The organism is Janthinobacterium sp. UMAB-56 (genome assembly GCF_900095265.1).
Classification (GTDB): domain Bacteria; phylum Pseudomonadota; class Gammaproteobacteria; order Burkholderiales; family Burkholderiaceae_D; genus Janthinobacterium.
The window spans coordinates 233,777-284,911 of record NZ_LT607652.1 but is presented as its reverse complement, the minus strand read 5'-3'; the positions used below and the strand labels follow the sequence as shown (position 1 = coordinate 284,911).

Below are 51,135 nucleotides of genomic sequence, written 5' to 3'. Positions count from 1 at the left end.
CCTGTCGCCCCAGCCAAGCCGGCCGGCACCGACCGTGGCGACCGCAACAGCCGTGGCCCGCGTGGCCGTGGCCGCAACGGCAAGCCTGGCCGCGAAGAACGCGAACCGGGCCAAGGCCGCCCAGCCCAGGACGATGCAACGAAAGAAGCGGAAGCACTGGAAAAAGCGGCCCGTCCGCCACGCCCACCGCGTCCGCCACGCGAACCGCGTGAAGCGCGCGAAGCCGTCGATGCAACGGCGGCGCCACGCGAGCGCGGCGAACGTCCGGAACGCGCGGAACGTCCCGAGCGCGCAGAGCGTCCGGAACGCGCCGAGCGTCCGCCACGCCAGCCACGCGAAGGACGCGAACCACGCGCCGACAAGGCTGTTGTGGCTGAAGTGAAAGCTGACGAACTGGCCCTGCTTGGCGCCAGTGCCAGCGCCGTCAACGTGGTCGTGGCGTCAAACGGCCCTGAATCCGACGCCGCACCGGCGAACCTGCTGAAAGCACCGGCAAATGCCGGTCCTGAAGGCGACGAGACGGAAAACGACGCGGAAGGCGAAGAACCGCGCCGCCGCCGTCGTCGTGGTGGCCGCAACCGCAACCGCCGCGACCGTGAAACGGGCGAGCTGATCGAATCGGCAAACGGTGAAAACGATGGCCAGGACGCGCCGGTGATCAGCTTTACGGTCGCTCCGGCACCGCAAGCTGCTGCTGATGCGGCCCCAGTGGCCGCCGCCGCTGTCGTCGCCGTCGCTGCGCCAGTGGAAGCTGCCGTCGCAACGCCAGCCGCCGTGGCGGAAGTGGTCGACGTGGTCGACGTTGTGGAAGCTGCCAAGGTCGAAGAAGCTGCTCCTGCCGCAGAAGCTGCGCCAGTCGCCGCAGTGATCGTACCGGAAGCGCCTGTTGAAGCCGTCGTTGCTGTAGCGCAAGTTACGTCAGCCGCTGTCGAACCAGCGCCCGTTGCCGAGTACAGCTTTGCCGAGAAAGCGGAAGCGGCACCGGCACCAGCGGAAATCATCATGGAAGCCGTGCCCGAGGTAGAAGCTGCGCCACTGGTGGAAGCCATCGCCGTGAGCGAAGAAGCGCCAGTAGCCGAAGCAGCACCTGTCGTGGTGGAAGCCGCACCGGTGGTGGCTCCTCCTGCACCAGCGCCAGCACCTGTAGTGGCTCCTGCTCCTGTAGCTCCGGCTCCAGCGCCAGTGGCCGCGCCGCTGGACTTGAATGCGGTGCTCGGTTCGGCCGGCCTGACCCTGGCTGCCACTGATCCGGAAAAACTGCGCCTGGCGCAGGAAGCCGCTGCCAAGGCAGTTGCCCCGGTCCGCAAGCCGCGCGAGCGCAAGCCATTGCCGCCGCAATCGGATGAGCCGTTGATCCAGGTCAACACGCAACGCCCATAAGCGTGCCGGGTTCGCCCTGCCGCCAATGATGAAAGGGGAAGCTCAGGCTTCCCCTTTTTTACGTCCCCACCTTTGCCAGCCAGCCGCCATGCACGAGAACCTTCCGCCTCCCGCCCCCGTCAGCCTGCGCAGCGCCTTCTGGTACTGGCTCAAGCTGGGCTGCGTCAGCTTTGGCGGCCCGGCAGGGCAAATCGCCATGATGCATGCGGAACTGGTGGAAAAGCGGCGCTGGATTTCCGAGCGGCGCTTCTTGCATGCCCTGAATTACTGCATGCTGCTGCCGGGACCGGAAGCGACCCAGCTGGCCATTTACATCGGCTGGCTGATGCACCGCACGCGCGGCGCCCTGCTGGCCGGCCTGCTATTCCTGCTGCCCTCGCTGCTGTTGCTGATCACCCTGTCCTGGCTCTACATGGCGTATGGCCATGTGGGCGCCATCGCCGCCATCCTGTATGGCATCAAGCCGGCCGTCGTCGCCATCGTGCTGGCGGCCGCATGGCGTCTGGGCCGGCGCACCCTGTGCAGCCCCGGCCTGATCGCCATCGCGGTGGGCGCATTGGTCGCCATCGCCGTGCTACGGCTGCCTTTTCCACTGATCGTGCTCGTCGCCGCTCTGCTGGGCATGGCGGGCGGGCGCTGGCTGCCGACCCACTTTCATGGTGGCAGCACGCAACACGGCGGCGCGGCCCGCTACGGCGCCGCCCTGATCGATGACGACACGCCCGCGCCGGAGCACGCGCAGCTCAAATGGCCGCGCCTGCTGGGCACGGCCGCCGTGGGCCTGGTGCTGGCTTTCATTACCTGGCTGGGCCTGGCGCTGGCGGGCGGGACAGGCCAGCCTCTGGCGCAGATGGGCATGTTTTTCAGCAAGGCGGCCCTGCTCACCTTCGGCGGCGCGTATGCCGTGCTGCCCTACCTGGTGCAGGGCGCTGCCGAGCACTACCACTGGATCAGCAGCGCGCAGATGATGGATGGACTGGCGCTGGGCGAAACGACGCCCGGCCCGCTGATCATGATCGTCGCCTTCATCGGCTTCGTGGGCGGCTGGAGCCATGCGGCAGGCATCACTGGTGAGCACCTGTGGCTGGCGGGCGTGTGCGGCGCGCTGGTCGCCAGCTGGTTCACTTTCCTGCCTTCGTTCATCTTCATCCTGGCCGGCGCCCCCCTGGTGGAAGCGTCGCGCGGCAACCTGCGCCTGAGTGCGCCCCTGACGGCCATCTCGGCGGCCGTGGTGGGCGTCATTGCCAGCCTGGCCCTGTTCTTTGGCCGCCATGTCTTCTGGCAAGAAAACCCGCAGCCGCACTGGGACTGGCTGGCCATCGCCATCGCCCTGGCGGCCGGCGTGGCGCTGCTCAGGTTTCAAGTGGGCACCATCAAATTGCTGCTCGCCTGTGCCATCTTCGGCCTCGTGCTATCGTATCTGCCTTGAACGACTTTACGTAAACGGCATCACCTTTCATGGCTGACAAGATTATCTACCTCGCCGAGGCCCGCAACGGGCCTTTGGCGATCCCCGCGCGGCTGGAAAGCCCCAGCGGCAACGTGGCCGACAGCCTGGGCCGGCCCCTGCACGACCTGCGCATCTCGATTACCGACCGCTGCAATTTCCGTTGCGTGTATTGCATGCCGAAGGAAGTGTTCGACAAGAACCATGTGTATCTGCCGCACACGGATTTGCTGTCGTTCGAAGAAATCACGCGCATCGCCCGCCTGTTCGTGGCGCACGGCGTGGAAAAGATCCGCCTGACGGGCGGCGAGCCACTGCTGCGCAAGAATATCGAAAAGCTCATCGCCATGCTGGCCGAACTGCGCACACCCTCGGGCCAGCCGCTGGACCTGACCCTGACGAGCAACGGTTCCCTGCTGGCCAGAAAGGCGCAGGCCTTGAAGGATGCGGGCCTGAACCGAGTCACCGTCTCACTCGATTCGCTCGACGACGCCACCTTCAAGCGCATGAACGATGTCGACTTCGCCGTGGCCGACGTGCTGGGCGGCATAGCTGCGGCGCATGCGGCGGGCCTGGGACCCATCAAGATCAATATGGTCGTCAAGGCCGGCATGAACGAGCAGGAAATCGTCCCCATGGCACGCCACTTCCAGGGCACGCCCTATATCTTGCGCTTCATTGAATACATGGATGTGGGCGCCTCGAACGGCTGGAACTTGCAGGAAGTCATCCCTTCGGCCGAAGTCGTGCGGCGCATCGCCTTGCACATGCCCTTGCTGCCCATCGATCCCAATTACGCGGGCGAGACGGCGGCGCGCTGGCGCTACGCCGATGGCAGCGGCGAAATCGGCCTCATTTCCAGCGTTACGCAAGCTTTCTGCGGCGATTGCAGCCGCGCTCGCCTCTCGACCGAAGGCAAGCTGTACACGTGTTTGTTCGCCAGCAGCGGCCACGACTTGCGCAGCCTGCTGCGCGGTGGCCGCAGCGACGCGGAAATTTCCTCGGCCGTGGCGCAGTTGTGGCGCGGCCGCGGCGACCGCTATTCGCAATTGCGCACCAGCCAGACGGATTTGACGGGCGGCGCACTTGAGCAGGGTAAAAAGAAAGTGGAAATGTCGTATATCGGCGGCTGAATCGGGCGCAACGCACGCGCGCCGCTGCTACCATGGCGCGTGCATCCATTTTCCTACCTGACATGATCAACAAACACGACATTACCGGCCTGCTCCTGGCTGGCGGCCTCGGCACGCGCATGGGCCAGCGCGACAAGGGCATGCTGCCGCTGCATGGCCAGCCCCTGGCGCGCCACGTGCTGCAGCGCCTGGCGCCGCAAGTGGGACAGCTGGCCATCAGTGTCCACGCCGATGCCGGTGACTATGCGCGCTTCGGCCTGCCCGTGTGGCCAGATGCGCTGCCGGGCCAACTGGGCCCGCTGGCCGGCTTGCATAGCGCCATGCAGCACGCCACCACGCCCTACCTGCTCAGCGTGCCGTGCGACTCGCCCCTGCTGCCGCCCGACCTGGCGGCGCGCCTGGCCGCCGGTCTCATCGAACACGATGCCGACCTGGCCATCGCCGTCACCGAGGAAATCGATCCGGCGACGGGATCGGCCGTGCGCCGCCCCCACCCCGTCTTTTGCCTGGTGAAAACCTCGGCCCTGCCCCAGCTCGATGCCTACCTGGCTGCCGGCGAACGCCGCATGCGTACCTGGCACGGCGCCTTGAAACTGGCCGAGGTGCTCTTCGACAACCATGGCGCGTTCGGCAATATCAATACCCCGGACGAACTGGCCGCCCTGCAGGCGCAGGACCTGTCCGTGCCGATGGCGCAAGCCATCCTGGCCGATACGGTCGCGCCCGTGGCCGAGATTGAAACCTTGCCGCTGCCGCAAGCGTTCGAGCGCATTTTGGCGGCCGACATCATCTCGCCCATCAGCGTGCCCGCGCACGACAATTCCGCCATGGATGGCTATGCCTTGCATGGGGCCGACCTCGGTGGCGATGTTGCGCTGACCCTGACAGTGGTCGATACCATCCTGGCCGGCCGCCCCGGCACAGTCAAAGTTGGACGCGGGCAATGCGCGCGCATCATGACGGGCGCCGTCATGCCGGACGGCTGCGACAGCGTGGTGCCGCAGGAACTGGTGCAGCAGGCCAGCGCAAGCAGCATTAGGCTGGCACCGGACTGCATCCGCCCCGGCGACAACCGCCGTTTCAAGGGTGAAGACTTGATGCAAGGCCAGCCTGCGCTGCTGCAAGGCAAGCTACTCGGACCGGCCGAACTGGGTCTGCTCGCTTCGCTGGGCATCGCCTCGGTGGCCGTGCGCCGGCGCCTGCGCGTGGCCTGTTTTTCCACCGGCGACGAATTGCGCTCGATCGGCGAGCCGCTCGCCGCTGGCTGCATCTATGACAGCAACCGCTACACCCTGCTGGGCATGCTGAGCCGCCTGGGTTGCGAAGTGCTCGACATGGGCATCGTCAAGGATGCGCCGCAAGCGCTGGAAGCAGCCTTGCGCGGCGCCTGCGCCAAGGCCGACGTCATCATCACCTCGGGCGGCGTCTCGAGCGGCGCGGCCGATTTCACGCGCGAGATCCTGGCGCGTCTCGGTGAAGTGGCCTTCTGGCAAATCAACATGCGCCCGGGGCGCCCCATGGCCTTTGGCCAGATTGCCAGCGAAAACGACACGGCTTTGCTGCTGGGCCTGCCCGGCAACCCCGTGGCTGTGATGGCGGCGTTTTATTTCCTCGCCCGCCCGGCCTTGCTGCGCCTGATGGGGGCCGATGCGGAGACGTCCACCTTGCCGCTGATGCAAGTGGTGGCGCAAGCGCCCATCCGCAAGAAACGCGGCCGCACCGAATACCAGCGCGGCATCGTCGAGCGCGGCGCGGACGGACGCCAGCACGTGCGCGTGACGGGGGCGCAAGGCTCCGGCATCCTGCGCTCGATGACGCAAGCCAATTGCATGATCGTGCTGCATGAAGCGCAAGGTCAGGTGGCGGCTGGAGACCTCGTCGATATCGTGCTATTCCATGGATTGACCTGATCCGCCAGCGCCGGCCAGGCTGACGCGCTGGCCGGGCCGCATTCCACACTCCGCCGCCTGCTTCCCCTCCTCTTCACCAACGGCCCGCCCTGTGCGGGCCGCTTGCATTAGCCTTTCGCAATCCCCTCCTGCGCGGCAACTGCTTGCATACACAGATAATAATATTAATTATTTCCACAAATATCGAATCAATAAACACAACACTAATTGCAATAATTTTATTTATTAGTTGATATTGAAGTTTCTTTGGTGATAACATTCGAACTTATAGAAAAGTTCAATTTTGATATTGTTTTCACGAGGAAACTAACAATGAGACACAGCTCATGGATCGCGGGTGCCAGCATGCTGGGAGCGGCTTGCCTGCTTGGCATGTTGTCCCTGGCGCCACTGCCCGCCTATGCAAAAGGGGGGCCACGGGCCGACGTGCTGGAAAATTGCAGCTGGAACCGTCCCGGCGTTGACCCATTCATGGGTGACGTGGTGGCGGCCGTAGACCGCTATACGGATATCGCGCCGCCAGTGCGCGAACAATTGAAGGCGCGCATGCGCGCGCGCCAGTACGATGAGATCGTGGTGATCAGCCGCGACGCCATCCGCGGCAAGGGCAATTACAACGCACGCATCAGCGACATGCATTTCGGACCGGGCCGCGTTTGCCGCAATGTCACGCGTGCGGGGTGGAACGAACAAATGCAGGAACGGGGACTCGTGTATTGCGTGCAGGGCCAGTGCATCCTCGTACCGACGATCTGCCGCAACGTCAGCCGTATCACGCAGGCGCCCGCGTCGGCGCCGCCGGCTGCTGGCGGTGCCGCTCCCGGCGGTGCAGCACCCGTTGCCGCCGCGCCCGCCGCCCCGGAAGCGGCAGGCGTGCCCGTGATCGACAATCCCGACGCCTTGCGCGGCGGTTCTTTCACGGGCGGCGCCATGCCGCCCGAGGTGGCAAGCATGCCCTTCCTGCCCTTCGATTATGTGCGTACCGCCGGCGGCATCACGCCGCCAGTCGGTGCAGGCGGTGGCGGTGGCTTGCCGCCTGGCTCGACGGGCAGCAGCATCATCGTGCCACCCACCGTGATCCTGCCGACACTGCCGCCCACCGGCCCGACAGCCCTGCCGGCCGTGCCGGAACCGCAAACCTGGGCCATGCTGCTGGCGGGCCTGGCGCTGATGGCCAGTGCTACGCTGCGCCGCCGGCCAGCGGCAGCATAAACGCCGACGGCGCTATTCGCCGTCCGCCTTACCCAGCAGCAAGGCAGCCGCTTCGCCCGGCAAGGCTTCCACGGATTTCAGCTTGCGCGCCATCTGCCGGCTGCGTACTTCCGCGCTTTCGATATTCTTCGCCGCCTTTTCCAGGGTCAGCCGGGTTTGCGACAGCACGTCGCCGAACTTGCCGAACTCCGTCTTGACGGCGCCCAGCACCTGCCACACTTCCGACGAGCGCTTTTCCAGCGCCAGGGTGCGGAAACCCATTTGCAGACTGTTGAGCAAGGCCGTCAGGGTGGATGGCCCGGCGATGCTGACCCGGTGCACGCGCTGCAATTCGTCGGCCAGTCCCGGGCGGCGCAACACTTCCGCGTACAAGCCTTCCGTAGGCAGGAACAGGATGGCAAAGTCGGTGGTCTGCGGCGGCGCCAGGTATTTCTCGGCGATGGTTTTCGCTTCGCCGCGCACGGCGCGTTCCAGCTCGCGTCCCGCCAGGGCCACGCCGTCGGCATCGGCCCGCTCGGCCGCATCGACCAGGCGCTCGTATTGCTCCTTGGGGAATTTCGCATCGATAGGCATCCAGACGGGCGGACCGCCATCGCTCAAGCCCGGCAGCTTCAGGGCGAATTCCACGCGCGCGCCACTGCCAGGCAGCGTTTCCACGTTCTTGGCGTACTGGTCGACAGTGAGTACCTGCTCCAGCAGCATTTCCAGCTGCACTTCGCCCCAGGTGCCGCGCGTTTTGACGTTGGTGAGCACCCGCTTCAGGTCGCCCACGCCCAGCGCCAGCTGCTGCATTTCACCGAGACCCTGGTGGACTTTTTCCAGCCGCTCAGACACTTGCTGGAACGAAGCGGAAAGACGCGTCTCCAGCGTCGCATGGAGTTTCTCGTCGACCGTCTTGCGCATCTCTTCCAGGCGCGCACCATTGTCGGCCTGCAAGTCGCGGATCTTGCTTTCCAGCGTGGCGCGCACTTCCAGCATGCGCTGCGCATTCGATTCTGTCAGCTGGGCCAGGGTTTGATTCGTGCTCTCGGCAAAGCGCGCCAGGCTTTGCGCCTGTTCCTCGCGCCCGACTTTCCCCTGCGCCTGCATCTGCGTGCGCAGGCTGTCGAGCTGTTGCAAGGTCGCCGCCTGGAATTGTGCCAGGCCGGCGGCCAGATCCTGGCGCGTCGCCTGCGCAGACGCCTGCAGTTGCAGCCGCACTTCGCGCTCGACCCGGTCGATGCGTTCCAGACTCTGCTGCTGGTGCTGCTGCACCAGCGCCAGCGTGGTGGCGCCATCGCCGGCGGTGCCGCGCGGGCGCAGCAAGAGCAATAGCAATAAGACGATGGCGACGATGGCGGCGCCCAGCAGGCTGTAAAACTCGATTGGGCTCATGGGATCAGTCAGGTTTGTTGCGCATCCAGTCGGCCGTCTGATAGAACGATTCCATCAGGCGCACGCGCAGGGACTCTTCGATGCCCGTGTCTTCCATGGCCCAGGCCATGGCGCGCAGCCACTGGTCGCGCTCGCTGGTGCCGATGGCGTAAGGCAAGTGGCGCGCGCGAAGGCGCGGGTGGCCGAATTGCTCGATATACAAATCCGGTCCGCCCATCCAGCCCGTCAGGAAGAAATACAGCTTGTCGCGCGAACCGTCCGTCGAGGGCGGATGCATGACGCGGATGCCGGCAAACTCGGCTTCCAGTTCCATCAAGTCGTAAAAACGGTCGACCATTTCACGCAGCACGGGGGCGCCGCCTATGGTCTCGTACAGGGTGGGGGCAGTGGTATCAGTCATGGCCGTCATGATAGCGCAAGCGCCGGCGGCCCACGCGGCGCCCGCTGTCACTGCCACAACAAATGGCAATATACTTGACTGATCAAGCTTTAATCAACTACCATGCAAGCTCTCAACCACCAACACGACGAACATGGCGACCACAACAGACTCCTCTTTGCTACGCAATGGCAACTTCCGCTGGCTACTCGGTGGCGGCCTGATTTCCATGCTGGGCGACCAATTCAGCATGCTGGCCCTGCCCTGGCTGGTGCTGAGCCTGACGGGCGATAGCCTCAGCCTTGGCATCGCCGTGGCCCTGATGGGCGCCCCACGCGCCGTGCTCATCGTGTTGGGCGGCACCGTCGCCGACCGCTATTCAGCCCGACGCGTGATGCTGCTGAGCAAATATGCGAGCGCCGCCATCCTGCTATTGCTGGCAGCACTGCTGTTGCTTGGCCACGCCAGCCTGACGCTGGCGTATGTGGCCGCGTTGGCACTGGGCATCGCGTCGGCCTTCGGCATTCCCGCCGGCACGGCCATCCTGCCGCAAGCCGTGCCGCCGCCATCGCTGCAGACGGCAAACAGCTTGCAGATGGCGGTGCGCCAGTTGTCCTTGCTGGCCGGCCCCCTGCTGGCCGCCCTCGTGCTCGGCGCCCGCGATGGCGCACAGCAAACCGGCATGGAGTCCCTGGCCGCCGCCTTTGCCATCGATGCGCTGACGTTCCTGTTTTCCGCCTGGACCTTGCGGCAAGTCAAGCTGCGGCCACTGGCCGTGGCGGCGGCGCAGGGCATGTGGCGCGACATGGCGGCGGGCCTGGCCATGGTGTGGCGCGACCAGCCCTTGCGCAGCTGCTATGTGTACTGGGCGGTGGTGGCGTTCTTCGTCATGGGGCCGCTGCAAGTGGCCCTGCCCGTGCTGGCCAGCGAGCGCCTGCACGGCGCCTCGGCGCTGGGCTTACTGATGGGCGCGCACGGCGCCGGCACCCTGGCCGGCATGCTGGCATCAAGCCTGGGCGGCGCCTGGCTGCGCCGGCGTTTCGGCGCCACCCTGCTGCTCGTCGACGCCTTCGTCGGCCTGCTGCTGATGGGGCTGGGACAAATCAGCACGGCGTGGCAAGGCGCGGCCCTGCTGGCGCTGACCGGCATGCTGGGCGGCTACTTGCAGGTGGTCATCTTTACCTGGATACAACGGCGCGTGGCGCCCGCCATGCTGGGCCGGGCAATGGCCCTGTTCATGGCCCTCTTCCTGGGACTGGCGCCGCTGTCGGCGGCGGCCACGGGCGCGCTGCTGCGCCGTCTCACAGTAGGCGAGCTGTTCTGCGGCGGCGGCGCCCTGCTGCTGGCCGCCGCCGTGGCGGCGGCACTCTTCACCGCCATCCCGCGCATCGCCGGAGCAGAAACGCTTTGAACAACGAACATGAGAGAAAATACAATATGGACAAGTCACGACAGGCAATATTGAAAGCACACTACCGGCAACAGCCGCCACCGCTGGGCATCATCGCCCTGCGGCACCTGCCCAGCGGACGGACCTTGCTCGAATGCAGCCGTAACGCGCCCGGCATGCTGAACCGGCATCGCTTCGAGCTCAACCTGGGCAAGCACCGCAACGCCCTGCTCCAGGCGGACTGGCGGCGCGACGGCGCGGCAGCTTTTTCCTGCGAGATCATCGACACCATCAAGCTGCTTGACGACCCCGCCTTCGATGCGGAAGCCGAGCTGGGCGCCCTGCTGGCGCTGCACCGCGCACAGTGGCTGGAACAGGGTCAGCCACTGTATTGATGAACATTGCTTTACACTTGCGTACTCAAGCACTGCGCAGACGACACAAAGACAACCATGACCGATCACACTTCCCTGCCGCCGGACAGCGATGGCGCGCTGGACTTTTTCCTGCGCATGGCGCGCGCCCAGGCGCTCATCGTGCGCCGCTTCGACAGCGCCCTGGGCAATTTGCATGGCCTGAGCTTCAGCGACTATCAATTGTTGTATCAGCTGCAGCGTGCACCCGGTGCGCGCCTGCGCCGCATCGACCTGGCAGAGCGCCTGGCACTGACGGCTTCCGGCGTGACGCGCTCCCTGATGCCGCTGGAAAAAATCGGCCTGGTGGAGCGCCAGGCCGATGTGCGCGACGCGCGCGTCGGCTATGCCGTGCTGACAGCGGCCGGCCAGGAATTACTGGAACATGCCAGCGCCACCGCGCATGCGGTGGGCCGCGAATTGCTGCAGGATGCGCCGGCAGAACAGCTGGGAGCGCTATCGGCCATCCTGGGCAAATTGGCAGGCTGACGCTGGCAGCCGCCGCCGCTTACACCAGCGCCAGCTTGCGCAAACGCCGCGTCGACTGCCAGTGTTCCACGCCCACTTCGGCGCGGATGGCGGCGCAGGCGGCCAACAACTTGGCGATGCCCGTCTCGTCGAGTCCCGCATTGAGGGTCAGGCGTACGAGGGCGCGGTTCTTCGCCGTTGCCGGGGCGCAAAACATGGCGCCGTAAATGCCCTGCCGCTCCAGCGCCTGGCGCAGGGCCAGGGTGGCCGGCTCGCCGCCCGCTTCCAGCGCCACGATTTGCTCCGTGCCATCGCTGACGTTGTAGCCCAGCTCGCGCAAGCCTTCGCGCACCTGCAGCGTGTGGCGCTGCAAAGTGGCGCGACGCCCATCGGCAGCCCGGATGAAATCGAGCGCCGCGCCCAGCCACGCCAGCTCATGTGCCAGCAGGCAGGAACTGAAGATGGCGGGGCGTGATTCTGACAAGAAATACCCCTTGAAGCGACTCGAACAGCTGATGAAACCGGCCCGGCCCGCGAAGGCCTTGGCCAGCGACGCCGTGCGGAAATGCACGCGGTGGCCCAGTCCCCAGGCTTCCACCAGGCCCGCGCCCTGCGGGCCATGCGTGCCCAGCGAGTGCGACTCGTCGACCACCACCACGCAGTCGCTGCGCTCGGCGATCTCGAGCAGTTCCAGCAGCGGCGCCAGGCTGCCGTTGGTGCTATACAGGGCGTCGACGACAATCACGCCGCAGCCATGCTTCTCCACTTGCCGCCGCAGGTGCGTCATGTCGTTGTGCAAGAAGGCGACAGCCTGGGTCTGCGCCGACAGCACGCCTTCCCACAGCGAGGCATGGGCTTGCATATCCAGGTAGACGGGAATGCCGGGGCTGGCGATACACTGCAGCAAGCCGACGTTGGCCGCCATGCCGGACTGCGCCAGGATGCCATCCTCGCAGCCCATGAAGCGGGCCAGACGACTTTCCAGCCGGTGCTGTTCGCTGCCTTCCTGCAAGTACACGGCCGACATCAGCATGCCGCCCGCGTTCGCCTGCAGGGATGCCACCTGGGCCGCCACCAGCGCCGGCTCGGCGGCGATGGACAAATAGTCATTGCCCGCCAGGAAAATGGCATGCGCGGGTGTCGCTTGCCAGGCATGGGGATGCTGGCCGCCCAGCAATTTTTCGATGCGCGTGATGTGATGTGCATCCATGCGCCGCACGATGTAGTCTGGCAGGCAGTGTTCGGCACGGGCAATGGATGGGGTGTGCAAGTTGGTAACGATGGTCATGGGTTTTCTCCTAGGGAAAGGTTTGCTGCGGATTAAAGCCTTGACCGTGTTGCCAACTCATCCATTGACGTATATCAATGTCCGACGCGATAACCGTTCAACCAGGAAAATTTACGCGATGATAATGTTCTAAAGAGAATCAAGGCAGAGTCATGACGCAGCAATGGCAAGAACGATGGATACACTGGCGCAGGCGCCTGCTCCATTCGCTGCTGCATGAACGCGTGCCGCATGAAAACCTGGCAGGCAGAGTCGCCATGCTGGCCGCCGTGGGCACGGTGGCGATGCCGCTGTACTACCTGCTATGGCATTTCTTTTTTCCGCAAGCCTATGAAAACCTGGCCCTGCGCCTGACGGGCGTGGGCATCTGCGCCGCTGGCCTGTTTGCGCGCCGCTTCTCGTCACGCTGGTTGTCGCGCTACCTGCTGTTCGCGCTCAGCTACATCCTGCCCTTCTTCTTTACTTTCATGTTTCTGATGAATCAAGCGTCGTCCATCTGGAGCGAATCGCTGCTGATCGGCCTGGTCGTGCTGTTTCATTTCGAAACGAAACTGGCTTGCCGCGCCTACCTGATTGGCACCAGCAGCGCCTGCCTCGCCGTTATCCTCCAGGGAGAGGGCCGCTTCCTGCTACAACGTGACGTGCTGCAGCAACTGCCCGTGCACTGGTTCACCATTGCCGCGCTGTCCGTCGTGAAAGTAGGCAGCAAGGTGCTGGAATTGGAACGGCTGGCAGGCCTGGCGGCCGGGCTCGGTTCCGTGGCGCACGAGCTGCGCACGCCGCTGACCAGCGTGGAAGCCAATGTGCGGGGCATGCGCCGGCTGCTGCCGCAGCTGGCCGGCCAGGCGGACGACACCCCTCCGTTGCAGGAAGCCCTGTCGCGCATCCAGTTCGAAGTGCGCCACATGCAGCACATGATCGATTTGTTCCTGATGAGCGCCAGTGCCGTGAACCGCAACCTCCAGCCCAGCCAGGCGCTATCGATGCTGGCAATGGTGAGCTCCGTGCTCAAGCGCTATCCATTTACCGGCAACAAGCAGCGCAGCAGCGTCAAGGTGGACGTGCGCGCCGACTTCCAGTTCGCCGGCCAGGACGAACTGTGCGTGGTGATCCTGCTGAACCTGATGAGAAACGCGCTGAAGGCCATCCAGCGGGCCGGCAAGGGCCGCGTGCGCATCATCATCGATGGCGCCCGCCCCGTGCCCAGGCTGCTGTTCATCGACACGGGCTGCGGCATCGCGAAAAACCGCCTGCCGCTGATCTTCGAGCGCTTTTACTCGCATCCCGTGCATAACGGCAGCGGCATCGGCCTGGCCCTGTGCCGGCAGATCGTCACTGCCTGGCAGGCGCGCATCCGCTGCGTGTCGCGCGAGCATGCGTATGCGATTTTCATCCTGGAATTTCCCCAGCCCCTGCCCGCCCGCTTTCAACCCTCTTCCCCCGCAAGGTGATGTATGCCACTGCCCGTCTACACCCATCCGACCCTGACCGTATTGATCGATGACAGCGATTCCTTCCTGAAAAGCCTGGCGTTCCAGCTTGACCCTGGCCTGGCGCGCAAGACTTTCCACGACACCAGCAGCGCGCTGCACTGGCTGCGCCACAGCACGCAAACGGGCGAGACGCCGCTGCACGTCAACTTCGACACGCAAAACCTGCCGCCCGACCAGTGCAACGTGGCGCTCGATCTTGATCGCATCTGGCGCATCAGCGGCCAGGCGCAGCGCTTTGCCGTGCCCTCCGTGCTGGTAATCGATTATTCGATGCCGCAAATGAATGGACTGGAATTCTGCCAGGCCGTGCGTGACTTGCCGTGCAAGAAGATCTTATTTACAGGGGCGGCCGATGAAAAGGTGGCCGTGACGGCCTTCAACCGGGGCTTGATCGACCGCTACATCAAGAAGAGCGACGACGAAGCACTCGACATCCTGGAACAGGAAATCCATGCCCTGCAACGCGAATTCTTCCTGCAGCAATCGGACACCGTGCGCGACTTGCTATTACTGCATGACTACAGTTTCTTGCAAGACGAAGCGCTGGCCGGTGTGGTGTACGCGCTGTGCCAGCGGCATGGCTTTGTCGAGTTTTACATTTTTCCCAATCCTGGCGGCATCCTGTTCTTCACACGCGATGGCCAGGCCCGACTGATGATCATCGAGACGGAACGCAGCCTGCACACGCAGTACGAAATGGCGCGCGACAGCGACGCACCCGAGTCCTTGCTGCTGGCCTTGCTGGAAATGCGCGTGATCCCGTACTTTTCGGACGCCGACAGCGATGGCATGTATGCGGCGCACATCGGCGAAAACTGGTTCCGTTACTGCGCCGCGCCGACCATCTGCCTGGGGCGCGAAACCTATTTCTGGGCCCTCTTCGACGTGCCGCCGCACCAGCTGGGCCAGCCGATCCTGTCCTACGCGCAATTTTTACGCGCGCAGGCGGGCGACAGCGTGGGCGCTTAGCTTTCCCGCAGGGTTTGCAACGGCGGATGTTTCAAGACATTGCGCAAGCCCAGCCAGCCACCGGCAATCGCGCACAGGGCGCCAGCCAGTAAACCGAAGGCCCACACGCCGGGCGCGAAGCTCCAGGCGAACTTGAACTGGTACGTCGCCAGGGCCCAGCCCATGGCGGCCGCGCCCGTGGCCGCCAACAGGCCGGCCAGTGCGCCGACCAGGGAAAACTCGATCAGCTGCGCCTGCGCCAGCTGGCGCCGCGTGGCGCCCAGGGCGCGCAGCAGGCCCGCTTCGCGCGTGCGCTCGTCTTGCGAGCCCATCAGCGCCGCATACAGCACCAGCAAGCCCGACGCCAGGGTAAACGTGAACAGGAATTCGACGGCCGTCACCACCTGGTCCAGCACGCCCTGAATTTGCTTGAGCACGCCGCCCACGTCGACCACCGTCAGGTTCGGGTAGTCGCGCAGCAAGGCATTGCCCAGGTCCGCCTGCGCCGGCGGCAAGTGGAAGGCCGTGATCCACGTCTGCGGCGTGTCCGCCATGGCGGCCGGATTGATGATGACAAAGAAATTGACGCGCATCGAACCCCATTCCAGCTTGCGCAAGCTGGTAATGGCCGCTTCGACGCTCTGGCCGGCGATATCGAAGCGCAGCTTGTCGCCCAGTTTCAGTTTCAATGTCTTGGCGATGCCTTCTTCCACCGACGCCTCAAACGGCGCGCCGGGCGCATTGGCGAACCACTTGCCGGCGACGAGCTTGTTCTCCTCCTGCATGGTGGCCATCGTCGAGAGGTTGAATTCGCGGTCGGCCAGTCCCTTGGCGCGGTCATCCTCATAGGTGGTTTCCGTGATGGCCTTGCCGTTCACCGCCACCAGGCGCCCGCGTATCATCGGATACAAGGGCGCGTTGGCCACGCCGGCCTTGGCCAGGCGCGCGGCGATCGGCTCTTTCTGTTCCGGCAAGATATTGATCATGAAGCGGTTCGGCGCGTCCGGCGGCGTGGCGTTGCGCCAGGCCACCATCAGGTCGCCGCGCACCACCGTCAGCAGCAGCAAGGCCATCAGGCCCAGCGCCAGCGACACCACCTGGATGACGGTGGCGCCCGGACGCCGCTGCAAGGATGTGACGGCGAAGCGCCAGCCCTGGTGGTTAAAGGCGCCGCGCAGGGTTTTCAGCGACTTGATGCCCAGCCAGCCGGCCAGGCCGAACAGGGCGAAGCCGCCCAGGAAGCCGGCCGCCGTCAGCAGCGCCAGTTTCACGTCGCCCGCCTGCCACAGCAGCAGCACGACGAAGGCGGCGATGCCCAGGCCGTAGGTCGCCAGGGCCAGCGCCTGCGGCGGCTCCTGCTCGCGGCGGATCACGCGGTTATGCGGGACATTGCGCAACTGCAAAATCGGCGGCAGGGCAAAGCCCAGCAGCAACAGCATGCCGGTGGCCACGCCCTGCAGGGCGGGCAGCATGGAGACGGGCGGCAAGTCGCTCTGCACCAGCTTGCCCAACAGTTCCAGCAGCACCAGGTGGCCGCCGAAACCGACTGCCACGCCGACCAAGCTGCCCGCCAGGCCCACCAACAAAAACTCGATCACATACATGGCCGTGACCTGGTTCTGCGTCAAGCCCAGGCAGCGCAGCATGGCGCAGGCGTCCAGGTGGCGCAGCATGAAACGGCGCGCGGCCATGGCCACGGCGACAGCCGCCAGCATGGCCGACAGCAGGCCGACGAGCGACAGGAAACGGTCGGCCCGGTCCAGCGTCGATTGCATCTGCGGGCTGCCCGATTCCAGCGACTCGATGCGCACGCCTTTTATTGCCTGCGTCTTGATCTGGTTTTCCAGCCAGGCTTGATATTGCGCAAGTTCGGCCGCCTTGGCGGGCGGCGCCGACAACAGCAGCCGGTACGAGACGCGCGAGCCGTTCTGCACCAGCGCCGTGGCGGCCAGGTCGCTCAAGGGCAGCATCACCCGGGGGGCGAAGTTCAAAAAGGACGCGCCACGGTCCGGCTCGCTGGCGATCAGTTGCGTGACGGTAAACGCCTTGTCGCCCAGCTTCAAGGTGTCGCCCAGCCTGGCGTTCAGGCTCGACAGGATCGCCGCATCGACCCACAGCGTGCCAGGCGCCGGCACCTGGCTGGTCGGCTGGCCGACGGCATCCTGCGCTTCGCTAGTGCTGGTGGTGATTTTCAGCTTGCCCCGCTGCGGGTAGCCGGGCGAGACGGCCTTGATGGACGCCAGTTGTGACGTCGACTGCTCGCCCTCGCCCGCCTGCGCCATGCTGGGGAAGGTCACCGTATCGGCCAAGGTAAAACCGCGCTTGTGCGCTTCTGCGCGCCAGGCAGCATTGACGGGCTGGTCGGCGTTGATGACCAGGTCGGCGCCCAGCAACTGGTGCGCGTCGCGGTTCAAGCCCGCGCGCAGGCGGTCGACGAAGAAGCCGACGGCCGACAGGGCCGCCACGGCCACGATCAGCGCGACGAGCAGGAAACGCAGTTGCCCGGCGCGCCAGTCGCGGCCGGTCATTTTCAGGGAAAGGCGGAGCATGGGCGGCGGGTCTCTATGAGAATTTATTGCGCGATGCCGTGGGCCGCCGCGTGCTGGGCGAAATACGCATCGACGGTGGCGAGGAAGGCGTCTTTTTGCGCCTGCGGCAGGAAGGCGGCGATGAAACCGTTGCGCGCCAGACGTTGCGCGTGGGACAGGCCCAGCGGCAAGGCGTCGAAGATGGCGTCGAAGTTGTCGTTCATATAGCCGCCGAAATACGCGGGGTCGTCGGAATTGACCGTCACCAGCAGACCGGCGTCAAGCAGTTGCACCAGGTTATGGTCATGCATCTGGTCGAACACGCGCAGCTTGGTGTTCGACAGGGGGCAGACGGTCAGCGCAATCTGTTCGCGCGCCAGGCGGGCCGTCAGTTCGGCGTCTTCCAGGCAACGCACGCCATGGTCGATGCGTTCGACTTGCAAGTCGTCGAGTGCCGTGCGGATGTAGGCTGGCGGGCCTTCCTCGCCCGCATGGGCGACCAGGTGCAGTCCCAGTTCGCGGCAACGGGCAAACACGCGCGAGAATTTCTCGGGCGGGTTGCCCACTTCCGAGGAATCGAGTCCGATGCCGATGAATTTGTCGCGGTGCGGCAGCGCGTCTTCCAGGGTCTGGAAGGCTTCTTCCTCGCTCAGGTGGCGCAGGAAACACAGGATCAGGGCCGCGCTGACAGGACTATCCTGGCAAGCGCGATAAATACCATTGATCACATCAGCGATGGGCACGCCGCGCGCCGTGTGCGTCTGCGGGTCGAAGAAAATTTCCGTGTGCAAGACATTGTCCGCATCGGCGCGCAGCAGGTAGGCGCGCGTCATGTCGTAGAAATCCTGCTCTTTCAAGAGCACGCTTGCGCCAGCGTAATAGATGTCGAGAAAGGATTGTAAATCCGTAAAAGCATAGGCGCTGCGCAAGTGTTCCACCGATTCATAGCCCAGCGGCACGCCATTGCGCTCTGCCAGTGCGAAAATCAGTTCTGGCTCCAGCGAGCCTTCGATATGGATATGCAGTTCAGCCTTCGGCATGCCGCGGACGATCGCGCGCAATTGGGAGTTCATCATGGGTGTTCCTTCTAGGGTGAAGATAAAATTGCTGGCTCGCGCACGCGCACGCGCTGCGCGCAGGGCCATCAGACATGCAGGCATCTTAGCGCAAGATGGCCGGCCTCACCGGCGCCCGGGCGCCACAGCGCTGGCGGTGGCAGCGGCCTGGCCGACACCGGCACGCGCTGGCGAATTGTCGTATGATGGTTTAAAAGGTACAAAAAGGTTCATTGAAATCGATGGAAAATTTGATGATTTATCCAATTAAATCAACAATTTACAAACAAGTATTAAGGATATACCGACATATCTTTTGACTTCCTGATCCTTTAGAGCAATAATAAATTTCATGGGGTAACGGTAAGTGCAACAAGCGCTATCAACAGTGAAAAAAAGCCGGCTGGCCACGTCAGCACACGGCATCAAGCGCCAGTTTTTTGGTCCGGGCAATCCGGACTCGCAAAGACAGCCGGGCTTGAAACAACAATAAAAATCGATACGGGGTACAGGAAAAGTTCAAGCGGCAAGCCCAGGCGAGTGCCAGGCGGGCGGCCATGGTGACTGGCAGTTCAGGTTTACATTAAAGGACATTGACATGACCATTTTTGATAACTATGCAGCGCGCTACGAGCGCACCCGTGAAGAAGAAATGTCGCTCACCGAGTACCTGGCCCTGTGCAAGAAGGACAAGCTGACGTATGCCAGCGCGCCCGAACGCATGCTGGCCGCCATCGGCGAGCCGCAGCTGGTCGACACGCGCAACGACACGCGCTTGTCGCGCATCTTCGCCAACAAGATCATCAAGATCTATCCCGCCTTCCGCGAGTTCTACGGCACCGAGGAAGTCATCGAGCAAGTCGTCTCGTATTTCCGCCACGCGGCGCAAGGCCTGGAAGAACGCAAGCAGATCCTGTATTTGCTGGGCCCCGTCGGCGGCGGCAAGTCTTCCATCGCGGAAAAACTCAAGTCGCTGATGGAACACGTGCCCTTCTATTGCCTGAAAGGTTCGCCCGTCAACGAATCGCCGCTGGGCCTGTTCAACGAGCAAGAGGACGGCACCATCCTGGAAGAAGATTACGGCATCCCGCGCCGCTACCTGCGCAACATTCCCAGTCCGTGGGCCGTCAAGCGCCTGCATGAATACAATGGCGATATCAATCAGTTCCGCGTCGTCAAGCGCTACCCTTCCGTGCTGAAACAGATCGCCATCTCGAAGACGGAGCCGGGCGACGAAAACAACCAGGATATTTCATCGCTGGTGGGCAAGGTCGACATCCGCAAGCTGGAAGACTATGCCCAGGACGATCCGGACGCCTACAGCTATTCGGGCGGCCTGTGCCTGGCCAACCAGGGCTTGATGGAATTCGTGGAAATGTTCAAGGCGCCCATCAAGGTCTTGCATCCGCTGCTGACGGCCACGCAGGAAGGCAATTACAAGGGCACGGAAGGCTTCGGCGCGATTCCCTTCGACGGCATCATCCTGGCCCACTCGAACGAGTCGGAATGGAAGACCTTTAAAAACAACCGCAACAACGAGGCCTTTCTTGACCGTATCTATATCGTCAAGGTGCCGTACTGCCTGCGCGTGACCGATGAAATCAAGATCTACGACAAGCTGGTGGCCAATTCCTCGCTGGTCAAGGCCCCGTGTGCGCCCGGCACCCTGCGCATGATGGCGCAGTTCGCCATCCTGTCACGCCTGAAAGACCCGGAAAATTCCAGCATTTTCTCGAAGATGCTCGTCTACGATGGCGAAAACCTCAAGGACACGGACCCGAAAGCCAAGTCCATGCACGAATACGTCGATTACGCGGGCGTGGACGAGGGCATGAACGGCTTGTCGACGCGCTTTGCCTTCAAGATCCTGTCCAAAGTGTTCAACTTTGACAATTCCGAAGTGGCCGCCAATCCCGTGCATCTATTATATGTACTGGAACAGCAGGTCGAGCGCGAGCAGTTCGCGCCGGAACTCGAGCAGCGCTACTTCTCCTATATCAAAGAGCACCTGGCGCAGCGCTACGTGGAATTCATCGGCAAGGAGATACAGACGGCTTATCTGGAAAGCTATTCGGAATACGGGCAGAACATCTTTGACCGCTATGTGACGTTTGCCGATTTCTGGATACAGGACCAGGAATACCGCGATCCGGACACGGGCGAAAGTTTCGACCGCGAATCGCTGAACAATGAACTCGAGAAGATCGAGAAGCCGGCGGGCATTTCCAATCCGAAGGACTTCCGCAATGAAATCGTCAACTTCGGGCTGCGCGCGCGGGCCTCGAACGGCGGCAAGAATCCCGCCTGGACCAGTTATGAAAAGTTCCGCACCGTGATCGAAAAGAAAATGTTTTCGAATACGGAAGAATTGTTGCCCGTGATTTCCTTCAATGCCAAGGCCAGTGCCGACGATGCCAACAAACACGCCGACTTCGTGGCCCGCATGGTGGAAAAAGGCTATACGGCCAAGCAGGTACGCCTGTTATGCGAATGGTACTTGCGCGTACGCAAGTCATCCTAGCGCGGACAGCGGGCGCGCTCCCGCCCGGTGACTGGCGGGGCGCGCAAGACGAGAAGCAAGGAGGCACCCTTTGACATACCTCATCGACAGGCGCTTGCAAAGCAAGAAAAAATCCGCCGTCAACCGCGAGCGTTTCCTGCGGCGTTACAAGGGCCAGATCAAGGATGCCGTGGGGCGCGCCATCAAGGGGCGCTCGATCACGGACATCGAGAATGGCGAGAAAGTCAGCATCCCCGTCAAGGACGTGGGCGAACCATCGTTCGGCCACGCGCATGGCGGGGTGTGGGAAGTGGTCAATCCAGGCAACAAGGAATACCTGAAAGGCGACCAGATCGCGCGGCCGAAAGGCGGCGGTGGCGGCGGGCGGGGCAAGGCGGGCAATAGCGACGAGACGACGGAAGATGACTTCATCTTTGAATTGTCGCGCGAAGAATTCATGAATTACTTCTTCGAGGACCTGGAGTTGCCGCACATGGTGAAAACCCAGCTGACGGCCACCACGGAATTCAAGAACCAGCGCGCCGGCTACAATATGTCGGGCACGCCATCGAACATCCACGTGCTGCGTTCCCTGCGCGGCGCGCTGGGGCGGCGCATCGCCGTGGGCGGCGGCGCCCGCAGACAGCTGGCGCAGGCCGAGGAAGACCTGGCGACCCTGTTGCACGAAGGCGCGCCCGACAGCGACCCGCTGGTGGTGGAACTGCGCCGCCTGATCCACCACCTGCATACCCGCCTGCTGGCGATTCCCTTCATCGACCCGTTTGACTTGCGCTACAGCAACCGCATCAAGGTGCCCAAGCCGATGACGCAGGCCGTCATGTTTTGCATCATGGACGTCTCCGGCTCCATGGACGAGTCGCGCAAGGACACGGCCAAGCGCTTCTTTATCCTCCTGTATCTGTTCCTCAAGCGCGCCTACGACAAGATCGAGGTCGTCTTCATCCGCCACCATACGGCGGCGGCCGAAGTGGACGAGCAGGAATTCTTCAATTCGCGCGAGTCCGGTGGTACCGTCGTCTCGTCCGCCTTGCACTTGCTCAACACCATCATCGACGAACGCTATGGCGCCGGGCAATGGAACAGCTATGTGGCGCAGGCGTCCGACGGCGACAACTGGGACAATGATTCCTTGCTGTGCCGGCAACTGCTGATCAACACCATCATGCCCAAGGTGCAGTACTACACCTATGTCGAGATCACCGACGGCCCGCAGCAAAACCTGTGGGAACAATATGCGGGCGTGCTCGACCACCACGCCCATTTCGCCATGCAAAAGATCGTCACGCCGGCCGATATCTACCCGGTCTTCCGCGAACTGTTCAAGAAACAGGTGAAATGATGAGTGCAGCCTTTGACCGCGCCAGCAACACTCCGGGCGAACCGTTCGTGCGCCTGCGCCACCCGAACGCCCTGCCCGAGCAGTCGGAATGGACGTTCGAACTGATCGAGCAAATCCACGAGGAAATCCGCCGCGTGGCGAAACAGTTCGGCCTCGACACCTATCCTAACCAGCTGGAAATCATCACGGCCGAACAGATGATGGATGCCTATACCTCGGTAGGCATGCCCGTTTCCTACAACCATTGGTCATTCGGCAAGCACTTTCTTTCTACCGAGAAAAGCTACAGGCGGGGCCAGATGGGCCTGGCCTACGAGATCGTCATCAACTCGAATCCGTGCATCGCCTATTTAATGGAGGAAAATAGCCTGACCATGCAGTCGCTGGTGATCGCGCATGCGGCCTACGGCCACAACTCCTTCTTCAAGGGCAACTATCTGTTCCGCGCCTGGACCGATGCGGACGCCATCATCGACTATATGGTGTTTGCCAAGAATTACATCGCCGAATGCGAGCAGCGCCACGGCGTCGATGCCGTGGAACTGCTGCTCGACTCTTGCCACGCCATCCAGAACTATGGCGTGGACCGCTACAAGCGCCCGGCGAAACTGTCAATGGCGAAGGAATATGCGCGCCAGAAGGAGCGCGAAGCCTATGTGCAGTCACAGATCAACCAGCTGTGGCGCACCCTGCCCCGGCGCGAGGATGACGAGGACGAGGAAGACCAGCGCAAGGCCGCGCCCCGCTTTCCGCCCGAACCCGAAGAAAACCTGCTGTACTTTATAGAGAAGTACGCGCCGCTGCTGGAACCCTGGCAGCGCGAAATGGTCCGCATCGTGCGCAAGATTTCCCAGTACTTCTATCCACAGCGGCAAACCCAGGTGATGAACGAGGGCTGGGCCACCTTCTGGCACTACACGATCCTCAACCAGTTGTATGACGAAGGCGTGGTCGGCGACGGCTTCATGATGGAATTTCTGAAAAGCCATACCAATGTAGTCTACCAGCCACCCATCGACAGCCCGTATTACAGCGGCATCAACCCGTATGCGCTGGGGTTTGCCATGATGAGCGACATCCGCCGCATCTGCGAACACCCGACGGACGAAGACCGCGCCTGGTTCCCCGACATGGCCGGCACGGACTGGCGCAAGAGCCTGGACTTCGCCATGCGCAATTTCAAGGATGAAAGCTTCATCGCCCAGTATCTGTCGCCGCGGCTGATCCGCGAATTCCACTTCTTTGCCGTGCTCGACGACGACAAGAATGAAAAGCTGGCCATTTCCGCCATCCACGACGATGCCGGCTACCGCTACGTGCGCCAGCAACTGGCGGAACAGTACAACCTGGGCAACCGCGAACCGAACATCCAGGTGTGGTCCGTGAATACGCGCGACGACCGCGCCTTGACCCTGCGTCACACGCAATTCCAGCGCCGCCCGCTGAACCAGCAGGCAGCCGAGGTGCTCAAGCATGTGGCACGGCTGTGGGGCTTCGATGTGCACCTCGATACGGTCGATCCGCAAGGCGTGGTGCTGGGCACTTTGAATTGCCGGCGCGAGAAGCGCAACCGGCGCGACGATGCACCGGCACGGCCATAAGTGATCTTCTTGATAATTATTTTAGCAAGAACATAAGCGCATCCTATGCCTGTATAGGAATTCCGTATGGCCTGGCGGCGTCAAAAGAGCTGTCATGAGCGCCTTTTTTGACCTGGGTGAAGTGCGTTGCGCACCCGTTTGGTGCGTGCGGATGGCTAAGTGGTCTGGTTCCGAGGCAAAACATTTCCAAAAAGAAAGATTTTTGTCCAAATTTAGCAGTTTCCATATTGAATATCACGAAATATAATTCCGCCAGATCGGCACATCGGAGAACTTAGCAGCGGTCGCCCAAAACGGCTGTAAAAAACCGATAAGACCGCCTTTTTTTCTGTCCGAAAGCGTGCAAAGATGACATAAGCAAGTACGTTTTCAGGGCGCAAAAGCGCCAAAAATTTAACCGGTTTTAGGCGTTAAAAATCTGTGTAAAATAAAGAATTCGTATGTATAATTCGGCGACGTCCCGGATACGGCTGGAGCTTTGTGTCGTCATTTTGGGGTTCAGTTGCAAGACAAGAGATGGTATTTGGAGAAAGCAGGCATGAATTTTTCGAACGAGAAAAGTCCCAAGAACTACACAGGCATAACCGTCGTTGTCCTGCTGCACGTTCTCGCGGCTTACGGGATCGCGACGGGCTTGGGCAAGCGGTTGGTCACCAAAATGATGGAACCGGTTGAAACCAAGATTATCGAGGAAGTCAAACCGCCTCCACCGAAGGATCTTCCACCGCCACCACCGCCGCCAGAAATGAAAGCGCCACCACCGCCATTCATTCCGCCAGTCGAGGTGAACGTGCAGCAGCCGCCACCACCGCAAAACGTGATTGCAAATACGACTGCGGTGAAGCCAGCCACGAATGTATTGGCGCCGCCAGCACCGCCTGCACAGCCTGCGCCAACTCCTGGACCAGCCAAATCGGTGCGTACGCCGGCCGTGGTTGACTTCAGTGTCTGCGAAAAACCGGCTTATCCAAAGTCGTCGCAGCGCAATGAGGAAACCGGTGTGGTGACACTGTCGTTCCTGATCGGTGTGGACGGCAAGGTCGCTGATTCGAAGATCGTGAAGTCCAGCGGCTTCAGAGACCTGGATAAAGCTGCGGTGCAAGGTATCAGCCGCTGTACATTTAAGCCGGCAACAGTTGACGGCAAGCCGGAACAAGGCTGGCAGCAAATGCAATACGTTTGGTCGCTGGATTAACACCCGAGACAGTTATCCCCTGTCTCACACCATGATTTCGTTGTCATTACGTTCAGCGATCTGTTATTTTTAATTTTGGAGGAAGCATGTTTAAGAATACCCGTTTGTCCGCATTTTTTGCCGCGGTTCTGTTGTCCGTTACCGCTACTACCGCTCTGGTAGCAGCTCCGGCATTCGCTGACGCGCCAGCATCGGCTGCCGCTTCGGCTCCTGCGGCAGACGCTGCTCCAGCACCAGTTGCCGCAGATGCCGCCGCTCCAGCAGCAGACGCCGCAGCTCCAGCCGCTGACGCAGCCGCTCCAGCCAAAACCGAAGAAGTGCACAACCCGTTCGGCCTGTCCGCAGTATGGGACGGTGGCTTCGTGCCACGCGCCACCCTGATCATCCTGTCCATCATGTCGATCGGCAGCTGGTACATCATCATCACCAAGCTGATCGATCAAATGAAGATCTTCAAGCAAGCCAAAGAAGCCGCTGCCAAATTCTGGAAAGCTCCTTCGATCGCTGCTGGTTCGGCAACCCTGACCGAAGGCTCGCCATTCCGCTTCATCGCTGAATCGGGCACCAAGGCAACGGCCCACCATGACGGCGCCCTGCTGGAACAAATCGATCTGTCGACCTGGGTAACGATGTCGATCCAGCGCGCTTCGGACAAAGTCCAATCGCGTCTGCAAGATGGCCTGTCGTTCCTGGCAACCGTTGGTTCGACCGCACCGTTTATCGGTCTGTTCGGTACCGTGTGGGGTATTTACGGCGCGCTGACCGCTATCGGCATGACCGGTAACGCATCGATCGACAAAGTTGCAGGTCCAGTTGGTGAAGCACTGATCATGACCGCTTTCGGTCTGCTGGTCGCCGTTCCTGCCGTTCTGGGTTACAACTGGCTGGTACGTCGTAACAAATCCGCAATGGAAGACATCCGCTCGTTCAGCGCCGACGTTCACTCGGTACTGATCTCCGGCGCCATGTCGACCAGCGAAGCTGGCCGTGCTGCCGGCGCTAAAAAGATCGGATAAGAATCATGTCGATGTCCGTCGGCTCCGACAGCGGAGATGAAGATCAAGTAATGTCAGAAATCAACACGACGCCGCTCGTCGACATCATGTTGGTTTTGCTGATCATTTTCTTGATTACAAGTCCAGTTGTCCTCAAGCTGCAGAAAATCGATCTGCCGATTGAGGCCAATCAAGCCCTGCAAACCAAGCCAGAGAACGTTAACATCGTTGTTAACAAGGATGGCGAGATTTACCTGGGCCAGACCAGACTGAAAGACACGAACGAACTGTTCGATTATCTTAAAGTTGAAGCAGTGAAAGTACCGCAGCCGGAAGTACACGTTCGTGGCGACCAAGAAACACGCTACGAATCGATCGGCCGGGTTATTTACACGACCCAACGTGCCGGGATCCAGAAGGTCGGCTTCATCACCGAACCACCTGACAAGGGCTGATAGCGGCTGGCAGCGGCGTCCCGGCAATAGGGGGACGCCACTGCCGGAAGCTGACCGGGCGGCAGTTTCGCCCGGTGCTTCGTTGGACTTCTTAAAGGAAACACTATGAGTATGAATGTCGGTTCGGGAAGCGCAGCAGGCGCGGATCCGGAACCAATGATGGAACTGAACATGACGCCCCTCATCGACGTGATGCTGGTGCTGATTATCATGTTGATCATCACGATTCCTAAGCAAAACCACTCGGTGAACTTGAACATGCCGGTCGGCACCCCGCCGCCACCGACAACCGAACCGGTGGTTGTCACGATCGATGTCGATTTTGACGGTACGATCTTGTGGGACAATCAGGTCGTTCCTGACCGCGCTTCGCTGGAAGCCAAGCTGAGCAACGTTGCTGCGCAAGCAGACCAGCCGGAAGTGCATCTGCGTCCGAACAAGCTGGTGGAATACAAAGTCGTCGCCGGTGTGATGGCGTCGGCGCAGCGTCTGGGCGTGACCAAAATCGGTCTGGTCGGCAACGAACAATTCCAGTAAGCTGCAGCAATCAGGTTCTCTTTACATCCGAATAGGCAGGACTTCCTGCCTATTCGCTTTTTACTGAAAGACTTTCTTATGTCCAAGTTTCGTCTCGCTCATCTCGGCCTCGTCATGGCCGCTATCGGTTTTACCGCAGCAACTCCCGTAATCGGCCTGGGCTCGCTGGCATACGCCGCGGACACCGTGCGTGCCGAAGTGGGCAAGCCACTGCAAGAAGCGCAAAAACTCGCTAGCAGCGGCAAAAACAAGGAAGCGCTGGCCAAGCTGCGCGAAGCTGACAACGTCAGCAACAAGACCGCCTTTGAAAGCTATCAGATCGAGCGCGTGCGCGCCTCGGCCGCCGCCGCCGCCGGCGATAACGGCGCCGCCATCAAGGCTTTTGAAGCCGTCATCAATTCCGGCCGCCTGAGCGCCTCCGAAGCCCCCAAATTCACGCAAGCGCTGGCAGGCATGTACTACCGCGCCAAAGACTGGCCAAACACCATCACCTGGATCAAGCGTTCGCTGAAAGACCGCGAAGACTCGCAGATGCGCGAACTGCTGATCCAGACTTACTACGTGAGCGGCAACTACGCCGAAGCGGCCAAGGAACTGCAAGCGCGCGGCGGCAACTCGGAAGGCAGCCTGCAAATGCTGGCCAACATCCAGTTGAAGCAGAACGACAAGGCCGGCTATGTAGCCACCCTGGAAAAACTGGCCGGCAGCTATCCAAAGACCAGCTACTGGGCTGACCTGCTGAACCGCGTTTCGGGCAAGCCTGGCTTCTCGCAACGCCTGGGCCTGGACGTTCAGCGCCTGCGCCTGGCCAACGGCCTGTTCACCAAGCCGTCCGAATACATGGAAATCAGCCAACTGGCCCTGCAAGCGGGCAATCCTGGCGAAGCTTTGAGCATCATCGAGCAAGGCTACAAAAAAGGCGTGCTGGGCACCGGTGCCGATGCCGCACGTCACCAGCGCCTGAAAGACCTGGCCCTGAAAACCCAGGCTGACTTCAAAGCCAGCGCGGCCAAGTCGGAAGCGGAATACGTGAAGAACAAGGACGCCGACAGCTTGAGCAAGCTGGGCTTCGCCCTGGTGTACGATGGCCAGGCTGACAAGGGCCTGGGCTTGATGAACGACGCCGTGAAAATGGGCACCGCCAAGTATGCGGAAGAAGCCAAGCTGCATCTGGGCATCGCCTACATCCACGCAGGCAAGAAAGCCAACGCATCGACTGTGCTGAAAACTGTCAAGGGCACCGATGGCGCGGCAGACCTGGCACGTTACTGGGTTCTGATGAACAAGTAAGACACCATCCTCAGGATAGTGTCGGGCAGCTAGTCGAGTGCCACAAAAAAGCGTTGCCAGCACACTTGCCGGCAACGCTTTTTATCATTTCAGCAGGGAAATTGCCCCTGCGCCAGCCCTGCCGGGTGTGCATCCCTGAAACAGTCCGTATAATCCCCCTTTTGGCACAGTTTTTCATCAGATTCCTATGAAGGTATTCCGCGGACTTCCCAATGCCCAGGCACGAGCGCCTTGCGCTCTGACCATCGGCAATTTTGACGGTGTCCACATCGGCCATCAAGCCTTGCTGGCGCGCGTGCGCGGCGCCGCGACCGAACTCGGCATTGAAGCGGCCGTGATGACGTTCGAACCGCACCCGCGCGAATTCTTCGCGCAGCGCGCGGGCGACCTGTCCAAAGCCCCGCAGCGCATCGCCAACTTGCGCGACAAGCTGCAATCGCTGGACGATGCCGGCATCGACCGAGTCGTCGTCGAGCACTTCAGCGCCCAGTTCGCCGCCTTGACGCCGCAGGAATTCACGGAAAAAGTCCTCGTCGACGGCTTGCACGTGAAATGGCTGATGGTCGGCGACGACTTTTGCTATGGCGCCCGGCGCGCCGGCGACGTGGCCATGCTGCAGGAAGCGGGCCGCGAATACGGTTTCCATGTCGAAACATTACCGACCGTGATGAATGGCAGCACGCGCATCTCCTCGTCCGCCGTGCGCCTGGCCCTGGCGGCAGGTGACTTCCCGCTGGCCACGCAGCTGCTCGGTCATCCCTACGCCATTTCCGGTCACGTGATCCACGGCCAGAAGCTGGGCCGCACCCTCGGCTTCCCCACCTTGAACCTGCGCGTGGCGCACCGCCCCGCCCTGTCCGGCATCTTCATCGTGCAGGTACACGGCCTGGGGCCAATGCCCTTGCCCGCCGTGGCCAGCCTGGGCGTGCGCCCCACCGTCGACGACAGCGGCCGCGTCTTGCTGGAAGTGCATCTGTTTGATTTCGCCCAGTCCTGTTACGGCACGCTGGTGCGCGTGGAATTCCTGCAAAAGCTGCGCGACGAAGAAAAGTACGACGACTTGCCCACCCTGACGGCCGCCATCGAGCGCGACTCGAACCAGGCGCGCGCCTATTTTGAGCAGCGCAGCGGCGCCATTACCGCCACCGACCGAATTTGACGCCGGCCAACTCCGTCGACTGGCGGCGCCTGTCGCCGCAAACCCGCTGCAAAAATATACTCCACACCATTAAAGAAGATTATGTCCGATCAAAACAAGCCAGCCACGCCCAAGCAGAACAAGAAGCCTGAAAGCAAATACCCGGTCAACATGACGGAAACCCCGTTCCCGATGCGCGGCGACATGGCCAAGCGCGAACCGCAATGGGTACAGCAATGGCAAGACAAGAAAATTTACGAGCGCGTGCGCAAGGCTGCCGCCGGCCGTCCGAAATTCATCCTGCATGACGGCCCGCCGTACGCGAATGGCGACATCCACCTGGGCCACGCCGTCAACAAGATCCTGAAAGACATGGTCGTCAAGTCGCGCTCGCTGTCCGGTTTCGACGCACCGTATGTACCAGGCTGGGATTGCCACGGCATGCCGATCGAGATCCAGATCGAAAAACTGCACGGCAAGAACCTGCCGACGGCCGACGTGCTGGAAAAGGCCCGCGCCTACGCCAACGTGCAAGTCGAGCGCCAGAAGAAGGACTTTATTCGTCTGGGCGTGCTCGGCGAGTGGGACAACCCGTATCTGACCATGGCGCACGGCAATGAAGCGGACGAATTGCGCGCGCTGGGCAAGCTGCTGGAAAAAGGCTATGTCTACCGTGGTCTGAAACCGGTCAACTGGTGTTTCGACTGCCAGTCGGCGCTGGCCGAGGCGGAAGTGGAATACGCGGAAAAACGCGATCCCGCCATCGACGTCGGGTTCAAATTCGCCGAGCCGGAAAAACTGGCGGCCGCCTTCGGCCTGCCTGCCCTGCCGACGGATAACGGTTTCATCGTCATCTGGACCACCACGCCGTGGACCATCCCGTCGAACCAAGCGCTGAACGTGCACCCGGAGGTGAAGTATTCGCTGGTGAAGACCGAGCGCGATGGCCAGCCGCTGCTGCTGATCCTGGCGCAAGACCTGGTCGTGGCCAGCCTGGCGCGCTTCAAGCTCGAAGGCACGACGATCGCTACCTGCGACGGCGCGGCCCTGGCCGGCATCAGCTTCCGTCACCCGCTGCACGCGGCCGACACTTTCTATGACCGTCTGTCGCCGCTGTATCTGGCCGAATACGTGACCACGGAAAGCGGCACGGGCGTGGTGCACTCGGCGCCCGCCTATGGCCTGGACGACTTCATCTCGTGCAAGGCGCACGGCATGAAGGACGACGACATCATCAAGCCCGTCATGGGCGACGGCAAGTTCGCCTCGACCCTGCCCCTGTTCGGCGGCATGACCATCTGGGAAGCATCGAAACCGATCTGCAACGCCCTGCGCGAAGCGGGTGCGCTGTTCGAAGTCAAGATGTTCGACCACAGCTACATGCACTGCTGGCGCCATAAGACGCCGATCATCTACCGCGCCACGTCGCAGTGGTTCGCCGGCATGGACGTGACGCCGAAAGACGGCGGCCCGACCCTGCGCGAGACGGCCCTGAAAGGCATCGCCGACACCGAGTTCTTCCCGGACTGGGGCCAGGCGCGCCTGCACGGCATGATCGCCAACCGTCCCGACTGGACCTTGTCGCGCCAGCGCCAGTGGGGCGTGCCGATGGCCTTCATCGTGCACAAGGAAACGGGCGACCTGCATCCGCGCACGCCGGAATTGCTGGAGCAAGTGGCCAAGCTGATCGAAAAGGACGGCATCGAGGCATGGCAGGCGCTGGACTTGCAAGACCTGATCGGCGACGAAGCGGCCATCTACGCCAAGAACAAGGACACGCTGGACGTGTGGTTCGATTCCGGCGCCACGCACCAGACAGTGCTGGGCGGCCCGCAAGCGCATGGCTCGCATTCGACGCAACTGCAATTCCCGGCCGACCTGTACCTGGAAGGCTCGGACCAGCATCGCGGCTGGTTCCACTCGTCGCTGCTGGTGTCGTCCATGCTGAATGGCCGTCCACCGTATAAAGCCCTGCTGACGCACGGCTTCACGGTCGATGGCGAAGGCAAGAAGATGTCCAAATCGCTGGGCAATACGCTGGCGCCGCAAAAAATCTCGGACACCCTGGGCGCCGACATCCTGCGTCTGTGGATCGCCTCGACCGACTACACGGGCGAGCTGTCGATCTCCGACGAAATCCTGAAACGCGTGACGGAATCGTACCGCCGCATCCGCAACACCCTGCGCTTCCTGCTGGCCAATACCTCGGACTTCAATCCGGCCACGGATGCCGTGCCGGTGGCGGAGATGTTCGAAATCGACCGCTATGCGCTGGCCAACATGGCCTCGCTGCAAACGCAAATCGAGAACAACTACGCGCGCTACGAATTCCACCCCGTGGTCTCGAAGCTGCAGACCTACTGCTCGGAAGACCTGGGCGGCTTCTACCTGGACATCCTGAAGGACCGCCTGTACACCTCCGCCTTGAGCTCGCAAGCGCGCCGCTCGGCGCAAACCGCACTGTGGCATATCACGCAAAGCCTGCTGCGCCTGATGGCCCCGGCCCTGTCGTTCACGGCAGAGGAAGCGTGGGCCGTCTTCGCTGGCGCCGAGGCTTACGCCGCCAGCGATGAAACCATCTTCACGCAAACCTGGTGGCAGCTGCCGGAAGTAGCGGACGCCGCCAACCTGCTGGAAAAATACACGGCACTGCGCGCCGTGCGCACGGACGTGACGAAGCAGCTGGAAGACTTGCGCACCTCGGGCGCCATCGGTTCCTCGCTGCAGGCGGAACTGACGATCAAGGCTGCGCCGATGAAGTACAAGCTGTTGACGACCCTGGGCGACGACTTGAAATTCGTCTTCATCACCTCGCAGGCCAGCGTTGTCGAAGTGCTTGAGGAAGCGGCCGAGGAAGTGGTCGTGGCAGCATCGACGGCGCCGAAGTGCGAGCGCTGCTGGCACTACCGCAGCGATGTGGGCACGGATGCGGCGCATGCTACCCTGTGCGGCCGCTGCGTCAGCAATCTGTTTGGAAAGGGCGAATCTCGCCGTTTCGCATAGACTGTCACCCCGGGGCGCTGCCTGCGTCCCGCTTGCAACCGCCGCCTGCTGCCAGGCGGCGGCTTTATCTTCCCTGGAAAAATATGGCCACTAAAAACCGTTTTTCATCGAAATCGTCTTCCTCATCGTCGCTCGTGCCCTGGCTGGGCATTGCCGCCATCGTCATCCTGTTCGACCAGATCACCAAGATCACGATACTCAAGACCTTCCGCTATGCGCAAGAGATGGTCATCACCTCGTATTTCAACCTGGTACTCGCGTATAACAAGGGCGCCGCGTTCAGCTTCCTGTCCGACCAGGGCGGCTGGCAGCGCTATTTCTTTACCGGCATCGCCCTGGCGGCCGCCATCTACATCATTTATCTGCTGAAAAAGCACGCCGGCCAGCGCATGTTCTGCTGGGCCCTGGCGCTGATCCTTGGCGGCGCGCTGGGCAACGCCATCGACCGCCTGATCTACGGCCATGTGGTCGACTTCCTCGACTTCCACTGGAAAAGCTGGGGCCATTTCCCCGCCTTCAACATCGCCGACAGCGCCATCTGCATCGGCGCGGCCCTGTTCATCATCGATGAACTGCGCCGGGTAAACAAATAAACACGCAGGAGAACGGCATGGAATTGTCCGGCAAAAAAATCGTCCTGGGACTCTCGGGCGGCGTCGCCTGCTACAAGGCGGCGGAACTGTGCCGTGCGCTGACAAAGGCCGGCGCCTCGGTGCAAGTGGTGATGACGGATGCGGCCAGCCACTTCATCACGGCCGTGACGATGCAGGCCCTGTCGGGCCAGCCCGTGCACACGAGCCAGTGGGATGCGCGCATAGACAACAACATGGCGCATATCGATTTGACGCGCCATGCGGATGCCATCCTGATCGCGCCGTGTTCGGCCGACTTTCTTCGCAAGCTCGCGCATGGCGTGTGCGACGACCTGCTCTCGACCCTGTGCCTGGCCCGCCCGGCCCACCTGCCATTGCTGGTAGCGCCGGCCATGAACGTGGAAATGTGGCAGAACCCCGCCACGCAGCGCAATGTGCAGCAGCTGCGCGACGACGGCATCAAGCTGTTCGGCCCGGCCGCCGGCGAACAGGCGTGTGGCGAAGTAGGCCTGGGCCGCATGCTGGAACCGGAACAGCTCTTGACAGAGCTGATCGCCGCCTTCCAGCCGAAAGTCCTGGCGGGCAAGCGCGTGCTGGTCACGGCCGGCCCCACCTTTGAAGCCATCGACCCCGTGCGCGGCATCACCAATCTGTCCTCGGGCAAGATGGGCTATGCGGTGGCGCGCGCGGCGCGCGAAGCGGGCGCCGAGGTACTGCTCATTTCCGGCCCCACGGCCCTGGACGCGCCGTTTGGCGTGCGCCGCATCGATGTGCAAAGCGCGCAGCAGATGCATGATGCCGTACTGGCCCACGTCGACGGCCAGCATGTCTTTGTCGCCGTGGCCGCCGTGGCCGACTGGCGCGTGGCCAACGCCAGCGAACAGAAGATGAAAAAGCAGGCCGACGGCTCCGTGCCGGAACTGCAGTTCGCGCAAAATCCCGATATTTTGGCCACCGTGGCGGCGCGCACCAACCTGGCCGGCTATCCCTACTGCGTGGGCTTTGCCGCCGAATCGGAAAACCTGGTGGAATTCGGTTCGACCAAGCGCGAGAAAAAAGGCATTCCCTTGCTGGTCGGCAATATCGGCCAGAACACCTTCGGCCAGGACGACAACACCATCATCCTGTTCGACGAGGAAGGCCATACCGTGCTGCCGCGCGCCTCGAAACTGAACCTGGCGCGCCAGCTGATTTCGGAAATCTCGAAACGCCTGGCAAAAAATTCGCTCCTCAAGTAACCCTCTATACGACTTAGCTCAGTTAATCAGATTCATGAAAAATATCGATATCAAGATCCTCGACGCCCGCATGCAAGAACTGCTGCCAGCCTACGCCACGCCCGGCAGCGCCGGCCTGGACCTGCGCGCCTGCATAGACGAGGCGATCACCATCGAAGCGGGACAGACCGTGCTCATTCCCACCGGCCTGGCCATCCACATCGGCGACCCGTCGTATGCGGCAATGATTTTGCCGCGCAGCGGCATGGGCCACAAAAACGGCATCGTCTTGGGGAATCTGGTAGGCTTGATCGACTCCGATTACCAGGGCCAGCTGATGGTATCGACCTGGAACCGGGGCCAGAGCGCTTTCACGCTCAATCCCATGGAACGCCTGGCGCAACTGATTATCGTGCCGGTGCTGCAAGTGGGCTTTAAGGTCGTCGAGGAATTCGGCGACAGCGAACGCGGTGTTGGCGGTTTCGGCAGCACCGGCAAACATTAAGGATTTTCTTATGCCAGGTTTCCGCCATCTGAACACAGCCCAGACTTCGCTGCGCCGATTGGCCACTCCCCTCCTGCTGGCCAGTGCGGCCATCCTCGCCGGCTGCACTACGCCGACGACGCATGTCAGCGGTCCGTTCAATATCGTACCCGCGCCCGATGCGCCTGCGCCGACGGCGCAGCAAAAGGCGGCGCAGGAAGAGCTGGTGAAAATGGTGGCGCTGCAGGACCGCCTGTCGAAAGTCTCGGCGCCCCTGCTGATCAACAATGCGGACCTGTGCAAGTCATATGCGCGCAACCTGCTGGGCTTTACGGCGCAGAATAAATATTCCTACCCTGGTCCCTATGCCGACGCGGCGCAGGCGGCGCTAGGCTACGGCGAACAGATGCAGGTATCTGGCGTCTTGCCGGGCAGCGGCGCCGCCCGCGCCGGCCTGCGCAAGGGCGACGACTTGCTGGCCGCCGAAGGCAAGCCGCTGCCGGCCGGCCCGAAAGCGGAAGGCCCGTTCGGCGCCATCGTCGGCCCGCTGGCCTCGAAAAGCGCGAGCCTGACCATGACCATCGGCCGCGATGGCCAGCAGCAGGACCTCAAAATCCCCGTCACGCGCGCCTGCGCTTTCCGCGTTGCCCTGGGCAATGCGGACAATGTCAACGCCTACTCGGACGGCGCGCGCATCATGCTCACGCGCGGCATGCTCAATGCGGCGCAAAACGACGAAGGCATCGCCTTCGTGATCGCCCGCGAAATGGCGCACAACATCCTCGACCACGCGCGCAGCCAGCGCACGGCAGGGACGGCCGGCAGCATCATCGACAGCCTGGGCGCCGTGCAACCCGACGTATCGATGCTGACGGGCGCCGCCGGCATCAAGGCCATGCCGCAGGAACTCGACGTGCAAGCCGATACCCTGGCCATCTACCTGCTGGCGCGCGCCGGCTACAATATCGACAACGCGGCCCGCTTCTGGCAGCGCCTGGCCACGCAAGTGCCGGCCACGGTCGCCAATGGCTACACGGCCCTGCACCCTGGCACCAACTCGCGCATGGCCGCCGTCAACCGCGCCGTCGCCGACGTGCGCGCCAAGCAGGCGGCAAAGAAGCCGCTGAAGCCTTGAATGCCAAAGGCGCCTGATGCAGCAGGTTTGCTCAGGCGCCGGGGAAGTTCGGGAAATAGGTGCCCATGATCCAGGTCAGGGCGCCGCAAAACACCACGGCTAAAAACAGCACAATGAGCAGCTTGCCGAACTTGGGAATACCCTCTTCTTGCGTCTTGACTTCATTTGACATGAAAATTCTCCGCAGGGTGGTGGAGCAGGTAGTATATCCATAATCTTGAATACTTTTCCATACTTTGCCGCGTAGCTGCGGCTTTCCTTCTGCGCCCCATGGACAGCATCGACCTTGAAGTTCTGAAAACCAGCGCAGCCTGGCTCGCCGCCGGCCACCGCTGCGAACTCGTCACCGTCATCAAGACCTGGGGTTCCAGCCCCCGCCCCGTGGGCGCCACACTGGCCATCTGCGACGATGGCACGGTGGTCGGTTCCGTCTCCGGCGGCTGTATCGAAGATGATTTGATCGACACCGTGCGCGTGCACGGCATCGTGCGCACGCGGCCCGACATCGTCAGCTACGGCATCAGCGCCGACGAAGCGCATCGCTTCGGCCTGCCCTGCGGCGGCACCATCGAACTGGCCATCGAACCGCTGCATGCGGGCAGCCGCGTGGCCGAACTGCTGGCGCGCCTGGAAGCCCATGAACTGGTCGAGCGCCGCCTCGATTTGGGCAGCGGCGCCGTCACCCTGCAGCGCGCCGCGCCGGGCGCCGTGCTGGCCCTGGAAGACGGGGCGCTCACCACGCAGCACGGCCCGCGCTGGCGCTTGCTGATCATCGGCGCCAGCCAGCTGTCGCGCTTCGTGGCGCAAATCGCCACGGCCATGGATTACCACGTCATCGTCTGCGACCCGCGCGAAGAATACCGCAGTGGCTGGAACGTGCCCGGCGTACCGCTGCTGCACGCCATGCCCGACGACCTGGTGCTGGAATTAAAGCTCGACAGCCGCAGCGCCGTCGTCGCCCTCACGCACGATCCCAAGCTCGACGACCTGGCCCTGATGGAGGCGCTCAAGTCACCTGCCTTTTACGTGGGCGCCATCGGCTCGCGCGCCAACAATGCCAAGCGCCGCGAGCGGCTGCTGCAGTTCGACGTCAGCGCGGAACAGCTGGCGCGTCTGCACGGCCCCATCGGCCTGTACATCGGCAGCAAGACGCCGGCCGAAATCGCCATTTCCATCCTGGCTGAACTGACGGCCGTAAAAAATGGCGTGCCCGATGCACTGCAGATCCAGCACGCGGCGGCCCTGAGCCAGCCCAGTACCGACATCTGCGCGCGCTAAAGGCAAAAAGCAAGAAACGCGATGCGCCCGCATCGCCTCCCTGATACCCTCCCTGATACCCTCCCTGATACCCTCCCTGATACGCCCCTGATTTCCTGCCCACCATGACCCTGCTGCACTGGACTTTCCCCCTGCCCGCCGGCTACCGCCGCGACGACGTCATCGCCTTCCACAGCCGCGATACGCAAGCCGTGGCGGAGCAGCTCACGCCTACGGGACTGCGCAAGGGCATCTTGCTGCAAGGTGCCCGCGTCGTACTGGACGTCGCCTTCACGGACGGTACGGCCGTCTGCCAGGCAGACATCGAAGGCGGTGGCGATGGCGACCTTCAACCGCCCCTGCACAGCGCCCTCCTGAACATCCTCGGCCTGCGCATCGACCCGCAGCCATTCGCGCAACTGGCCGCCGACGACCCGCTGCTGGCGCCTTTGGTGCGCGTCAATCCGGGCTTGCGCATCGTGCAATCGGCCAGCCCCTTCGAGGCGCTGACCTGGGCGATCATCGGCCAGCAAATCAACCTGCCGTTTGCCATCGCCCTGCGCCGCACCTTCATTTTACTGGCAGGACGCCAGCACGGTAGCGGCTTGTGGTGCTACCCGGAGGCGCGCGACGTGGCACGCCTGTCGGTGGAAGAACTGACCAGCCGCAAATTCTCGCGCGCCAAGGCGGAAACCGTGCTGCGCCTGGCGCATCTCGTCAACGACGGAGAGCTGTCGCTTGAGCTGCCGCAGTCCGGCGACGTGGCAGCCATCTCGCAGGCGCTGCTGGCCGTCAAGGGCATCGGCCCGTGGACCGTCAATTACGCGCTGCTGCGCGGCTACGGCTACGCCGACTGTTCGCTGCACGGCGACGTGGCCATCCGCGCCGCCCTGCAAAAACTGCTCGGCGAAGAGGTAAAACCGGACATGGCGCGCACGGAGCAGTGGCTGCGCCAGTACGCCCCGCACCGCACCATGGCAGCCGCCCATCTGTGGGCCAGCCTGCAGCCAAAAAAAAATCTGCCAGCGGGGGAATAAACAGAGAGCACCACGCGTCTATCCCTTGCAAGCCCCATACACCTCAAGGAGACCATCATGCGCTTTACCACTTTTGCTGCCACCGTCGTCGCTACCCTGCTGTCCGCCCCGCTCGCCTTTGCCGCCGACGTCATGCCCGCCAACGGCATGCTGGTCAACGCCAGCGGCATGACCGTGTATGTGTTCGACAAGGATGTTGCCGACAGCGGCAAGAGCGCCTGCAGCGGCGGCTGCCTGGTGGCCTGGCCCGCCGTCATCGCCACCGCAGCGGCACCCGCCGCCCCGTATGGCAGCATCAAGCGCGAAGACAACGGTGCCATGCAACTGACCTACAAGGGCAAGCCACTATATCTGTACAAGGAAGACAAGAAGCCGGGCGACGTGGCCGGCGACAATTTCAAGAACGTGTGGCACGTCGTCAAACCGTAAGCAGCCCTGCCCGCCCCGACGATGACCACGCAAGAGGACAGCCGCCAGCTGCAAGCCTGCCTGCCCGGCCTGCGCCGTTATGCGCGCGCGCTGGCAGGCGCACTGCATGCGGACGACCTGGTGCAGGACACCGTGGAGCGGGCCTGGCGCAAGTTCGGCCAGTGGCAGCGCAGCGGCGAGATGCGGCCCTGGCTGTTTTCCATCATGCACAACCTGCACGTGGATCAATTGCGCCGCCCCGGCCTGGCGCTGCAGGAGCTCGATGACGACGCCGTGCTACCCGCGCCCGAGTACGCGCCGGGGCAGGCCATCGCCATCGGCGAGATGGATGCGGCGCTGGCCCGTTTGCCTTTGGCGCAGCGCGAAGTCATCCTGCTTGTCGCACTGGAACAGATGCCATATGAGCAGGTTGCGGCCGCCTTGGGCATCCCCGTCGGCACCGTCATGTCGCGTTTGTCGCGCGGACGCGAGCGGCTGCGCGAATTGCTCGACGGCCGCCCGGCCGCCAGCCAGGGCGGCGGCCCACCCACCCTGAAAGTCGTGAAATGACAACGCAAGCCATCAGCGAAGCGCAATTGCACGCCCTGGCCGACGGCGTCCTGCCCGAGGAGCAGCGCACGGCTATCGACGCCCACCTGCGCGCGCATCCCCAGGACGCCGCCAGGGTAGCCGCCTGGCGCGAGCAGAACCGCCAGTTGCGCGCCCTGTTCGATCCCGTGCTGGACGAAGCCGTGCCGCCGGCCCTGCGCCAGGCGGCGGCCCCGCCGGCGGCGAATGGCGCCTGGCAGCGCCACGCCATGCAGGCGGCAGCGGCTATCGTGCTGGTATTGGCTGGCGGCATGGGCGGCTGGCTGCTGCGCGGCGACGATCGCGTGCATGCCAGCGCCAGCCCCCTGGCCCTGGCGCGCAACGCCGCCATCGCCCACGCCGTCTACACGCCCGAAGTGCGCCACCCCGTGGAGGTGGGGGGCGAACAGGAGGCGCACCTGGTGCAGTGGCTGTCGAAACGCCTGGGCACAAAACTGCAGCCGCCCGCGCTGTCGCCGCTCGGCTACCAGCTGATCGGCGGACGCTTGCTGCCCGGCGATGGCGACGGCCCCGTAGCGCAATTCATGTATGAAGATGGCAAAGGCCAGCGCCTGACCCTGTACGTGGCCAAGGAGCGTGCCGACCGGCAGGAAACGGCCTTCCGTTATACGCAGGAAAAAGACTTGAGCGTGTTTTACTGGATCGACGGCCAGCTCGGTTATGCCCTCTCGGCGAGCCTGCCCAAACAGGCGCTGGGCAAGATCGCCGACGTCGTGTACGCGCAGCTGGAGCAGGCGCGCTGAAGCAGGTTGCCTTAGTGGCACCCGACGGCGGCCACCGGCCCCACGCCCTGCAGCCACGGGCCGCTGGTGCTACCATCCCATACTGATGCGCTCATCCGTATGGCGGATGGCCGTCGCGCTTCCCCGCACCATCCCCACTCAGAGGAATACACATGACGACCCTGAACATCAATGGCAAGCAGCACGACCTTGCCCTGCCTGAAGACACGCCCCTGCTGTGGGCCCTGCGCGACGAACTGGGCATGACCGGCACCAAATTCGGCTGCGGCATGGCCCTGTGCGGCGCCTGCACCGTGCACCTCGATGGCGAGGCCATACGCTCCTGCGTGACGCCCATGTCGGCCGCCGCCGGCAAGAAGATCACCACCATCGAAGCCGTGGGCGAAGACAAAGTCGGTCTGGCCCTGCAGCAAGCGTGGCAGGAACACGGCGTGCCCCAATGCGGCTACTGTCAGGCCGGGCAAATCATGTCGGCCACGGCCCTGCTGCACAAGACGCCGGCGCCGGACGACCAGCAAATCCGCGAAGCGATGAGCGGCAATATCTGCCGCTGCGGCACCTATACGCGCATCCATGCGGCCATCAAGCAGGCTGCGAGCAGCATCAACGCAAAAGGAGCGGCCCAATGAGCACCCTCGACAATCCTGCCGCACATTCGCCCGCGCGGCGCAACTGGCTCAAGGCCGCCGGCGCGCTGGCCGCCCTGAGCCTGGTGGCCGGCCCTTCCGGCCTGGTGATGGCGGCCGACGCCGTCAAATACGGCGGCGACAAGATGGCCGGCGGCGTGGTCGACGACGCCCTGGTCTTCCTGTCGATCGGCAGCGACGGCATCGTCACCATCGTGGCGCACCGCTCCGAAATGGGCCAGGGCATCCGTACCAGCCTGCCCATGGTGGCGGCCGATGAACTGGGCGCCGACTGGGCACAGGTGCGCGTGCAGCAGGCACCCGCCGACGAAGCGCGCTACGGCAGTCAGGATACGGACGGTTCGCGCAGCATGCGCCACTCGTTCCGCGCCATGCGCCACGTGGGCGCCACGGCGCGCCTGATGCTGGAAACGGCGGCCGCCGTGCGCTGGGACGTGCCTGTAACGGAAGTCAAAGCCGCCAACCATGCCGTCGTGCATGCGGCTAGCGGGCGCTCGCTGTCGTTCGGCGCGCTGGCCGAAGAAGCGGCCAGATTGCCGGTGCCGCCGCGCGCGCGCATCCGCCTGAAAACAGCGGAGGAGTTGCGCTACATTGGACAAACCAGCACGCGCGGCATTGACTTGCACGACATCGTCACGGGTAACACCCACTTCGGCATCGACACGCGCCTCGATGGCATGGCGTATGCCGTCATCGCCCGCCCTCCCGTATTTGGCGGCAAGCTGAAAAGCGTGGACAAGACGGCGGCCCTGAAAGTGCCTGGGGTGCTGCGCATCGTCGAACTGGCAGGCAGCCCGCCGCCGGCCATGTTCAATCCGCTGGGCGGCGTGGCCGTCATCGCCAGCAACACCTGGGCCGCCATCAAGGGCCGTGAAGCACTGGTGCTGGAATGGGATGATGGCCCGAATGGCGGCTACGATTCGAAGGCCTTCCGCAAGACCTTGGAAGCGGCCGTGCGCCAGCCGGCCAGCCCGGCACGCGACCAGGGCAAGACGGTGGACACCCTGGCCGCCGCTCCCGCCGCACGCAAATTCAGTGCCGAATACTATCTGCCCCACCTGGCCCACTCCACCATGGAGCCGCCCGCCGCCACCGTGCGCATCGTCGACGGCAAGGCCGAAGTATGGGCTTGCGTGCAGGCGCCGCAGGCGACGCGCAGCAACGTGGCCAAGGCCCTGGGTCTGGCGTATGACGACGTAACCGTGCACGTGACCCTGCTCGGCGGCGGCTTCGGGCGCAAGTCGAAACCCGATTTCGCCGTCGAGGCGGCGCTGCTGTCGAAAGCCATGGATGGCGCACCCGTCAAGCTGACGTGGACGCGCGACGACGACCTGCAGCACGACTACCTGCATACGGTGTCCGTCGAACGGCTGGAAGCGTCGCTCGACGCCAAAGGCATGCCGACGGCCTGGCTGCACCGCACGGCCGCGCCCACCATCACCTCGACCTTTGCCGCCGGCGCGAACAAGCAGGCGCCGTTCGAGCTGGGCATGTCGGCCATCAACGTGCCCTTCGCCATTGCGAACATCCGCGTCGAGGTACCCGAAGTGCCGGCCCATACGCGCATCGGCTGGTTCCGTTCCGTGTCGAACATCCCGCACGCGTTTGCCATCCAGTCGTTCACGGCCGAACTGGCGCATGCAGCGAAAAAGGACCATCGCGACTACCTGCTGGCACTCCTGGGCCCCGCGCGCAAGATCAACCCGGCCGACCTGTCCGATGGCTGGAACTATGGCGAAGACCCGGCGAAGTATCCGGTCGACATAGGCCGCATGCGCCACGTGATCGAGCTGGCGACAGCCAAGGCGGGCTGGGGCCGCAAGCTGCCCAAGGGACGGGGACTGGGCCTGGCCGTATCCTACAGTTTCGTCACCTATGTGGCGGCCGTGATCGAGGTGGAGATCAATGCGGCCGGTGAAGTCAGCGTGCCCAGGGTCGATATCGCCATGGATTGCGGCCCGCAGATCAACCCGGACCGCGTGCGCTCGCAAATCGAGGGCGCCTGCATCATGGGCTTGTCCCTGGCCATGAGCGGCGAGATCAGCTTCAAGAATGGCAGGGTCGAGCAAAGCAATTTCCACGACTATGCCGTGCTGCGCGCCGCCGATGCGCCACGCGTGATCCACACGCACCTGGTGCCGGGCACCCTGGACATGGAGCTGGGCGGCGTAGGCGAACCGGCCACGCCGCCCATCGCGCCCGCCCTGTGCAATGCCATCTTCGCCGCCACGGGCAAGCGCATTCGCGCCCTGCCTGTCGGCATGCAGCTGGCGAAGAAGCGTTAGTTCCGGCGCGCGTGAAATAACTGCAGCAACAGCGCCGCAGCAGCCACCACGGCGGCGCTGGCCGCCAGCAACCACATGGGCCAGTTGAGCAAGAGCAGCAAGCCACCTGCGGCGGCGCCGATAGCGCTGCCCAGGTACAGCGCCGATTCGTTGAGGGCGATGGCCAGGTTGCCATCGCCCTGCCGCACGCGCACGGCCAGCAGCCGCTGGTTTTGCGGCACTTGCAGGGCCCAGCCAGCCGCGCCCCACAGCGTGATCGGCGCCAGCATCAGCCACGCCGACCAGCCGGCCGCCAGCGGCAGCGCGCACAAGGCCAGCGCCAGCAGCAGCAAAATGAACAGGGTCAGTTTCGGCGCCGCCACTTTGTCCGCCCATGGCCCGACCAGCACGCTGCCAACGATCCCCCCCACGCCCCACGCCCACAGGAAGGGCGTGGCGGAAAGCGCTGCGCCCTGCGCGGACCACGCCAGCAGCGGCGCAATAAACGTGTACATGCCCAGGCTGGCAATCGCCGCCAGCAGGGACACCAGCAGGATGGCCAGCACCTGCCCGTCGGCCAGCAAGGCCAGCTTGTGGCGCAATGAAATGGCCGGTGCTGCCGGCAGCGGGGGCAGCTTCCACAGCAAGCCCGCCAGCGCCAGCGCACCGAGGATGGCCACCAGCCACAGGGCCGCCGTCCAGCCCAGCTGCTGCGCCAGCAACAAACTCAGGGGCACGCCCAGCACCGTGCCGCCGGCCATGCCGCCCATGATCACGCCGATGGCCTTGCCCCTTTGCCGCGCCGCCGACACGCAGGCCGCCGCCGCGATGCCCAGCGCCAGGTAGACGCCGGCACCGATGCCGGCAATGGCGCGCCATGCCAGCAGCGTGCTGAAACCGGACGCCAGCGCGCTGGCCCCGTTCGCCAGCACGAACACGGCCAGGGCGAGCAAGAGGCCCGAGCGCTGCGCGCGCGCCGGCAGCATGGCCACGGCCAGGGGCGAGCCGAGGCCGTAGGCCAGGGTAAATGCCGTCACCAGTTGTGCGGCCATCGCCAGGGAAATGGAAAACGCGCCGGCGATCATCGGCATCAAGCCCGCCGTCACATACGACGCCATGCCCAGCGCGAACGCGCCCACGGCGATCAGGTAGACAGTAGCCGGCAACGCGGTGGCGGCAGGCGCAAGGCCACGGGAGGAAGAAGAGTCAGACATGGGCAAGCTTTCGGGAAGAAAGCAGGCATTCTGAAATACAATATAAACAATTACAATTTAACTGTTTATGCTATTACTGATAGCAACAGGCTCACAAGAAAGACAGCACCATGCGCACTTTGGCCCGCACCCGCCACGAACTGGCCGCCTACCTGCAGGCGCGACGCGCGCGGCTGTCACCCGAAGAGGTCGGCTTGCCCGGCGGCGGACGACGCAGGACGCCGGGACTGCGCCGCGAAGAAGTGGCGGCGCTGGCCGGTGTGGGGTTGACCTGGTACACCTGGCTGGAGCAGGGGCGCGACATCGGCGTCTCCAGCGCCTTTCTCGACAAGCTGGCCGAAGTGCTGAAACTGGACGCAGGCGAGCGCCGCCACCTGTTCCTGCTGGCGCATGCGCGTCCGCCTGCCGAAGAGGGCAAGACGTATTGCGTGGTGCCGCCGCCGGTGCGCCGATTGATGCACGAACTGGTGCATCCGGCCTATGTGCTGAACCTGCGCTGGGACGTGCTGGCGTTTAACGGCGAAGCGGATGCCCTGTTTGGCTTCGGTGCGCATGCTGCCTCGCGCCGCAATCTGTTGTGGCTCTTGTTTACCGATCCGCTGCTGCGCTCACGCTTCATGGCCTGGGAAGAGCAGGCGCCGCTGATGCTGTCGAGCTTTCGCCGCGACTACGCACGCGCCGCGCAGGAAGCCGATATCCACGCGCTGGTGGAGGAACTGGAAAAAGTCTCGCCCGAATTCAAGCGATGGTGGCGCCGCCACGACGTGCATGCGCCGTGCGCCGGCGTGCGCCGCCTGGAAGTCGACGGCGAGAAGGTCGCCTATGAGCACACCTCGCTGACCATCGATGCGGACCGCCACTTGCGGCTGGTGGTGTATGCGCGCCAAGTGCAGCAAGAAGCAGCGCCTTGGAACGAAGCACTTTAAAACGAAAAAACCGCTGGCCCTCTTGCGAGGAACCAGCGGCTTCGAATTGGTTGCGGGGACAGGATTTGAACCTGTGACCTTCGGGTTATGAGCCCGACGAGCTGCCAGACTGCTCCACCCCGCAGCAGAATTATATACCAGATTGTTGCGCCGCGTAAAGGGCAAGATTTGACAATGTCATGCCTGCCCCGCCTGCCGGCGTTTGCCGTTGGGCAGCAATGAAAAAAGCCGCTGATCTTTTTCAAGAGTCAGCGGCTTTCAGGTATTGGTTGCGGGGACAGGATTTGAACCTGTGACCTTCGGGTTATGAGCCCGACGAGCTGCCAGACTGCTCCACCCCGCACTCGAATTATAAGGGCAAACAGGGGGCTTAGGCAATAGCTATCTCAACTTCGGCTGCAATAGAGCCATTAAATTAAAAACGTCGTTACATGCTGCGGCCGATTGCCGGCTGGCATAGTGTCCGCCCGTCACGCCACGCCGCGCGCAATCGGTGTACAGTAAGCGTTACACTATCGTCTTAGCTGATGCCATCCCTACTCCAAGCCCGCCCATGAAATTCTGCTCCGAATGCGCCCATCCTGTCAGCCTGTCCATCCCGGAAGGCGACAACCGTCTGCGCTATGTCTGCGCCAACTGTGACGCCATCCATTACCAGAACCCGAAAATGGTGGTCGGCTCGATTCCCGTCTGGGAAGAAGATGGCCAGCTGCAGGTCTTGCTGTGCAAGCGCGCCATCGAGCCGCGCCTGGGCTACTGGACCCTGCCGGCCGGCTTCATGGAAAACGATGAAACGACCTCCGACGCGGCCGAGCGCGAAACGGTGGAGGAAGCGGGCGCCAATATCGAACTGGGTCCACTGTTTTCGATGCTGAACGTGCAGCGCGTGCACCAGGTGCACTTGTTTTACCTGGCGCGTTTGCGCGACCTCGATTTCGCACCGGGCATCGAAAGCCTGGACGTGCAGCTGTTTACGGAAGCGCAGATTCCCTGGGATGACCTGGCCTTTCCCACCATTCGCGCCACTCTGGAACTGTTCTTTGCCGACCGCGTGAAAATCCGCAAAGGCGGCAGCTATGGCGTCCATACGGGCGACATCACGCGCCCGATGGCGCGCACGGATGCCGAGTAAGCCCCTGCCACCTGCCAACTTTGACGCCGCATGATTCCCTGGCTCGACATCCACACCCCGTTTCCCGACGTCTCGCGCGCCCTGACGGACGAAGCACCCGGCCTGCTGGCGGCCGGCGCCGACCTGTCGCCCGCACGCCTGCTCGATGCCTACAAACACGGCATCTTCCCCTGGTTTTCCGAAGGCCAGCCCATCCTGTGGTGGAGCACCGATCCGCGCATGGTGCTGATGACGGAGGACTTCAAGGTCTCAGACAGCCTGGCCAAGACGCTGCGCAAGGTCGAACGCAGCGCCGCCACAGACGGGCGCTGGCAGTTGCGCTTCGACGGTGATTTCGAAGGGGTGATGCGCGCCTGCGCCGCGCCGCGCAAGGATGGCCCGGGCACCTGGATTTCTGACGAAATCATCGCCGGCTACACGGGCTTGCACAAGCTGGGCTACGCGCACTCGTCGGAACTGTGGCTCGATGGTGAACTGGTGGGCGGCGCGTATGGCGTATCGATCGGGCGCATGTTCTATGGCGAATCGATGTTCGCCCGCGTCTCGGATGGCTCGAAGATCGCGCTGGCGCACCTCGTGCGCTTTTTGCAGGCGCGCGGCGTGGCCATGATTGACTGTCAGCAAGAAACCAAACACCTGGCCTCGCTGGGCGCGGCGCCCATTTCGCGCGCGCGCTTCCTGGCCCATGTACGCAGCGCCATTGAAACAGCGCAAATCACCGATTGGCAGGCTGCGCCAGCGGCATAAAAAAGCTATGATAGCTTCACGCAGATTTCCATTGCCGCGGACAGACCAGACAGGATCAGCATGACGCACCTGAACGAACTACCGTTTGCCACCCTGCAGTTTTACACGACGGCGCCCTACCCGTGCAGCTACCTGGACGACCGCCAGGCCCGCTCGCAGGTCGCCACGCCTTCGCACCTGATCAACAGCGACGTGTATTCGGAACTGGTGCGCAACGGCTTTCGCCGCAGCGGCATTTTTACCTACCGACCGTATTGCGACGGCTGCCAGGCCTGCATCCCCGTGCGCGTGGTGGCGCAGTCCTTCACGCCCAACCGCAACCAGCGCCGCGCCTGGAACCGGCACGCCGACCTGCAAGCGGGCGTGGCCAGCCTGTCCTTTCTCGACGAGCACTACGAGCTGTACCTGCGCTACCAGAGCACGCGCCACGCGGGCGGCGGCATGGACCAGGACAGCCGCGACCAGTACGCGCAATTTCTGCTGCAAAGCCGGGTCAACACGCGCCTGGTGGAATTCCGCGATGCCGAAGGCACGCTGCGCATGGTCAGCATCATCGACGTGCTGGCCGACGGCCTGTCGTCCGTCTACACTTTTTTTGATCCCGACGTTGTAGGCGCCTCCTACGGCACCTACAACGTGCTGTGGCAAATCGCCCAAGCGCAGGAACTGGGCCTGCCGTATATCTACCTGGGCTACTGGATCGAACAAAGCCCGAAGATGGCCTATAAAATCAACTTCAAGCCGCTGGAAGCACGCATCAAGGGGCAGTGGGCGGTGATGTAAAAAAGGGGCTTGCGCCCCTTTTTTACATGCCTGCTTTACAGCTTACTTGCTCTTGTCCGGAAACGCAGGACGTGCAGGCCGCACGGGCGGATTCCTTGCCAGTTCGGCCTGGATCACCTCAATCGCCTTTTCCAGCTGCGGATCGCGGCCGGCGATGATGTCGGCTGGCGTTTGCTCGACTTCGATATCGGGTGGCACGCCTTCGTTTTCCACGCCCCAGCCATTCTCGCGCGTCCAGAACGCCAGGTTAGGCGCCGTGATGAAGCCGCCATCCATCAGCACGGGGAAGCCCAACACGCCCACCAGGCCGCCCCAGGTGGCCTTGCCGATCAGCGGGCCCAGCTTATTTTTGCGGAACATCCACGGCAGCAGGTCGCCGCCCGAACCGGCCGTCTCGTCGATCAGCATGGCGCGCGGGCCCTGAATCGAGGCCGACGGCGTCTTCATGTCGGCGCCGTAACGCATGGTCCACCAGGCGATTTCCTTCTTCTGCAAGATCTCGATATAGTAATCGGCCACGCTGCCGCCGCCATTGAACCGTTCGTCAACGATGATGGCCTGCTTGTCCGCCTGCGGGAAGAAATAGCGCTTGAAATAGGTGTGGCCCAGGCCCGCCGTATTGGGCACGTATACGTAGGCAATCTTGCCATTGCTTGCCGCATTGACCTTGCTCATATTGCCCTCGATCCAGTCGCGGTTGCGCAAGGCATCCTCGTTGGGCACGGGCACCACCGTGATGGTGCGCGCGCCCTTGCCATCGGCCGATGGTCCCACAGTGAGGTCGATCGCCTTGCCGGCCGTATTGTCGAAGGCGCTGTACAAGTTGGTGGGAGGCGCCAGCGGCCGGCTGTCGACGGCCAGCAGATATTCACCCGCCTTCACGTTCAGGCCCGGCTCCGTCAGCGGCGCGCGCAGGGCCGGATTCCAGTTCAAACCACCATACACCTTCTTGAAGCGGTAACGGCCATTGCTCACTTCATAATCGGCGCCCAGCAAGCCCCCCGGCACCTTCTTTGCCCCGATAAAATCGTCGCCGCCGCCGCCGCGATGGTGGCCCACGGCCAGTTCGCTGCACATCCACTGAATCAAGCGGTTCAGGTCGGCGCGGCTGGACAGCTCGGGCAGGAACACGGCGTACTTGTCGCGCATGGCTTTCCAGTCCACGCCGTGCATGCCCGGATCATAGAAATAATCGCGGTTGATGCGCCAGACTTCGTTGAAAATCTGCGTCCACTCGGCGCGCGGGTCGGCTTTCACTTCGATGGCGTCGACCTTGATCTTGCCTTCGCCTGGCGCCAGCAGCTTGCCCGTGGCGCTACCCATGGCCCAGTTGTCTTTGTGGCGGTACAACAGCTTCTTGCCGTCGGCCGATACCTCGAAATCATCGGCCTCCGCCACCACGGTTTCCGCCTTGCGTTGTTTCAGATCGAAGCGCTGCACGGCCTTCTTGCCATCGCTTTCGCGCAGCAAAAAGATCTGCCCCGCAGAGCCGGCGGTCAGGCTGGAGAACTGCGCGGCCGGCAGCGGCAGGTCGACGATGCGCGTGGCAATGCCGTCGAAATCGATGTGGATCGGCGCCACCGGCGCCACGGTCACTTTCGGGTCGTCACGGCCCGTCTTCGGATCGACCTTCGGCTCGTTTTTCGCTTCCGGCTCCGCCCTCGCCGTGTCTATTTTGGCGTCCGCGCCGGCCGCCTTTTCCTCGTCGCTTTCCTTGATCAGTGGCGACGGCAAATCGCGCCGCAGCACGGCCATCCATACGGTGCGCGTCACCAGGTTGTCTTCATTCTGCTGCGAGAACCAGTTGTTGCTGGGGCCTGCATTCGTCGAAGCGAAGAAGTACAGGTATTTTCCGCTCTTGTCGAACACGGGCTGGGCCACATCGGACAGGCCATCGGTCACCGGCATGGACTTGTTCTGCTCGACGGAATAGATATACGCGCTGCGCGTGTAAGTGGGCGAATTGAGCGTGTAGGCCAGCCAGCGCGAATCGGGCGCCCACGCGGCGCGCATGCTCTTGTCGACACCATACATCGGTTCCGTGGCTATTCTTTGCACCTTGCCGTTACCAACGTCGATCACGTACATGCTCCAGCCATTGTCGGCAAACGCGATCTTCTTGCTGTCGGGCGACCAGACGGCGTTGTCATAGAAGCCGCTGCCATTGAGCTTGAGTTTCTTCACCGCGCCCTTGCCATCCTGCGAGCGCACATGCAATTCATACTCGCCCGACTCGTCCGAGAAATACGCGACCGAACGGCCATCGGGCGACCAGATGGGCGTGCGCTCGTGGGCGCCGGCCGTCTGCGTCAGATTGCGCACGTCGCCCTTGTCGGCGGGGATGGTGACGATCTCGCCCCGGTACTCGAAGGCGATGCGCGCGCCCGACGGCGAAATCGAGGCGTCGCGGATATATTTCGCGTTCTTGACCCAGCGGGGGCGCGTCTGCCCCAGGTCGCTGGCCACGCCGATGCTCAGCTTGTGCGCCTGGCCGCTGGCGATGTCAAACGCGTGCAGGTAGCCGGCCTGCTCGTAGACGATGGTGCCGTTCGCCGCCGACGCGTTCAGCACGGGGAAATCCGCATGCTGCGTCAACTGGCGCACGGCCTTCGTCTTCACGTCGTAGGCAAACAGATTGAATTCGCCGTTGCGGTCGGAGCGGAAGTACACGGTATCGCCCAGCCACATGGGGTCGACGTCGTTCGAGCGCGTAGTCGGCTGGGGGATTTTTTCGATGGATTTGTCGCTGGACGAAAACAGCCACAGCCAGGAATTGGTGCCGCCCCGGTAGCGCTTCCACTGCTTGAAGGCGGGCGCCAACGGGTTGTAGGCGATGCGCTTGCCATCGGGCGAATACGTGGCGCGCGATGCGTTGGGGATCTCCAGCTGCGTTTCCACGCCGCCCGCCACCGGCACCGTCAACAGCTTCTGGAAACGGTTATTGAAGGCGGCGCGGGGCGAAGTGAACATCACGGCCTGGCCATCGGGCGTGAACGATTGCGCCAGATCAACACCCGGGTGGAAAGTCAGGCGGCGCGGCACGCCGCCCGCCGCCGCGATCACATACACGTCGACATTGCCGTCGATGCTGGCGCTATACGCGATCAGGCTGCCGTCGGGCGAGAACACCGGGTTGGACTTGTAGCCCAGGTCGGACGTCAATCGCCGCGCGCCGCCGCCGTCCAGGTTCGACAGCCACACATCGCCCGCATAGATGAAGGCGATATGGCGGCTGGAGACGGCCGGTTCGCTCAGCATGCGGGTGTCTTGTGTATTGGGCAGGGCCAGGGCCGGGTGGCTCAACAGCAGTGCGCTGGCGGCGGCGATGGCCGTCAATATGCGTGTCTTTTTCAATCGATGTCTCGCTTATGAGGTAAAGAGAAAAGAAAAGAAACAGGAAAGTCCAAGGTCGAATGCAAATTATCAGGATTTCAATATTGCATTTTA

42 protein-coding genes, 2 tRNA genes and 1 pseudogene are annotated in these 51,135 nt (G+C 63.0%); 35 read left to right on the top strand and 10 right to left on the bottom strand.

What is annotated here, in order from left to right:
• The 5 genes and pseudogenes from K0F85_RS28570 to K0F85_RS04320 all read left to right on the top strand — a co-directional run.
• A pseudogene (locus tag K0F85_RS28570) lies at positions 1-1,380 on the top strand (ribonuclease E/G); the annotation flags it as partial.
• An 88-nt stretch (positions 1,381-1,468) separates the two neighbouring features.
• The gene (gene chrA, locus K0F85_RS04335) at positions 1,469-2,809 is read left to right on the top strand and encodes a chromate efflux transporter (protein ID WP_219114706.1); all 1,341 of its coding nucleotides are present in this window, start codon (positions 1,469-1,471) and stop codon (positions 2,807-2,809) included.
• Positions 2,810-2,838: 29 nt separating this feature from the next.
• A complete protein-coding gene (gene moaA / locus K0F85_RS04330) occupies positions 2,839-3,960 on the top strand; it encodes a GTP 3',8-cyclase MoaA (protein WP_257572518.1) in 1,122 nt (373 codons plus the stop codon).
• 62 nt (positions 3,961-4,022) lie between these two features.
• Positions 4,023-5,870, top strand: a complete 1,848-nt coding sequence (gene glp, locus K0F85_RS04325; protein ID WP_257572517.1) for a gephyrin-like molybdotransferase Glp — start codon at positions 4,023-4,025, stop codon at positions 5,868-5,870.
• 312 nt (positions 5,871-6,182) lie between these two features.
• The gene (locus K0F85_RS04320; protein ID WP_219114704.1) at positions 6,183-7,082 is read left to right on the top strand and encodes an MHFG family PEP-CTERM protein; all 900 of its coding nucleotides are present in this window, start codon (positions 6,183-6,185) and stop codon (positions 7,080-7,082) included.
• Positions 7,083-7,094: 12 nt separating this feature from the next.
• Here the strand turns inward: K0F85_RS04320 and rmuC are convergent, their stop codons facing one another.
• Positions 7,095-8,456 (bottom strand): DNA recombination protein RmuC, encoded by a 1,362-nt coding sequence (gene rmuC / locus K0F85_RS04315; protein WP_219114703.1) that lies wholly within the window; start codon positions 8,454-8,456, stop codon positions 7,095-7,097.
• Positions 8,457-8,460: 4 nt separating this feature from the next.
• Complete coding sequence (locus tag K0F85_RS04310; RefSeq protein ID WP_219114702.1) at positions 8,461-8,856, bottom strand: group II truncated hemoglobin; 396 nt, start codon at positions 8,854-8,856, stop codon at positions 8,461-8,463.
• A gap of 133 nt (positions 8,857-8,989) precedes the next feature.
• On the opposite strand from K0F85_RS04310, the gene K0F85_RS04305 reads away from it, so the two are divergent.
• The 3 genes from K0F85_RS04305 to K0F85_RS04295 are packed head-to-tail and all read left to right on the top strand — an operon-like array spanning position 8,990 to position 11,127.
• Positions 8,990-10,246 (top strand): MFS transporter, encoded by a 1,257-nt coding sequence (locus tag K0F85_RS04305; RefSeq protein WP_219114701.1) that lies wholly within the window; start codon positions 8,990-8,992, stop codon positions 10,244-10,246.
• Between the two features lie 26 nt (positions 10,247-10,272).
• Positions 10,273-10,620, top strand: a complete 348-nt coding sequence (locus tag K0F85_RS04300) for a GIY-YIG nuclease family protein (protein ID WP_219114700.1) — start codon at positions 10,273-10,275, stop codon at positions 10,618-10,620.
• 57 nt (positions 10,621-10,677) lie between these two features.
• Entirely contained in the window at positions 10,678-11,127 is a 450-nt protein-coding gene (locus K0F85_RS04295; RefSeq protein ID WP_219114699.1) for a MarR family winged helix-turn-helix transcriptional regulator, read from the top strand.
• A gap of 19 nt (positions 11,128-11,146) precedes the next feature.
• On the opposite strand, the gene cqsA is transcribed toward K0F85_RS04295, so the two are convergent.
• Complete coding sequence (gene cqsA, locus K0F85_RS04290; protein WP_219114698.1) at positions 11,147-12,394, bottom strand: alpha-hydroxyketone-type quorum-sensing autoinducer synthase; 1,248 nt, start codon at positions 12,392-12,394, stop codon at positions 11,147-11,149.
• A 152-nt stretch (positions 12,395-12,546) separates the two neighbouring features.
• Between cqsA and K0F85_RS04285 the strand changes: the two genes are divergently transcribed.
• On the top strand, positions 12,547-13,845 hold the full coding sequence (locus tag K0F85_RS04285; protein WP_219114697.1) for a HAMP domain-containing sensor histidine kinase: 1,299 nt from the start codon (positions 12,547-12,549) through the stop codon (positions 13,843-13,845).
• Between the two features lie 3 nt (positions 13,846-13,848).
• Positions 13,849-14,856, top strand: a complete 1,008-nt coding sequence (locus K0F85_RS04280) for a response regulator (protein ID WP_219114696.1) — start codon at positions 13,849-13,851, stop codon at positions 14,854-14,856.
• On the opposite strand, the gene K0F85_RS04275 is transcribed toward K0F85_RS04280, so the two are convergent.
• Entirely contained in the window at positions 14,853-17,384 is a 2,532-nt protein-coding gene (locus K0F85_RS04275) for an ABC transporter permease (RefSeq protein WP_219114695.1), read from the bottom strand. The two genes, K0F85_RS04280 and K0F85_RS04275, sit on opposite strands and share 4 nt — an antisense overlap.
• Positions 17,385-17,407: 23 nt before the next feature.
• The gene (locus tag K0F85_RS04270; protein WP_219114694.1) at positions 17,408-18,439 is read right to left on the bottom strand and encodes an adenosine deaminase; all 1,032 of its coding nucleotides are present in this window, start codon (positions 18,437-18,439) and stop codon (positions 17,408-17,410) included.
• Between the two features lie 577 nt (positions 18,440-19,016).
• On the opposite strand from K0F85_RS04270, the gene K0F85_RS04265 reads away from it, so the two are divergent.
• The 14 genes from K0F85_RS04265 to K0F85_RS04200 all read left to right on the top strand — a co-directional run bounded on the left by K0F85_RS04265 (position 19,017) and on the right by K0F85_RS04200 (position 35,921).
• Positions 19,017-20,939, top strand: coding sequence for a PrkA family serine protein kinase (locus K0F85_RS04265; protein ID WP_219114693.1), 1,923 nt, complete (start codon positions 19,017-19,019; stop codon positions 20,937-20,939).
• A 70-nt stretch (positions 20,940-21,009) separates the two neighbouring features.
• Positions 21,010-22,278 carry a YeaH/YhbH family protein gene (locus tag K0F85_RS04260; protein ID WP_219114692.1) on the top strand — a complete coding sequence of 423 codons (1,269 nt, stop codon included), beginning with the start codon at positions 21,010-21,012 and terminating at the stop codon, positions 22,276-22,278.
• Positions 22,278-23,879 (top strand): SpoVR family protein, encoded by a 1,602-nt coding sequence (locus K0F85_RS04255; RefSeq protein ID WP_219114998.1) that lies wholly within the window; start codon positions 22,278-22,280, stop codon positions 23,877-23,879. The genes K0F85_RS04260 and K0F85_RS04255 overlap by 1 nt, the downstream gene beginning before the upstream one ends.
• A gap of 538 nt (positions 23,880-24,417) precedes the next feature.
• Positions 24,418-25,074 (top strand): energy transducer TonB, encoded by a 657-nt coding sequence (locus tag K0F85_RS04250; protein ID WP_219114691.1) that lies wholly within the window; start codon positions 24,418-24,420, stop codon positions 25,072-25,074.
• A gap of 86 nt (positions 25,075-25,160) precedes the next feature.
• Positions 25,161-26,090, top strand: a complete 930-nt coding sequence (locus K0F85_RS04245; RefSeq protein ID WP_219114690.1) for a MotA/TolQ/ExbB proton channel family protein — start codon at positions 25,161-25,163, stop codon at positions 26,088-26,090.
• Between the two features lie 5 nt (positions 26,091-26,095).
• Complete coding sequence (locus K0F85_RS04240; RefSeq protein WP_071075811.1) at positions 26,096-26,524, top strand: biopolymer transporter ExbD; 429 nt, start codon at positions 26,096-26,098, stop codon at positions 26,522-26,524.
• Positions 26,525-26,629: 105 nt separating this feature from the next.
• The gene (locus K0F85_RS04235) at positions 26,630-27,061 is read left to right on the top strand and encodes a biopolymer transporter ExbD (protein WP_180977327.1); all 432 of its coding nucleotides are present in this window, start codon (positions 26,630-26,632) and stop codon (positions 27,059-27,061) included.
• A 78-nt stretch (positions 27,062-27,139) separates the two neighbouring features.
• Positions 27,140-28,351, top strand: coding sequence for a hypothetical protein (locus K0F85_RS04230; RefSeq protein WP_219114689.1), 1,212 nt, complete (start codon positions 27,140-27,142; stop codon positions 28,349-28,351).
• 187 nt (positions 28,352-28,538) lie between these two features.
• Positions 28,539-29,510, top strand: coding sequence for a bifunctional riboflavin kinase/FAD synthetase (locus K0F85_RS04225; protein ID WP_219114688.1), 972 nt, complete (start codon positions 28,539-28,541; stop codon positions 29,508-29,510).
• A gap of 81 nt (positions 29,511-29,591) precedes the next feature.
• Complete coding sequence (gene ileS / locus K0F85_RS04220; protein WP_219114687.1) at positions 29,592-32,492, top strand: isoleucine--tRNA ligase; 2,901 nt, start codon at positions 29,592-29,594, stop codon at positions 32,490-32,492.
• An 83-nt stretch (positions 32,493-32,575) separates the two neighbouring features.
• Positions 32,576-33,085 carry a signal peptidase II gene (lspA, locus tag K0F85_RS04215; protein ID WP_101482446.1) on the top strand — a complete coding sequence of 170 codons (510 nt, stop codon included), beginning with the start codon at positions 32,576-32,578 and terminating at the stop codon, positions 33,083-33,085.
• A 17-nt stretch (positions 33,086-33,102) separates the two neighbouring features.
• Complete coding sequence (gene coaBC, locus K0F85_RS04210) at positions 33,103-34,323, top strand: bifunctional phosphopantothenoylcysteine decarboxylase/phosphopantothenate--cysteine ligase CoaBC (RefSeq protein ID WP_219114686.1); 1,221 nt, start codon at positions 33,103-33,105, stop codon at positions 34,321-34,323.
• A gap of 34 nt (positions 34,324-34,357) precedes the next feature.
• The gene (dut, locus tag K0F85_RS04205; RefSeq protein ID WP_219114685.1) at positions 34,358-34,807 is read left to right on the top strand and encodes a dUTP diphosphatase; all 450 of its coding nucleotides are present in this window, start codon (positions 34,358-34,360) and stop codon (positions 34,805-34,807) included.
• 10 nt (positions 34,808-34,817) lie between these two features.
• Positions 34,818-35,921: a M48 family metallopeptidase gene (locus tag K0F85_RS04200; protein ID WP_219114684.1), complete on the top strand. Its 1,104-nt coding sequence runs from the start codon at positions 34,818-34,820 to the stop codon at positions 35,919-35,921.
• A gap of 31 nt (positions 35,922-35,952) precedes the next feature.
• Here K0F85_RS04200 and K0F85_RS04195 read toward each other — a convergent pair whose 3' ends face one another.
• The gene (locus K0F85_RS04195; protein ID WP_162835767.1) at positions 35,953-36,093 is read right to left on the bottom strand and encodes a hypothetical protein; all 141 of its coding nucleotides are present in this window, start codon (positions 36,091-36,093) and stop codon (positions 35,953-35,955) included.
• A 98-nt stretch (positions 36,094-36,191) separates the two neighbouring features.
• Between K0F85_RS04195 and K0F85_RS04190 the strand changes: the two genes are divergently transcribed.
• From K0F85_RS04190 to K0F85_RS04160, 7 genes are all read left to right on the top strand, one after another.
• Positions 36,192-37,199, top strand: coding sequence for an XdhC family protein (locus K0F85_RS04190; RefSeq protein WP_219114683.1), 1,008 nt, complete (start codon positions 36,192-36,194; stop codon positions 37,197-37,199).
• A 104-nt stretch (positions 37,200-37,303) separates the two neighbouring features.
• The gene (locus K0F85_RS04185; protein ID WP_219114682.1) at positions 37,304-38,215 is read left to right on the top strand and encodes a DNA-3-methyladenine glycosylase; all 912 of its coding nucleotides are present in this window, start codon (positions 37,304-37,306) and stop codon (positions 38,213-38,215) included.
• A 57-nt stretch (positions 38,216-38,272) separates the two neighbouring features.
• Entirely contained in the window at positions 38,273-38,644 is a 372-nt protein-coding gene (locus K0F85_RS04180) for a hypothetical protein (RefSeq protein WP_219114681.1), read from the top strand.
• A gap of 21 nt (positions 38,645-38,665) precedes the next feature.
• Positions 38,666-39,193 carry an RNA polymerase sigma factor gene (locus K0F85_RS04175; protein ID WP_219114680.1) on the top strand — a complete coding sequence of 176 codons (528 nt, stop codon included), beginning with the start codon at positions 38,666-38,668 and terminating at the stop codon, positions 39,191-39,193.
• Positions 39,190-39,975: an anti-sigma factor gene (locus K0F85_RS04170; RefSeq protein ID WP_219114679.1), complete on the top strand. Its 786-nt coding sequence runs from the start codon at positions 39,190-39,192 to the stop codon at positions 39,973-39,975. Before K0F85_RS04175 ends, K0F85_RS04170 begins: the two co-directional genes overlap by 4 nt.
• A 152-nt stretch (positions 39,976-40,127) precedes the next feature.
• Entirely contained in the window at positions 40,128-40,604 is a 477-nt protein-coding gene (locus tag K0F85_RS04165) for a (2Fe-2S)-binding protein (RefSeq protein WP_219114678.1), read from the top strand.
• Positions 40,601-42,907 (top strand): xanthine dehydrogenase family protein molybdopterin-binding subunit, encoded by a 2,307-nt coding sequence (locus K0F85_RS04160; RefSeq protein ID WP_219114677.1) that lies wholly within the window; start codon positions 40,601-40,603, stop codon positions 42,905-42,907. Before K0F85_RS04165 ends, K0F85_RS04160 begins: the two co-directional genes overlap by 4 nt.
• On the opposite strand, the gene K0F85_RS04155 is transcribed toward K0F85_RS04160, so the two are convergent.
• Positions 42,904-44,100, bottom strand: a complete 1,197-nt coding sequence (locus K0F85_RS04155; protein ID WP_219114676.1) for an MFS transporter — start codon at positions 44,098-44,100, stop codon at positions 42,904-42,906. The genes K0F85_RS04160 and K0F85_RS04155 overlap by 4 nt on opposite strands.
• Positions 44,101-44,210: 110 nt before the next feature.
• On the opposite strand from K0F85_RS04155, the gene K0F85_RS04150 reads away from it, so the two are divergent.
• Positions 44,211-45,026: a helix-turn-helix transcriptional regulator gene (locus tag K0F85_RS04150; RefSeq protein ID WP_219114675.1), complete on the top strand. Its 816-nt coding sequence runs from the start codon at positions 44,211-44,213 to the stop codon at positions 45,024-45,026.
• Positions 45,027-45,073: 47 nt separating this feature from the next.
• On the opposite strand, the gene K0F85_RS04145 is transcribed toward K0F85_RS04150, so the two are convergent.
• Positions 45,074-45,150: transfer RNA gene (locus tag K0F85_RS04145), tRNA-Met, on the bottom strand.
• A gap of 142 nt (positions 45,151-45,292) precedes the next feature.
• Positions 45,293-45,369: transfer RNA gene (locus tag K0F85_RS04140), tRNA-Met, on the bottom strand.
• 210 nt (positions 45,370-45,579) lie between these two features.
• Here K0F85_RS04140 and K0F85_RS04135 point away from each other — a divergent pair.
• Genes K0F85_RS04135 through K0F85_RS04125 form a run of 3 tightly spaced genes read left to right on the top strand, consistent with a single transcriptional unit; the run spans position 45,580 to position 47,688 of the window.
• Complete coding sequence (locus K0F85_RS04135; RefSeq protein ID WP_219114674.1) at positions 45,580-46,158, top strand: NUDIX hydrolase; 579 nt, start codon at positions 45,580-45,582, stop codon at positions 46,156-46,158.
• 30 nt (positions 46,159-46,188) lie between these two features.
• Positions 46,189-46,905, top strand: a complete 717-nt coding sequence (aat, locus tag K0F85_RS04130; protein WP_219114673.1) for a leucyl/phenylalanyl-tRNA--protein transferase — start codon at positions 46,189-46,191, stop codon at positions 46,903-46,905.
• Between the two features lie 60 nt (positions 46,906-46,965).
• Positions 46,966-47,688, top strand: a complete 723-nt coding sequence (locus K0F85_RS04125) for an arginyltransferase (protein WP_219114672.1) — start codon at positions 46,966-46,968, stop codon at positions 47,686-47,688.
• Positions 47,689-47,730: 42 nt separating this feature from the next.
• Here the strand turns inward: K0F85_RS04125 and K0F85_RS04120 are convergent, their stop codons facing one another.
• A complete protein-coding gene (locus K0F85_RS04120; RefSeq protein ID WP_219114671.1) occupies positions 47,731-51,042 on the bottom strand; it encodes a S41 family peptidase in 3,312 nt (1,103 codons plus the stop codon).
• Positions 51,043-51,135: the final 93 nt, after the last annotated feature.

Bases quoted from the DNA above. Each gene is read 5' to 3' on its own strand.
- chrA (WP_219114706.1), top strand. From the start codon at position 1,469: ATGCACGAGAACCTTCCGCCTCCCGCCCCCGTCAGCCTGCGCAGCGCC.
- moaA (WP_257572518.1), top strand. From the start codon at position 2,839: ATGGCTGACAAGATTATCTACCTCGCCGAGGCCCGCAACGGGCCTTTG.
- glp (WP_257572517.1), top strand. From the start codon at position 4,023: ATGATCAACAAACACGACATTACCGGCCTGCTCCTGGCTGGCGGCCTC.
- K0F85_RS04320 (WP_219114704.1), top strand. From the start codon at position 6,183: ATGAGACACAGCTCATGGATCGCGGGTGCCAGCATGCTGGGAGCGGCT.
- rmuC (WP_219114703.1), bottom strand. From the start codon at position 8,456: ATGAGCCCAATCGAGTTTTACAGCCTGCTGGGCGCCGCCATCGTCGCC.
- K0F85_RS04310 (WP_219114702.1), bottom strand. From the start codon at position 8,856: ATGACTGATACCACTGCCCCCACCCTGTACGAGACCATAGGCGGCGCC.
- K0F85_RS04305 (WP_219114701.1), top strand. From the start codon at position 8,990: ATGGCGACCACAACAGACTCCTCTTTGCTACGCAATGGCAACTTCCGC.
- K0F85_RS04300 (WP_219114700.1), top strand. From the start codon at position 10,273: ATGGACAAGTCACGACAGGCAATATTGAAAGCACACTACCGGCAACAG.
- K0F85_RS04295 (WP_219114699.1), top strand. From the start codon at position 10,678: ATGACCGATCACACTTCCCTGCCGCCGGACAGCGATGGCGCGCTGGAC.
- cqsA (WP_219114698.1), bottom strand. From the start codon at position 12,394: ATGACCATCGTTACCAACTTGCACACCCCATCCATTGCCCGTGCCGAA.
- K0F85_RS04285 (WP_219114697.1), top strand. From the start codon at position 12,547: ATGACGCAGCAATGGCAAGAACGATGGATACACTGGCGCAGGCGCCTG.
- K0F85_RS04280 (WP_219114696.1), top strand. From the start codon at position 13,849: ATGCCACTGCCCGTCTACACCCATCCGACCCTGACCGTATTGATCGAT.
- K0F85_RS04275 (WP_219114695.1), bottom strand. From the start codon at position 17,384: ATGCTCCGCCTTTCCCTGAAAATGACCGGCCGCGACTGGCGCGCCGGG.
- K0F85_RS04270 (WP_219114694.1), bottom strand. From the start codon at position 18,439: ATGATGAACTCCCAATTGCGCGCGATCGTCCGCGGCATGCCGAAGGCT.
- K0F85_RS04265 (WP_219114693.1), top strand. From the start codon at position 19,017: ATGACCATTTTTGATAACTATGCAGCGCGCTACGAGCGCACCCGTGAA.
- K0F85_RS04255 (WP_219114998.1), top strand. From the start codon at position 22,278: ATGAGTGCAGCCTTTGACCGCGCCAGCAACACTCCGGGCGAACCGTTC.
- K0F85_RS04250 (WP_219114691.1), top strand. From the start codon at position 24,418: ATGAATTTTTCGAACGAGAAAAGTCCCAAGAACTACACAGGCATAACC.
- K0F85_RS04245 (WP_219114690.1), top strand. From the start codon at position 25,161: ATGTTTAAGAATACCCGTTTGTCCGCATTTTTTGCCGCGGTTCTGTTG.
- K0F85_RS04240 (WP_071075811.1), top strand. From the start codon at position 26,096: ATGTCGATGTCCGTCGGCTCCGACAGCGGAGATGAAGATCAAGTAATG.
- K0F85_RS04235 (WP_180977327.1), top strand. From the start codon at position 26,630: ATGAGTATGAATGTCGGTTCGGGAAGCGCAGCAGGCGCGGATCCGGAA.
- K0F85_RS04230 (WP_219114689.1), top strand. From the start codon at position 27,140: ATGTCCAAGTTTCGTCTCGCTCATCTCGGCCTCGTCATGGCCGCTATC.
- K0F85_RS04225 (WP_219114688.1), top strand. From the start codon at position 28,539: ATGAAGGTATTCCGCGGACTTCCCAATGCCCAGGCACGAGCGCCTTGC.
- ileS (WP_219114687.1), top strand. From the start codon at position 29,592: ATGTCCGATCAAAACAAGCCAGCCACGCCCAAGCAGAACAAGAAGCCT.
- lspA (WP_101482446.1), top strand. From the start codon at position 32,576: ATGGCCACTAAAAACCGTTTTTCATCGAAATCGTCTTCCTCATCGTCG.
- coaBC (WP_219114686.1), top strand. From the start codon at position 33,103: ATGGAATTGTCCGGCAAAAAAATCGTCCTGGGACTCTCGGGCGGCGTC.
- dut (WP_219114685.1), top strand. From the start codon at position 34,358: ATGAAAAATATCGATATCAAGATCCTCGACGCCCGCATGCAAGAACTG.
- K0F85_RS04200 (WP_219114684.1), top strand. From the start codon at position 34,818: ATGCCAGGTTTCCGCCATCTGAACACAGCCCAGACTTCGCTGCGCCGA.
- K0F85_RS04195 (WP_162835767.1), bottom strand. From the start codon at position 36,093: ATGTCAAATGAAGTCAAGACGCAAGAAGAGGGTATTCCCAAGTTCGGC.
- K0F85_RS04190 (WP_219114683.1), top strand. From the start codon at position 36,192: ATGGACAGCATCGACCTTGAAGTTCTGAAAACCAGCGCAGCCTGGCTC.
- K0F85_RS04185 (WP_219114682.1), top strand. From the start codon at position 37,304: ATGACCCTGCTGCACTGGACTTTCCCCCTGCCCGCCGGCTACCGCCGC.
- K0F85_RS04180 (WP_219114681.1), top strand. From the start codon at position 38,273: ATGCGCTTTACCACTTTTGCTGCCACCGTCGTCGCTACCCTGCTGTCC.
- K0F85_RS04175 (WP_219114680.1), top strand. From the start codon at position 38,666: ATGACCACGCAAGAGGACAGCCGCCAGCTGCAAGCCTGCCTGCCCGGC.
- K0F85_RS04170 (WP_219114679.1), top strand. From the start codon at position 39,190: ATGACAACGCAAGCCATCAGCGAAGCGCAATTGCACGCCCTGGCCGAC.
- K0F85_RS04165 (WP_219114678.1), top strand. From the start codon at position 40,128: ATGACGACCCTGAACATCAATGGCAAGCAGCACGACCTTGCCCTGCCT.
- K0F85_RS04160 (WP_219114677.1), top strand. From the start codon at position 40,601: ATGAGCACCCTCGACAATCCTGCCGCACATTCGCCCGCGCGGCGCAAC.
- K0F85_RS04155 (WP_219114676.1), bottom strand. From the start codon at position 44,100: ATGTCTGACTCTTCTTCCTCCCGTGGCCTTGCGCCTGCCGCCACCGCG.
- K0F85_RS04150 (WP_219114675.1), top strand. From the start codon at position 44,211: ATGCGCACTTTGGCCCGCACCCGCCACGAACTGGCCGCCTACCTGCAG.
- K0F85_RS04135 (WP_219114674.1), top strand. From the start codon at position 45,580: ATGAAATTCTGCTCCGAATGCGCCCATCCTGTCAGCCTGTCCATCCCG.
- aat (WP_219114673.1), top strand. From the start codon at position 46,189: ATGATTCCCTGGCTCGACATCCACACCCCGTTTCCCGACGTCTCGCGC.
- K0F85_RS04125 (WP_219114672.1), top strand. From the start codon at position 46,966: ATGACGCACCTGAACGAACTACCGTTTGCCACCCTGCAGTTTTACACG.